The organism is Pseudomonas sp. NFX183 (assembly GCF_047943075.1).
In the GTDB taxonomy this organism is placed as follows: domain Bacteria; phylum Pseudomonadota; class Gammaproteobacteria; order Pseudomonadales; family Pseudomonadaceae; genus Aquipseudomonas.
In genome coordinates this window covers 729,635-784,587 of the sequence record NZ_CP181333.1, presented here as the reverse complement: position 1 = coordinate 784,587, position 54,953 = coordinate 729,635, and the positions used below count along the sequence as shown (strand labels likewise).

Below are 54,953 nucleotides of genomic sequence, written 5' to 3'. Positions count from 1 at the left end.
TGAAATTGGCGAGTTCGGGTTTTATCTCGCCAGCGGGACTTTGCTAGCGGTGTATTCCGTGGCAGGGAAGTTGTTGACGTACAAAGCGGCAGCGGCGCGAGTACTGCAAAAATTCACGCTGGATATTTCGCCGTTGCCGGCGGATAGCGTGACGATTGTGGTGGGGAGTGAAAACCTTAATGTGTTGCTGGTCGATGAGTTGGCGAGTCTCTCGGCTGCCACTGTTGACAATATGGCCAGAGGTGTCGGGCTCTTGTTTCGAGTAATGCAACTTGAAAGTAAGGGGGGTGTTTGACGGTGAGTTTTTTTAGTGTCGGCCATTGAGTTTCACTCAGTCATCAAAACAGATAAGGAGTTTATATTTTGAGTACAGAACAGCAATTGGCTTCGGTCGTTAGCGCGGCGAATAGTCTTACCAGTGTCGTCACTGACAAAGTCGGTGAGATAGATAAGGCGATTGCGGACGCTCGTCGTGCCTACGATGCACAACTTTTAGATCTGAAAAGCCGTTTGCCAAGGCTTGCAGTGACTAAAAACTTTAACTTGTATCCTAGTGCCGACGGGAAGCTGATCGACAACTGGGGGGTTCACAGCGAGGTTACCAGCAATAAGCTTCGTTCAATCACCACTGCCTCTCAAGCCACAGGGCGCCCGCAAGCAGACGTGGACTTTTTGCTTCAAGTCCAGGCAGATGTGCGCGAGCAATTTCCTCGCTTTGATATCAGGGCCAGTGAGTATTGGCGCACTACTGTCAATGTGTGGCAATTGAAGTGGGCAATCGCAGATGTCAGTCCTTGGCTCGCGTTTCCTTATACGGTTGATACTGCGCTTGCTGATAGAACGGGCGCGGTTCCGCTCAATTCCTATATCACGGTGGGTGCTTTTGTCCGGGTAGTGGAGGGTTCCATTACTGGTGCCTGGAGCACTGGGGCAGAAAAAGGTAAATGGCGCTGGTGCTCTACGGTTGTTGCCCCGAGTGACCTGTTTGGCGCCTATTACCACCTTCATCCAGTGCGGACGTCTGCTTCCGGTATTGTTGAAGTCATGTTGGCAGGCGCGTGCACGGGTGTTGTTACCAGTCCAGGCGACTGGGGAACTATGTTGGCTTTGAGCTAAGGAGAAACCATGAAACCAATTTTTGTGCCTGCAGAACTTCACCCACTTATTAAGTGGCAGGTCATTCGTAGTGCTCGTGATCAGGATTTATCTACCAGTGATTATGCGGCGATGCCCGACTATCCAATGTTGGATGAAAATAAAGCTGCGTTTGCGGTTTATCGTCAGGGGCTTCGTGATATCCCTGATCAAGGCGCTGACCCTGATGCGGTGATTTGGCCGGAAAAGCCCGACTTCCTGAAATAACCCACCGCGAAAGCGGTTTTTTTTCGCCCCCCCAAAGTCCCTGCCCGCAGGGGCTCTGGCGTTTTCCACCCGGAGAATCCCACTTATGGCCAACCGCCAAACCTACACCGTCCTCATCCCATTCCCCATCGGAGGTGGCCACTGGTCCACCGCCGGCGAAGAACTGGAACTGCTCGACGTCGAAGCATCCGCCCTGCGCACCGCCGGCCGCCTGGAACTGACCAGCGTCCTTAACTCCACCCCCAAGAAGGCTGACTAACCATGGCTGAGGTTCTGAACTTCGAGCACAACGGCATCACCGTGAATGCCACTGAATCCCCCGAGGCCATGGGTGGCCTTGGCGATAACGTCATCGGCCTGGTCGGCACTGCGCCGAATGCCCACGCGTCGATCCCGAAAAACGCGCCGTTTCGCATCAACAGCTTCACCACCCAGGCGCTGCTGGATCCGACCGGCGCCGAGTCGGGCACGCTGTTCCAGGCCGTCTACCAGATCCTCAAAGTGGTGAAGGTGCCGGTCTACGTGGTGATCGTGGAGGAGGGCGCAACCCCGGCCGACACCCTCAACAATGTGATCGGCGGCAACGAGCCGACCACTGGCCGCAAACTGGGCCTGGCTGCCCTGAGCAGCGTCCCTGAAGACCTGACCATCATCGGCGCCCCGGGCTTCACCGGCACCAAAGCCGTGGCCGGTGAGTTCGCGTCTTTCGGCAAGCGCATCAAGGCCCGTGTGGTACTGGATGGCAAGGATGCTTCGGTTGCTGACCAAGTGACCTACAGCGGCGAGCTGGGCGGGGCCGACCTCGGTTTCGACCGTTGCCTGCTGGTGCACAACATGCCGTCGGTGTACTCCAAGGCGGCGAAAAAGAACGTGTTCCTGTCGCCATCGTCGCTGGCCATCGCTGCACTGGCCAAGGTCAAGCAGTGGGAAAGCCCAGGCAACCAGGTGACGTTCGCTGAGGACGTTTCCCGCGTGGTCGAGTACAACATCCTCGACACCTCCACCGAAGGCGACCTGCTCAACCGTTACGGCGTGAGCTACTACGCGCGCACCATCCTTGGCGGTTTTTCGCTGCTGGGTAACCGCTCCATCACCGGCAAGTTCATCAGCTACGTCGGCCTGGAAGATGCGATCAGCCGCAAGCTGGTCAAGGCCGGCCAGAAAGCCATGGCCAAGAACCTCACCAAGTCCTTCATGGACCAGGAGGTCAAGCGCATCAACGACTGGCTGCAAACCCTGGTCGCCGACGAAACCATCCCAGGCGGCAGCGTGTACCTGCACCCGGAACTCAACAGTGTCGAGAAGTACAAGAACGGCACCTGGTTCATCGTCATCGACTACGGCCGCTATGCGCCGAATGAACACATGATTTATCAACTCAATGCCCGCGATGAAATCATCGAGCAGTTCCTGGAGGACGTTCTCTAATGTTTACCAACCGTGTAAGACAGGCCATTGCGGCCACCCTTCAAGGCCTGCCGTTGTCCGCGACGGTAGACGAGTTCACCCCGCCGAAGATCGAATTCGACATGGAATCCATGTCCGGCGGGCGCTTCATCGCCGAAGAAATGGCCAAGAGCGGCAAGGTGCTCAATGCCAAGTTGGTTCTGCAAGGTGCCGGGCCGGAAATCATGCTGGCCCTGGGCGTGCGTCAGGGCGACGATATTCTGCTGAACGTGCGTGAAGCCGGTCAGGACCAGGATGGCAAGACCTATTTCACCTACCACACCGTCGGCGGCAAACTTAAATCCCTGGAGGAGGCGAAGCTGAAGATGGGCGACAAGGCCACTACCACCCTGGAGTTGTCGTGCCGTACCTACAACCGTCTGGAAAACGGCATTCCGGTGATCGACATCGACGTGCGTACCCAGAAGTTCATGCTCAACGGTGTCGACATTCTCGGCGATGCCCGCCGCGCTGTGCTGATGCCTTAAGGGCTACCGTGACCTGAAGTGAGCACAGTCAATGTGGGAGCCGGGCTTGCCCGCGATGCAGGCGACTGGGTGTGCCTGGTTTACCGAGCTGATGCCATCGCAGGCAAGCCAGCTCCCACATCGACCGCGCTCAGCTTTAGATTTGCGCTGCTTTCAACAACGCTTAAACAAGGAATTGCCCCATGGCCTGGATGCCACCGCTGCACATTCTGCTGTCTCCGATCACCGCCGACACTGGCGCGACGATCCAGCAGATTCAACTCAAGCCGCTGTTCTACGCCGCGCAAAAAGCTGCGCTGGCCCGGGCCGGTGATGACGAGGACGACCAGTTTTTTGAACTGGCGAAACTCGCCACCGGCCTGTCGGAAAAAGAACTCGATCAGCTCAAGCGCCCGGACTACGTGAGCATTGCTCAGTACGTGCACGAGATGTCGACGCGCCCAGCGTCGTTCTTCCTCGGCGAACGCGATGAACCGTCGCAGCATGAACAGGTGCACCTGCTGCTGCCCCTCGACGCCGCCGGCCGCAGCCTGACCGCACTGAGCCTGGAAATGCCTGCCCTGCGCGCTACCAAGGCCATGAAGAAACTCGCCACCAACAAAGAACGCGCCGAATTCATCACCGCTCACTGCACCGGCCTGATGATCCCTGACCTGGCCGGGCTGACCGTTCCCGACTGGACGGAACTGCAGGAGCGCATCGACGATTTTTTAAACAAACCGGCGGACTTCTTTCGGAGCGCGACATCGAAGTGATCCTCGATGTGGTGCCACTGATTTACTCGGTCAATGAGGCGGAGATCCTCGACTGGGACGCCGGAAAAGCATTGCGCCGCTACGACATCGCGATCACTCGCCTTGGCGTCAAACAGGAGTAGAGCGGTATGGCAGGCAATAACCATGCAAGCCCGTCAGCCATCGCCACGGAAGGCGAGCTGACGCTGGGCTCACGTGACACCGCAGTGGCGCAGGCCAGTATCAAACCCATTGCGTCAACACTCGCCGGGCCCTCGGGCGTGATGCCGGTAGAGGCCGCGAGTCTGGGGCTGGCGCTGGCGACTGCCAGCCTTGAGATCAATCTCCTGGCGGCGGGGCAGGATCGGCTGGTGAATACCCTCGAGCTGTTCAACGCCTCACTGCTCAAGATGATGGACGCCCGGCAAGTTGAAGCTGGCGAAGGCGCGGGAGCAGCAAAAGCTGCAGCCCCCGCTGAGGCGCGCAAACCCTCGCAGGCACTGGATGCCGCGATGACTGACCTGGATCAGTTGTTGATGTTTGTCGGCCGCCAGCGCAAACAACTGCGCGAAACCAACTTGGCCATGGCGTCGGAACCGATGGTAGCGGCGAGCGGTGCAAGCGCTGTGGAGCTGGCACAGGTCGAGTATGTGGCCGCCCGGTCCGGCATCGGCAGCGACCGCAAGGATGCCTCGGGCAATATCGACCGCGCGGCTCGTCAGGACGACCTGACCCAGTTCGCCCGCGACGCAGCCATCATGGCGACGGCCTTCAAGGTCGACGTCAAAAATGCCGGCGACATGATGGGCGGCTGGCGCGAGTCGATGAAAATCGACCGCGAGCAAACCCGGGACCTGGCTGACGCGACCAATGTGTTGGGCACCCACGTTTCGCTCAAGGCAGAAGCGGCGGATATCGGCGCGATTGTGCAGCGCGCAGGGGGGACGGCCACCGCTGCGGGCATGAGCCCCGAGCAGGCAGCGGCGCTTTCGGCGGCATTGCTCAGTGCCGGCAACAGCAAGAGTGCAGCCGGTGTCGCGCTGGAGAAAATCAGCAGCACCCTGGCCAAAGGCGACGGCGCTTCTGAAAGCCAGCGCAACGCGTGGGCGGCGCTCAAGCTTGATCCCACGTTGCTCGCTGGCGGGATGCAGCAGGATGCGCCACAGACTCTGCTCACGGTGCTTGAAGCGCTCAAGGCGCAACCGGCTGAGAAACAAGCGGCGTTGGCCACTCAATTGTTCGATGGCAACCAGTCGATTCTGAGCCTGGTGCCCGCCATCGATACGGTAAAGCAGGCGTTTACGCTGGTGGCCGACAAGTCGGTGTACGCGACGTCGGCACTTGGCGAACAAGGCTCGGTCCTGCGTTCGGCAGCGGTTCGCGCAGACTCCACACAGGCACGTCGTCAAGCCTTCGAGGCCAGCACCACGCGTCTGGATACGGCCAAGGATGCCGCACTGGCGCCGATCGTGGACACCTCGCTAACCGCGATGACCGGGCTGGTGACGGGCGTGGGCTGGTTGGCCGAGGCGCTGCCCAAGACCACGGCCGCTGTAACGCTGGCTGGCGCGGCGCTGGGGCCGGTGTTTTCTGGTGTGTTCGATGCGGTGAAGGACAAGGTGTTCGAGAAGGTCGCCGGCAAGATTCTCGGAGGCGGCGATACCACACCAGGCAAGGTGAGCGCGCCAGCCAGCCAGAACACACCCAAAGGCAACGAAACACCGCGCGGTGATCGCTCCGCAGACAAGCCTTCACGAACCGCGAGAGCCAGTAAGGTCGCGCGAAGAGGCTCCCTTGGCGTGGTGCTGGCGGGTGCTGGCGTTGACCTTGTCCAGGGCGCGATGTCGGGGAACCTGGGTAAAGCCGTCGGCACCACGGTAGGGTCAGTCGGCGGCGGCGTTGCCGGTGGCTTTGCTGGCGAATTTGCGGGCATGGCCGTTGGCCGCGCGCTCGGCACGCTCGCCGGGGCGGCGATCGGTTCGGTGGTGCCGGGGGCTGGCACAGTGCTGGGCGGGGTCATGGGCGGTGTCGCTGGCGGTGCCATCGGCAAAGTGGTCGGCGGCGCGCTGGGTACGTTTGCCGGCAGTGATATCGGCGCATGGCTGAGTGAAAAACTGATGGGCTCCGATGACCGTCTGCCATCACCTGGCGAGACCAGCAAAAACCTCAGTAGCGCTCAAGCCGACAACCGCCAAGTCAACTTCGCGCCGCAAATCACCATCAACGCACCCGAGCAGGCCAACCCACAACAACTGGCCGCGATCGTGGTGCAACAGATCGAAGCGCAATTCTCGCCGCTGTCGATGGACAGCCTGCTGGCGACGCGACGTGACTCGGCCCTGACCGATACAGGAGTGGTGTGATGCGACAACAAATGGCGTTGGGCCCGTTTATTTTCGGGCTGTCCCGTGGGTTCGCCTACGACACCCTGGACCGTTTGAGCAGTGGGGGTTGGGGCAGCCTGGATATCGTTTCCGGCAAGCCCAAATCCACCCAAGTTGGCCAGGCGCTCGAAACGCTGTCATTCGGCGGCAAGGCTGCACGCGCGCTGGGCATGGCGCGGATGGACGAATTGCGTGCGCTGCAAGCCCAGCGTGTGCCGTTGCCGCTGGTCGATGGCGTAGGCCTGAATTGGGGGCTGTGGACCATCAAATCGGTGGACGAAAAACAGTCCTGTGTGATCGATGACGGCACGGCCATGGTGGTCAATTGGGTGTTGGTACTGGAGGAGTTCGTCAATGCGTAAGGTTCGAAGTATTGCCGGTGACTCGGTCAACCTGTTGCTCTATCGCGAGCTCGGTCGCTGTGATGATGCCGCCGAAGAGGTGCTGTGGCGCTTGAACCCGCAGTTGGCCGAACAGGGCGCGGTATTGCCGGCAGGCGTCAATGTGATTGTGCCTGAGCTGGATACCCAGCCCGTGGCCAGGCAGCCGGTTACGGCCTGGGATTAAGGAGCAACCATGACACTTGGATTTACACCCGTGGTGGAGATTTACGGTGCCAATGCCGCGCTCCTCAATGAGCGGCTATTGGAGTGGGAGCATACCGACATGGCCGGGTTTACGTCCGACCAGCTCAAGCTGACACTCGACATCGAGGGCCTTGAAGGGCTGCCCAGCCTGGGCGGGCGTATCGGCTTGCGCATCGGGTATCGGGAGTCGGGCCTGGTGGACAAGGGCCGCTTCAAGATCACCCAGCGTACACCGTCACTGTTCCCTCTGCGTCTGGTGCTGGTGGCGACGGCGGCGCCCTTTGATGAGCCCGAATTCAAGAAGCGGCGCACCGCCAGTCACGGGCCGATCAGCCTGGGTGCGCTGTTTCGCCAATTGACCACGCGCTACGGTTTTTCACCGCGCGTGGCGCCTGATCTGGAAGGCGAGCATATCCCGCACATCGACCAGACCAATGAAAGTGACATGGCGTTTCTCACGCGTCTGGCCAATCGCTTCGATGCCGTGGCCAAGCCTGTCGACGAGCTGTATGTGCTGGGCCGCAAAGGGCAGACAAAATCGCTGTCGGGCAAGGTCTTGCCGGTCGTGCCGTTGTCGATCACCCACGACAATCGTCCGGGTGATCGCGCGTTTATCGCCGCCAGCTTTACCCAAACCAGCCGCGCTACTTACCTGGGCGCACAAACGTCCTGGTGGGACGCGGCAGCCGGTAAACAACGGGTGGTGCAGGTGGGCATCGCGCCGTTCAAGGTGGTGACGCAGCGTTACCAGAACGAGGCTGAAGCCAGAACCGCTGCCGAGGGCGAGATGCGCCGAGTGGGGCGCGAAGGGATGCAGGTCAATGTGATCTGCCCCGGAAACCCCTTGTTCGGCGCTGAAGGCCTGTTGCTGCTGGACGAGTCGTGGCCCGACTTTATGCGCGGCCGTTGGTCGATCAAGACGGTGACCTCCAGTGGCAAGCGCAGCGAGAGTTATCGATGCACGATCATGGCCAACGGTTTATCCGCGGCCGAGTGAGGACCCATGGCTATAACGCTTTCTCAACTGGTTCAAATCCTGCCCGGAGCCCGCCCTGTTGCGGGCCTTTTTTTGTCCGCATTGAATACTGCAATGTCCAGGTTCCAGATCGGCCAACCCAAGCGCATCGCTGCGTTCCTGGCTCAAATCGGTCACGAATCCGGCGAGCTGCGCTACGTGCGCGAACTGGGCAGCGACCAATACCTCAGCAAATACGACACCGGCATCTTGGCCGCACGCCTGGGCAACACTCCCGAAGCGGACGGCGATGGCCAGAAGTACCGGGGCAGGGGGCTGATCCAGATTACGGGTCGGCGCAATTACCTGGCGTGCAGCCAGGCGCTGTTTGGCGACGATCGCCTGCTGCGCCAGCCCGAGTTGCTGGAGCAGCCGCAGTGGGCGTGTGAATCTGCGGCGTGGTTCTGGCAAAGCAACGGTTTGAATGAGCTGGCCGACAAGGACCAGTTCACCACCATCACCCGACGCATCAACGGTGGGTTGAGCGGGCTGGAGCACCGGCTGCAATTGTGGGCCCGGGCGAAGGCGGTGTTGTGCGCTTCTTAGGCGGGTTACGGCTGATCGGCGTGTGTTTGCTGGTGGTTGCGGTTTGGCAGGTGCAGGCGTGGCGATATGGTACGCAGCTTGAGCAGCAGGCGGATCTAAACGCTCAGGCGGCCTCGCTTCGACAGCAGGCAGAGCAGAAAAAACGGCTGGCGCTGGAGCAGCAACTCAGTGCCAGCGACCGACAACATGCCCAGGAATTGATTGATGCCCAGCGTAATCAAGCTGCTCTGCGCGACCGCCTGGCCACTGCTGATGTGCGGTTGTCAGTCCTTCTCGACGCCACCGACCGTACCCTCGGCTGCCCAATGCCAGCCGCCACCACCTCCGGCGGCGTGGTTCATGCAGCCCCGCGAGCCCGACTTGACCCGGCGCATGCTCAACGAATTATCGCCATCACCGACGACGGCGATAACGCCCTGATCGCCTTACGTGCCTGCCAAGCGTACGTGCGCGCCGTCGGGCGTTAGCATCTTGATCCAGTCTGTCGCTTGCGCGTGCGATTTGCTCCTGTAGGGTAGGCAAATCCCCCGCCTACTTCTGGAGTCGACCGTGAAGGAAATCACTCAACTGGCCGCTGAACTGGGTCGCCGTTTGCAGGTGCTCAATGCCCACGTCACTACCGCCGAGTCGTGCACCGGCGGCGGTATCGCCGAAGCCATCACGCGGATTCCAGGTAGTTCGGCCTGGTTTGAGGCGGGATATGTCACTTACTCCAATCGACAGAAGACCCGGCAGTTGGGCGTACCGGAGAAACTGTTCGGCAAAGTCGGCGCTGTCAGCCAGGAGGTGGTGGAGGCGATGGTCCGTGGTGCACAGGAAAAAAGCCTGTCGCGCTTTGCCGTGGCGGTCAGTGGTGTGGCAGGGCCGGATGGTGGTTCGCCGGACAAACCGGTCGGCACCGTCTGGTTGGCGTTTGGGGTTGGCGAAGAGGTGACGGCCGAGCTTGCGCACTTCCCCGGCAACCGCGACGAGGTCCGCCGACAAACGGTAAAAGCCGCGCTTGAGGGCTTGTTGCGACGAGCTGCACTAGAAATAGAAAAACAGGGGTAGGCGATCTTCGATCTTTGTGGAACAATACTGTCTACTTATACAGGTGTTGGCCGTCAGGCCTTATTGATTACGTGAGGACTTTAATGGACGACAACAAGAAGAAAGCCTTGGCTGCGGCCCTGGGTCAGATCGAACGTCAATTCGGCAAGGGTGCCGTAATGCGTATGGGCGATCACGATCGTCAGGCGATCCCGGCTATTTCCACTGGCTCTCTGGGTCTGGACATCGCGCTCGGCATTGGCGGCCTGCCAAAAGGCCGTATCGTCGAAATCTACGGTCCTGAATCTTCCGGTAAAACCACTCTGACTCTGTCGGTGATTGCCCAGGCGCAAAAAATGGGCGCCACCTGCGCGTTCGTCGACGCCGAGCACGCCCTGGATCCTGAATACGCCGGCAAACTGGGCGTCAACGTAGACGACCTGCTCGTTTCCCAGCCGGACACCGGTGAGCAAGCCCTGGAAATCACCGACATGCTGGTGCGCTCCAACGCCATCGACGTGATCGTGGTCGATTCCGTGGCAGCCCTGGTACCGAAAGCTGAAATCGAAGGCGAAATGGGCGACATGCACGTGGGCCTGCAAGCCCGCCTGATGTCCCAGGCGCTGCGTAAAATCACCGGTAACATCAAGAACGCCAACTGCCTGGTGATCTTCATCAACCAGATCCGTATGAAGATCGGCGTGATGTTCGGCAGCCCGGAAACCACCACCGGTGGTAACGCGTTGAAGTTCTACGCTTCGGTTCGTCTGGACATCCGTCGTACCGGCGCGGTGAAGGAAGGTGACGAGGTTGTCGGCAGCGAAACCCGCGTTAAAGTCGTGAAGAACAAAGTGGCTCCGCCTTTCCGTCAGGCTGAGTTCCAGATTCTCTACGGCAAGGGTATCTACCTGAACGGCGAGATGATCGACCTGGGCGTGTTGCACGGTTTCGTCGAGAAATCCGGCGCCTGGTATGCCTACAACGGCAGCAAGATCGGTCAGGGCAAGGCCAACTCGGCCAAGTTCCTGGCAGACAACCCGGATATCGCCGCCACGCTCGAGAAGCAGATTCGCGACAAGCTGCTGACCGCAGCGCCAGACGTGAAAGCTGCTGCCAATCGTGAGCCGGTTGAAGAAGTCGAAGAAGCTGACACTGACATCTGAAGCAAACGATGACTGTTGTACTGGATACACTCGTCGCCGTTCGGCGCACTGCGATGGACCTGCTCGCTCGACGCGAGCATGGTCGAGTCGAGCTGACGCGTAAACTGCGTCAGCGCGGTGCAGAGCCCGAGATGATCGAAACTGCCCTCGACCGCTTAACGGAAGAAGGGCTTCTGTCGGAAGCGCGTTACCTGGAAAGCTTTGTCTCCTACCGCGCGCGCTCCGGCTATGGCCCGGCGCGAATTCGTGAAGAGCTGAGCCAGCGCGGTCTGCAACGCGCTGATATCGACCTCGCCCTGCGTGAGTGCGGTATCAGTTGGCAGTCGCAGTTGGAAGATACCTGGCGCCGCAAGTTTGCCGGCCATCTTCCGATTGATGCCAGGGAGCGTGCTAAGCAAGGTCGCTTCCTGAGTTATCGCGGGTTTTCGATGGATATGATCAGCCGCCTGTTAAGCGGCCGAGACATGGAAGACTGAGCTTTCGAGCTGCTGAAATTTAAAATTCAGGCGCTGGCTTGCCTGCGATGTGGACGCTTCGGTTTCCCAGTAGGATCGCGATGATGCCATCGCAGGCAAGCCAGCTCCCACATCGAATCTGCTGCATCTGATCGAACTCGGTAAATTAAAAAGGCCCACTATGAAAATAGTGGGCCTTTTTTTTTGCCTTCAAAAAATCATGCTGGCTCGGGCGTTACTCGCTGCTGCGCTTTCCCCTGAGCCTGTGCCCAGTTTTCCGGCAGGTTGATGTAATCCACCAACTCTCGCAGTCGACCTTGATCGCGGCCATTGAAGTTGAACACCAAGCGCGTCAAATGGCTGAACCTCGGCTCATCGTGTTCCTCGCCGGTATAGGCAAGCTGCTGGAACTCACCACTCAGCCGCAGGCTGGCAAACTCGCTTTGCAAATGAGCCAGCGCCCGTTCACTGAGCGGATGGTTCATGCGCACCACAAACTCACGCTTCAACCAGCGCGTGGAGTGAAAGTTGGCATAGAACTGGTTGATTTCGTCCACGGCTTCTTCAGCACTGTGTACCAGTCGGACCAGCTTGAGGTCGGTGGGCAGGATATAGCGATTGGCTTCGAGCTGGCTGCGGATAAAGTCCAGAGCGCCTTGCCAAAAACTGCCGCCCGGAGCATCCAGCAGTACTACTGGCACTAGTGGGCTTTTGCCGGTCTGGATCAGGGTGAGCACTTCAAGCGCTTCATCCAGGGTGCCGAACCCGCCCGGGCACAACACCAGCGCATCGGCTTCCTTGACGAAAAACAGCTTGCGGGTAAAGAAGAAGTGGAAGGACAGCAGGTTCTCAGTGCCGTCGATGGTCGGGTTGGCGTGCTGCTCAAAGGGCAGGGTAATGTTGAACCCCAGGCTGTGTTCCAGGCCGGCGCCTTCGTGGGCTGCCGCCATGATGCCGCCGCCACCGCCGGTGATCACCATCAGGTCCGATTGCGCCAGCTGGGCGCCGACTTCCCGGGCCAGGGCATACAACGGGCTTTCAACCGGTGTGCGTGCCGAGCCGAACACGGTCACCTTGCGGCGGTTCTTGAACTGTTCGAGCACGCGGAAGGCATTGTCCAGTTCGCGGATCGCCTGCAAGGTGATTTTGGCGTTCCAACGGTTGCGATCGTCCTGGGCCATGCGCAGAACGGTGAGGATCATGTCGCGATAAAGGGGAATGTTCGGGCTGCTGGGCGCGACCAGCTGGAGTTGCGCGTCGACCTGCTGAGTGAGGTCGGTCCCGTGTTCTTCAAAATGACGGAGCAGACGGTCATTCGATTCGTAAGTCATTCAACTTCTCCTTCTTCACAGAACCTGGGCCCTCGGCGAGGTATTCGTCCGCGGCCACGACACTGCATGTGTCGCTGCACGCCAGGGGCATTGCACGGTATGCACCGAGCGGCGAAGCGGGCTCTGTATGTTCCTTGTGATTTGGAAACCTTTGCACTGCAAGTCGCAGGAGGGCAACCCTCTTTTGCCCTGAAAATGTTACAGAACGGCGTGGAAAATGCGCGGGGCAGGCGGTCGGGATGACTTGATCATGAGCCGAAAAACCCTTGGCTGGCAACCGGTTATTGGTCGCACATCAAGCAGTTTAGTCGTCGGCAAGCATAGGCAGCGAGGGAAGTGCGCGCCACAGGACAGCAGCGCGCGATGGTCGAGCAATCGTTACTTTTTCTTCTTCGCTGCGGCAGGTGCCGGGCAATCGGCTTCGACAAACTTGACCGACGCCACCGGGCGGTTGGTCTTGTTCTCGGAGATGTCATAGCGCATCACGGCACCCTTGGCCATCAACTCGCGGTAACCCTTGTTCAGGCACACGCTTTGACCCAGCTGGAAATATACAGCCTTGGGGTTGGCGCGCATCTGTTCGGCACGGTCAGGCTGCACGCTGAGGTGATCGATCAGTTGCATGCCTTCAACGGTGTAGGCCACTTCCAGGGTTTTTTCATCGATTTCCCGGGGCAGGTCCTTGTTGCTTTCGGCCGCGACGCTTTGCAGCTTCCTGTTCATTTGGGCCTCCAGCAGCGAGGCCGCGTGGGCGCCCATGGGCAATACCAGCGCGAGGGCGACGGATGGGGCAACAAGGCGCAGCATGGAACGCAGCATGAAAATCTCCTGATTCGGTTACTGGTGCATAGACCAGCCACTGCGTTGTGCGTTCAGTGGCGCGCAATTATAGGTGAGCGCCTGCCACTACAGCCAGGCGTATCGCTCAGAAGTGCCGGCGGCTCTGGTAAACTGCCGCCACTTAAGCCTGTCTCGAGTTCCCCCAGTGTCGATTTTGCCTTCTACGGGTTGCACCCGATGAGCCATGCCGTTTCCCGCTTGCGTACCCAGCGGCTGGCGCGGGCCGTGCGCCCGTTCCTCAACCGAGGTTCGCGCGCCGAACGTTGCCCCGGCTGCCGGGTGATTCCCGAATATTGCCTGTGTGCCTGGCGGCCGCAGGTAGAAGCGCGTTCGGCGATGTGCCTGCTGATGCACGATGTGGAGCCGATGAAGCCGAGCAACACAGGCTGGCTGATTGCCGATGTGATTGACGACACCACCGCGTTCGCCTGGTCGCGCACCGAGGTCGATCCCGCGTTGCTGACCCTGTTGGCCGACCCGCAGTGGCAACCCTACATCGTGTTTCCCGGCGAATTCGTCGCGCCAGAGCGGGTTGTCAGTGAGGTGAAAGTGGAGGAGGGCAAGCGCCCGTTGTTCATCCTGCTGGATGGCACCTGGAGTGAAGCGCGCAAGATGTTCCGCAAGAGCCCTTACCTTGAGCACTTGCCCGTGTTGAGCCTGGCGCCTGAACAGCTGTCGCGCTACAAGCTGCGCCGCTCCAAGCGGGATGATCATTTTTGCACCGCCGAAGTCGCGGCGCTGTGCCTGGAGCTAGCCAGCGATCAGGCGGCCAGTGAAGTGCTGGATGCTTACCTCGACGTATTCAGCACCCATTACCTGGCGGCCAAGTTCCTGTTGCCGCTGGACCCGGCGGACAGCGTTCATGCGCGCCTCTCGCCCCACATCCCGGCGGTATGACCAGACGACGTTTGCATGATGGCACTGTAAACCTGCAACTCGCTAAAATGCCCGCGGGCGTAGTGCTTGACCCCCCAGGCTACGCTGGGCATGCTGGGCGCCGATTGGGGCGTAACCGTGAATTTTCAGCGTCGTTGCAGGTGTTTTTGACGCTGAGCCTGCCCCGTGGCGATGGCTGCCTGGCCGTTGCCTTGTGTACTGGCGAACCCTGAACCCGTCAGGGCTGCCATAAAAACAGGATCATTTAATCAATGGCCACATACGAAATCCTGATAGCCGATGACCACCCGCTGTTTCGCAGTGCCCTGCATCAGGCGGTAACCCTGGGCCTTGGCCCGGACGTGCGACTGGTTGAAGTGGCCAGCATTGCCGAGCTGGAAGCACGACTCACCGAAAAATCCGACTGGGACCTGGTGCTGCTCGACCTGAACATGCCCGGCGCCTACGGTTTTTCCGGGCTGGTGCTGTTACGCGGGCAATACCCGCAGATCCCGGTGGTGATGGTTTCGGCCCAGGAAGAAGCTGACGTGGTGGTGCGCTCCAAGGAGTTTGGCGCCAGCGGTTTCATTCCCAAGTCCAGTTCAATGGAAGCGATCCAGAAAGCCGTGCGTACCGTGCTTGACGGCGATGTGTCCTGGCCGCCGCAAGCGTTTGAAGAAATCAACGTGTCCGACGAAGCCAAGGCTGCCCGTGATGGCCTCGCCAGCCTGACGCCTCAGCAATTTCGGGTGTTGACCATGGTCTGCGAAGGCTTGCTGAACAAGCAGATTGCTTACGAATTGAGCGTGTCGGAAGCGACCATCAAGGCCCATGTGACGGCGATTTTTCGCAAGCTGGGCGTGCGCACGCGCACTCAGGCAGCGCTGCTCTTGCAACAACTTGAGTCAATTTCGCAGCACTAAGACATTGCCGATTCACGCTTTTTTGACTTTGCGTGATCTAGTTTCCCCACTTCTTTGGTTCAGTTGCCTACATCTATGTCGCCTTTCAAGGGTCAAACCGGTATCAAACGTATCTTCAACGCAGGGGGCTATTCCCTGGATGGCCTGCGTGCGGCTTTCACTGGCGAGGCGGCATTCCGTCAGTTGGTGTTGCTCAACGTGATCCTGATTCCGCTGAGCTTTTTCCTGCACGTCAGCCGGGTCGAGCGAGCCTTGCTCATCGCGGTGTGCCTGCTGGCCCTGATCGTCGAACTGCTCAACTCCGCGGTGGAAGCGGCCATCGACCGGATTTCCCTCGACCTGCACCCGCTGTCGAAAAACGCCAAGGACATGGGCAGCGCCGCACAATTCGTGGCGCTGACCATAATCACCCTGGTGTGGGCCGTGATTCTGATCTAAGGCATCAGGCGATGCTCGGCAGCACGATCTCGTCGCTGCGCTGAACCCCGGCGGTGAAGGCGCGGCACAGTTCCAGAAACTCGCGCATTGCCGAGGTCTGGTACTTCTGTTTATGCCAGATAAAGTAAAACTGCCGGGCCAGGTCCAGGTCCGGGGTTTCCACCGGCACCAGGCTGCCGCGGCGGAACGCATCGCGCAGCGCCAGCCGGGAAATGCAGCCAATCCCCAAGCCCGACTCCACCGCACGTTTGATCGCCTCGGTGTGTTCCAGCTCCAGGCGGATATTCAGCGCGCTGCGATGATGTCGCATGGCCTGGTCAAAGGTCAGGCGCGTGCCGGAGCCTTGCTCGCGCAGGATCCATGCTTCATGGGTTAACTCTTCCATGGTTGCCACGCCGCGTTTGGCCAAGTGATGCTGCGGCGCGCAAAACACCACCAGCTCATCTTCCACCCAGGTCTGCACTTCGATGTCGGGGTGGCTGCAGTCGCCTTCGATTAGACCCAGGTCAATTTCGTAGTGCGCTACCTGATGCACGATATGCGCAGTGTTCTGCACATGCAGCTTCACCTGGCTCTCGGGGTGCTGCTGCATGAAGCTGCCGATCAACAGCGTGGCCAGGTAATTGCCGATGGTCAGGGTGGCGCCGACCGCCAGGGAGCCAAAGCCTGACTTGCCGTTGAGCAGGTCTTCGATCTCCTTGGCCTGGTCCAGCAGTGCCACCGCCTGCGGCAACAACTGATGGCCGAGGGCGTTGAGGCTCAGGCGTTTGCCCGCGCGGTCGAATAATTGGCAGCTGGATTGACGCTCCAGCTCGGTGATCGAGGTGCTGGCGGCAGATTGAGATAAGGCCAGAAGGCCAGCGGCGCGTGAGACGCTTTCCTGCTGGGCGACGGCGACGAAGACTTGCAGTTGACGGAGAGTAAATCGCATATCGATATAACCGATAACCCTTATCTTAATAATCCAGTTAACAGATATTGTCGCCGCCATTAGAATGCTGTGCAATTGCGCACCTCAATCTTGGCGCAGACCCATTTCCAGGAGTCCCCCGTACATGAGCAACATGAACCACGAGCGTGTCCTCAGTGTTCATCACTGGAACGACACTCTGTTCAGCTTCAAGTGCACCCGCGATCCGGGCCTGCGCTTCGAGAACGGTCAGTTCGTGATGATCGGCCTGCAACAGCCAAATGGCCGCCCGCTCATGCGCGCATACTCCATTGCCAGCCCGAACTGGGAAGAGCATCTGGAGTTCTTCAGCATCAAGGTGCCCGATGGCCCGCTGACTTCCCAATTGCAGCACTTGAAGGAAGGCGACGAGATCATCATCAGCAAAAAACCGACAGGCACCCTGGTGCTTGACGATTTGAAGCCGGGCAAACACCTGTACCTGCTCAGCACCGGTACTGGCCTCGCGCCGTTCATGAGCGTGATCCAGGACCCGGAAACCTACGAGCGTTTCGAAAAGGTGATCCTGTGCCACGGCGTGCGTTACGTCAACGAAGTCGCCTACCGCGAATTCATCACCGAGCACCTGCCGCAGAACGAATTCTTCGGCGAGGCCCTGCGTGACAAGTTGATCTACTACCCGACCGTGACCCGCGAGCCATTCGAAAACGAAGGCCGCCTGACTGACCTGATGCGCAGCGGCAAGCTGTTCAGCGACATCGGCCTGCCACCGATCAACCCTGAAGACGACCGCGCCATGCTGTGCGGCAGCCCAAGCATGCTCGATGAAACCAGCGAAGTGCTGAACAGCTTCGGCCTGAAGGTTTCGCCGCGTATGCGTGAGCCGGGTGATTACTTGATCGAGCGTGCGTTCGTCGAGAAGTAAAACGGTCAGGGCAACAAAGAAGATCTAAATGTGGGAGGGGGCTTGCCCCCGATGGCGCCAAGTCAGTCAACAGAGATGTTGAATGTACCACCGCTATCGGGGGCAAGCCCCCTCCCACATTTTTTCCGGTTTATCCAGCCGCAAGCACTTCCAGTACACAGATGAGGCCCGCCTCTGGATAGTGCCAGCGCACATCCACATCCCAGAACTGCGCGCCATATTCGCGCTCCGGCCCCGGCGTTTGATACGCCGGCCTTGGGTCCTGCGCCAAGCACTGATCAATCAACTCCACCAGAGGCTCGCCAAGACGCTGAGCATGGCCTTGTGCCTGTTGCAGCGCGGTCTTCAGCCACTGCACCGGAATCAGCTGCGGCGCGCCACTGGCGATGCGGTTGGTGGCCGTGTCGATAATATCGGCGTAGGGCACATACGGCTTGATATCCAGCACCGGCGTGCCATCGAGCAAATCAATCCCGGAAATCCACAACCGCCCCGGCTCCACCTTGTCCAGCTTGACCACTGACTGACCAATGCCGTTAGGGCGATGGGTGGCGCGGGTGGCGAACACACCCATGGACGTGTTGCCGCCCAGGCGTGGCGGGCGCACTTTGAGGCGCGGCTTGTCTTCCAGGGCCTGGTGGAACAGAAACAGCAACCAGACATGGCTGACCTGCTCCAGGCCCTGCACGGCCTCACCCCCGTCGAACGGCGTCACCAGTTCCAGCACGCCGCGGGCGGCAGGCGCCAGTTGCGGTTGGCGCGGGATGGCGAACTTCTCCTTGAAGCAGGAGCGCACGAAGCCGACGGGGGAGACGTTGTAGCTCATGGTTTACGCACGAACCCGCAGCGTCAGGCCCTTGAGGAAGTTACGCAGCAACTGGTCGCCACACGTGCGGTAGTTGGTGTGGCCGAACTTGCGGAACAGCGCGCTCAGCTCTGGCTTGGACACCGGGAACTCGGCAGCCTTGAGGATCGCGTGCATGTCGTCCTCCTTCAATTCGAAGGCCACGCGCAGCTTCTTCAGGATGATGTTGTTGGTCACCGGAGTTTCGATCGGCTGCGGCGGACGGCTTTCGTCCTTGCCGCGCTTGAAAATCACCAGGCCGTCAAGGAAGTGCGCCATGACGTCGTCCGGGCAGAACACAAAACCTTCTTCCTCATCTTTTTTGAGGTAGGTCAGCAGGTCTTCCTTGGTCACGTCCATGCCGCCGAGCTTGATGATCTCGACCATCTTGTTGTCGCTGATGTCGAGCATGTAGCGCACGCTGCGCAGTACGTCGTTGTGAATCATGGTGGGCAATCCTGGTATTCAACTGAGGACACCGCCCGGTCAGGCGGCGTCGAGAAAGGGGGCAGCGGCTTAGAACTTCTCTTTGCCGGACAGGTAACGCCATTGGCCGACCGGCACTTTGCCGATGGACACGCCGCCAATGCGGATGCGGCGGATGGCGATGACTTTCAAGCCAACGGCTTCGCAGAACAGGGCGATCACACCCGGTTGCGGGTTTTTCATCGCAAAGCGCAGGCGGTTTTCGTTTTGCCAGCTGGCTTTCACGGCGGGCAGCTCTTTGCCCTTGTAAGTCAGGCCGTGGTTCAGGCGATTGAGGCCGTGGGCGACCATGTCGCCTTCAACCTCTACCACGTATTCCTGCTCGATCTTGGCGGCATCGGCGGTCAACTTGCGCAGAATCTTCCAGTCCTGGGTGAACACCAGCAGGCCGCTGGCCTTGGCTTGCAGGTCGGCACTGGCGGTCAGGCGCAGGAAGTGGCCCTTTAGCGGGCGTTTGCTGAAGCGATGCTCTTCGGACAGGGTTTCGGCGCTGATCGAGGCCATCGCCGTTTCCGCGTCCACGCCGACCGGCGCGTGCAGCAGAATGGTCACCGGCTCCGGTGCAGTGGCTTTGGCCTCTGGGTCCAGCTCGACCTTCTGGGTGGTGACCTTGAACTGCGGTTCGTCGATCACTTCGCCGTCCACCGAGACCCAGCCGCCTTCGATAAACAGCTCAGCCTCCCGACGGGAGCAACCGACCAGTTCGATAAGGCGTTTGGAGAGGCGTATGGGGTCAGTCATGACAAGGGCCGTAGCAAAATGGGGCAGCTATTGTACCTGCCTGGCGCGGGTTAATCCCGGCTCCATTTCAGCGCTGGGCTTTATTGGTCAATACACGGTTCAAAATGTGGGAGCGGGCTTGCTCGCGAAGGCGGTGTATCAGCCAAGGTGTGCTGATGGGGCCACCGCTTTCGCAGGCAAGCCGGCTCCCACATTTTATCCGGTGTTGCGTCAGCCTCTGCGCAGTTGCTGCTGGCGCAAACGCATGTGCAGCAACGGATACGGCTGGCCCAGCCCGTCATGCTCTGCGCGGCCGATCACCTCAAAGCCCTGCTTGAAGTAAAAGCCCAGGGCCTGCGGGTTCTGTTCGTTGACGTCCAGCGTGTCGGCGTTCATGTGCTCGATCGCATAACGCAGCAGTTGCCGGCCGAGGCCCTGGCCACGGTGCTGCGGGTCGATAAACAGCATTTCGACCTTGCCTGACGCCACGCCGGCGAACCCGGTGATGCGTTGGCGCGCGTCCTTGGTGCAGATCAGCATCACCGAGTCGAGGTAGCGCGTCAGCACCAGCTCCTTGAGCAACACAATGTAGCTGTCCGGCAAAAAGTCGTGGGTCGCCCGCACCGAGTCTTCCCACAGTTGCGCCAGGTGCGCGAAGTCGCTGAGTTTGGGTGTATGAATTGCCGAAAGCTGACGCATGCCCGCTGCCCCTTGCCTGTTTCTACGCCAATGGGCAAACGATAGACCTAAAAAAGCCCCGCATCTTGTCCAGAGGCGGGGCTTTTAAGGTTTTTTTGATCAGTCGCGCTTGACGGCCCACAGGTCGTATTCGTCGGCGTCGGTCACGGTGCACCAGACCTTGTCGCCCGGCTTCAGGCCGCTGGCATCGTCGATAAACACGTTACCGTCGATTTCCGGCGCATCGAAGAAGCAACGGCCTACGGCGCCTTGCTCGTCGACTTCGTCGATCAGCACTTCGATTTCCCGGCCGATGCGCAGTTGCAGACGTGCCGAGCTGATGGCCTGCTGGTGCGCCATGAAGCGCTCCCAACGGTCTTGCTTGACCTCATCCGGTACGATGGCAGCGTCCAGCAAATTGGCGGGGGCGCCTTCGACCGGCGAGTACTGGAAGCAGCCGACGCGGTCCAGCTGCGCTTCGGTCAGCCAGTCCAGCAGGTACTGGAAGTCTTCTTCGGTTTCGCCGGGGAAGCCGACGATGAAGGTCGAGCGGATGATCAGCTCCGGGCAGATCTCGCGCCAGTTCTTGATGCGCGCCAGGGTCTTGTCTTCAAAGGCCGGGCGTTTCATGGCCTTGAGGATTTTCGGGCTGGCGTGCTGGAACGGGATGTCCAGGTACGGCAGGATCTTGCCGGCGGCCATCAACGGGATCAGTTCGTCCACGTGCGGGTACGGGTAAACGTAGTGCAGGCGCACCCATACGCCCAAGCTGCTCAAGGCTTCGCAGAGTTCGGTCATGCGGGTTTTCACCGGCGCGCCGTTCCAGAAACCGGTGCGGTATTTCACGTCAACGCCGTAGGCGCTGGTGTCTTGGGAAATCACCAACAGCTCTTTGACGCCGGATTTGACCAGGCGCTGAGCCTCGTCCAGCACATCACCGACCGGGCGGCTGACCAGCTTGCCGCGCATCGACGGGATGATGCAGAAGCTGCAGCTGTGGTTGCAGCCTTCGGAAATTTTCAGGTAGGCGTAGTGGCGCGGGGTCAGCTTGATGCCTTGCGGCGGCACCAGGTCGATCAGCGGGTTGTGGTCCTGACGCGGCGGCACCACGTCGTGCACGGCGTTGACCACCTGCTCGTACTGCTGCGGGCCGGTCACGGCCAGCACGCTTGGGTGCACGTTGCGGATAGCGCCTTCTTCCACGCCCATGCAGCCGGTGACGATGACCTTGCCGTTTTCCTTGATGGCTTCGCCGATCACTTCCAGCGACTCAGCCTTGGCCGAGTCGATGAAGCCGCAGGTGTTGACCACCACCACGTCGGCGTCCTGATACGTGGACACGACGTCATAGCCTTCCATGCGCAGTTGCGTAAGGATGCGCTCGGAGTCGACCAGAGCCTTCGGGCAACCCAGGGATACAAAGCCGACCTTGGGGTTGGCTTTTGCGATGGTGGTGGACATGTCTAACCTCGGTATTGAATGGCGCCGCCAGTCGGGCACGACACGGCGGTAGACGGGCGCTTGGTGCGCCTCTGATCAAAAAGTGCGCAATTCTAGCGACGGGCAACGCACTTGACCAGCTTTATGCGGGGAAATGCGACGAGTGCTGCGCTATGCTTCGCGCCGTTGCGCATGGGTAAAACCCTTGGGTCAATAAAACGTCTGTTACGAGAAGTAAAACAGCGCATGCTACGGTCAGCTTAGGCGCGTTGTTTATAAAAGGCCTTGGGTCAAAGGGCAGGAGTGGTTGATGGGTCAGGCAAATAGTCAGGCGGCAGGTGCCGAGCATTCCAATGCAAAGCCGATTGGCATGCTGGTGGCGGCAGTCGGGGTGGTTTACGGCGATATCGGTACCAGCCCGCTCTATACCCTTAAAGAAGTGTTTACCGGTGGTTACGGGGTTCAGGTCAACCATGATGGTGTGCTGGGGATCCTGGCGCTGATCTTCTGGTCGCTGATCTGGGTGGTGTCGATCAAATACATGCTGTTCGTGTTGCGCGCCGACAACCAAGGCGAAGGCGGCATCATGGCGCTGACGGCGTTGGCGCGACGAGCGGCAGGGGAGCGCAAGAAGTTGCGCAGTTTCCTGGTGGTGTGTGGCTTGTGCGGCGCAGCACTGTTCTACGGCGACAGCATGATCACCCCGGCGATTTCGGTGTTGTCGGCTATTGAAGGCCTGGAGTTGGCGTTCGATGGCCTCGACAAATGGGTCGTACCGATCGCACTGGTGGTGCTGGTGGCGCTGTTCCTGATCCAGAAACACGGCACCGACCGCATCGGCAAGCTGTTCGGGCCAGTGATGGTGACGTGGTTCCTGGTGCTCGGCGGCCTCGGTGTGTATGGCATCACCCTGCACCCTGAAGTGCTCAACGCATTGAATCCGATGTGGGGCGTGCGTTTCTTCGAAGCTCACCCTGGTATTGGTGTGGCAATCCTCGGTGCGGTGGTGCTGGCATTGACGGGCGCCGAGGCGTTGTACGCCGACATGGGCCACTTCGGCCGCAAACCCATCGCTCGCGCCTGGTTCATTCTGGTGCTGCCGGCGCTGGTGCTTAACTATTTCGGCCAGGGCGCCATGCTGTTGGGCGATCCGGAAGCCGCGCGTAACCCGTTCTACCTGCTGGCGCCGAGCTGGGCGCTGATCCCGCTGGTGGTGTTGTCCACCCTGGCCACGGTGATTGCCTCCCAGGCGGTGATTTCGGGTGCGTTCTCGTTGACGCGCCAGGCGATCCAGCTGGGTTATATCCCGCGCATGCACATTCAACACACCTCCAGCGCCGAACAGGGCCAGATCTACATCGGCGCGGTGAATTGGTCGCTGATGGTCGGCGTGATTCTGCTGGTGATCGGCTTCGAGTCCTCCAATGCGCTGGCGTCCGCGTACGGCGTAGCGGTGACCGGCACCATGCTGATGACCACCATCCTGGTGTCGGCGGTGATGCTGCTGTTGTGGAAATGGCCGCCGATACTCGCCGTGCCGGTCTTGGTTTGCTGCCTGTTGGTGGACGGCCTGTACTTTGCGGCCAACGTGCCGAAGATCATCCAGGGCGGCGCCTTTCCGGTGTTGGCGGGGATCGTGCTGTTTGTGCTGATGACCACCTGGAAGCGCGGCAAGCAATTGCTGGTGGACCGTCTAGACGAGGGCGGCCTGCCGTTGCCGATCTTCATCAGCAGTATTCGCGTGCAGCCGCCTCATCGCGTGCAGGGCACGGCGGTGTTCCTCACCGCGCGCCCAGACGCCGTGCCCCACGCGCTGTTGCACAACCTGCTGCACAACCAGGTGTTGCATGAGCAGGTGGTGATGCTGACGGTGGTCTACGAGGACATCCCGCGTGTGCCGGCTTCGCGGCGCTTTGAGGTGGACGCCTATGGGGAAGGGTTCTTCCGGGTGATCCTGCACTTCGGGTTTACAGATGAGCCGGACGTGCCGGAGGCACTCAAGCTGTGCCATCTGGACGACCTGGATTTCAGCCCGATGCGCACCACCTACTTCCTCAGCCGCGAAACGGTGATTGCCTCGCGCATCAAGGGCATGGCCCGTTGGCGTGAAAGCCTGTTTGCCTTCATGTTGAAAAATGCCAACGGCAACCTGCGCTTCTTCAAACTCCCGGTCAACCGGGTGATCGAGCTGGGCACCCAGGTCGAAATGTAAGCCGCTGCTGCACGGGAGCCGGCAATCGGCTCCCGTTTTCCATCTGAACCCTATGCAAGCCACCGTTGTCGACTAGGCTCTAAGCACTGTTTGAATAGTGCCCACAGAACCCAGAAGAGGTGCGCCATGAGTCAGCTGCTCGAACCCTACACCCTCCGTCAATTGACCCTGCTCAACCGGATTGCCGTCTCGCCGATGTGCCAGTACTCATCCGACGATGGCCTGGCCAATGACTGGCACCTGGTGCACCTTGGCAGCCGCGCCGTGGGCGGCGCCGGGCTGATTTTCACCGAAGCCACCGCCGTGACCGCCGATGGCCGCATCACTGCCCAGGACCTGGGCCTCTGGAACGACGCACAAATCGAACCGTTGCAACGCATCACGCGTTTCATTGCTGCCCAAGGCGCAGTGGCGGGCATTCAACTGGCGCACGCTGGGCGCAAGGCCAGCACACACCGGCCGTGGATCGGCAAGCACGGCAGCGTCAAGCCGGAAGAGGGCGGTTGGGTGCCGGTTGGGCCTTCGCCGATTGCCTTTGATCCCAACCACACCCAGCCCAAGCCATTGGATGATGCGCAAATCCAGCAAGTGATCGCCGACTTTGTCGCCGCTGCCAAACGCGCGCTTACGGCTGGCTTTGAAGTGGTGGAAATCCATGCGGCCCACGGTTACCTGCTGCATCAATTCCTGTCGCCCATCAGCAATCAGCGCCAGGACCACTACGGTGGCTCGTTTGAAAACCGCATACGCCTGGTGCTGGAAGTGACCCAGGCTGTGCGTGAGGTCTGGCCTCAGGAGCTGCCGCTGTTTGTGCGCGTGTCGGCCACCGACTGGGTCGAAGACGGCTGGAACCCGGATGAAACCGTGGAGCTGGCGCGCCGCCTCAAAGACCTTGGCGTAGACCTGATCGACGTGTCGTCCGGTGGCACCGCCGCCAACGCCGAGATCCCCACCGGCCCCGGCTACCAGACGCGCTTTGCCGAGCGTGTGCGCAAAGAGTCGGGCATCGCCACCGGCACGGTCGGCATGATCACCGAGCCGGCCCAGGCCGAGCACATTTTGCGCACGTGCCAGGCCGATATCATCTTCCTGGCCCGTGAGCTGTTGCGTGACCCTTACTGGCCGTTGCATGCCGACGATGACTTGGGCGGCCGCCAGGCCACCTGGCCGGCGCAGTACCAACGGGCGACCCATCGTGATCAGCCGATTCATGAGTCTGATCTGCGGGACTGACCAGCGCCTGATTCACCGAAACCCACCCTGACCCGGTGGGTTTTTTCTTGCGCGCGTTTCCGACGACTTCCAGCGCTGGCGGTTGCCGCGTGCGAAAGGGCTGTAGGTCTTTGTTACCTAAGCGAATTATTTAAGTTAATACTCTAAAAAAATCCCACACGTGCCGAGATTGTTTCTACGCTTAAGGTATGTCTGATTTCTGGCCCAGGGAGTCAGTCGGTGTGTCCGCGAAGGCATTGCGCCTCAGGGAAGGTGGGTGATGGGCGACAGGAGTCTTAGATCGATATCAGGAGAAACAGTCCATGGCCAAGTCCTATGGTGTAGCGGGTGTGGTGGCGTCTTTTCTAACCCGCAGGATGTTCTTGCGTGGCCGCAGATTGAGTTCGGATGAAGCCGAATTGCTGGCGCAATATCGCGCCCTGACCGAAAACGATCAGGTCGCGATGCGGTATCTGATAGGGGCGATGAAGAGTGTGTCGCGGTTTTAGACAACGCGTTGACCGTGTGGGCGCTGGCTAGCCAGCCCCCACTTTGTGGGTCAGGTGTACTTGCGCTTGTCCGGTGCAGGCGGGAAGTACTGGTACAGCCAGGTTTCACTCAAGGTGCGGTCCTGGGTGCGGATAAACAGCCGCAATTCCACCGGCTCCACGCTGTCGCTGGTCGGGTACCAATCGAACAGAATGCGGTAGCCCTTGATGTTGTCGAGCACCAGCACGCTGAAGTCTTTCACTTCACCGTGAGAGCAAGTCACCACGGGCTCGATGCCGGTGCCGGCCGGCAGACGGTCCAGGCCGCCGCCCTTGAAGTCCACGGCAAAGCGGCGCGCCCACACATCGGGGTAGTGCTCGCCCGGTGCCCAACCTTCGGTAAAGCCGCCCATGCCTGAACGGGTGGCATCGACTTGGGCCAGCGGTGTGCTCACGGGTGGCAATGCGCTCCAGTACAGCTTGTAGCCATAGTTGAGTGAGTCGCCGGCGGCCACGGGCTTTTTCGGGGTCCAGAAGGCCACGATGTTGTCCAGGGTTTCGCCGGTGGTGGGGATTTCCAACAGGTCGATCGAGCCTTCGCCCCATGCGGTCGTCGGTTCAACCCACAGGCTTGGGCGCTTGCTGTACCAGTCGACGGTGTCCTGGTAGCTGGCGAACTCATGGTCGGTCTGCACCAGGCCGAAGCCTTTCGGGTCGGTGTCGGCGAACGCGTTGAATTGCAGTGTGGCCGGGTTGTTCAGCGGGCGGCAGATCCACTCGCCATTGCCGCGCCACATCGCCAGGCGGTCAGAATCGTGGATCTGCGGGTGAATGGTGTCGCACATGCGGCGCTCAACGGTGCCGCAACTGAACATGCTGGTCATCGCCGCGATACCCAATTGTTCGATGGCGGTGCGCGCATTGATGTTCGCGTCGATGGCCATCACCACCTGAGTGGCCTGGCAATCAATGTCGAAGCGGTAGGCACCGGTGGCGCTCGGCGAGTCGAGCAGGGCATAGACCACAAAACGCGTGGCGTCCTTGGCCGGGGTTTCGAACCAGAACTGCGTAAAGTCGGGGAATTCTTCGCGTTTTTTCGCGTAGGTATCAATCGCAAGGCCGCGTGCGGAAAGGCCGTACTGGCCGGTGGAATCCACCGCACGGAAGTAGCTGGCGCCAAGGAACGACAGCACGTCATGGCGATCCAGCTCCGGCGCCTTGAACAGCTTGAAGCCGGAGAAACCCAAGTCGCCGGTCAGTTGCTTGGTGTCCACCGTGGTCTTTTCATAGTTGAACAACGACGGGCGGAAATGCACCTCGCGGGCTTCACGGGTCTTGGGGTCGACGCTGTGCATGCGCACCGGCGTCTTGAACCCCATGCCGACGTGGAAGAATTGCACGTCGAGTTGGCCGTTCAATTCCTTCCACAGCGAATGGTTGCCGTCGTAGCCGATGGCATTGAAATTCTGCGGCGTCATGTTTGCCAGGGTCGGCGGCAGCACCTGCCTGGTGTCTTTATACGCGGTGCCGGCGAGCTGTTTGGCCTGGGCTTTGAGTGTTTCAAAGTCAAACGCCACGGCCTTGCCATCGGCGGCACGGTTACCGGCCCAGGCCTGCGCGGCCAGCAGGCCACTGGCCGATAAACCGGTGTAAGCCGCAATGGCCATGGACGCTTTAAGCAAATTCCTGCGGTGCATAGAGACAACCTGTCGTGAGCAAATCCCGCGCCGTTCCTGGCACGTGCTGGATCAGAAATAACGGTTCGGACATGCCTTCGGCCAAACGCAACGGACTATAAACAGACGCCGGATAGCTTAAGCGGTTCGGTGACGCAGGAAAATTGATTGATGGCGGCGTGATGGCCTTGCATGTGAAACAAGTTATGTATCAGTCAGCTTATCGCTAGCTGGCTCACCGCTATCGGAGGCAAGCCCCCTCCCACATTTATTTGCGTTCTGTGCACGCTACATCAAATCCCATTGATAAATGAGGCCATCCGCTCAGCTATACTCCCCTCCATTTGAATGGCCCTTCGAGGAATTACTGTGAAGAACTGGACCTTGCGCCAACGGATTTTGGCGAGCTTTGCGGTCATTATCGCGATCATGCTGTCAATGGTTGTGGTCTCTTATTCACGGTTGCTGAAGATTGAGGTCAGCGAGACGGCTGTCCGCGATGACGCGGTGCCGGGGGTTTATCTGAGCTCGATGATCCGCAGTGCCTGGGTCGACAGCTACCTGCAAACCCTGGCATTGCTCGGTCTGCGTGACGACAAGGGCCTGACCGATGCCGACAGGGCTGACTTCAAGTCATTTGAAGGGCGTGTCCGGGAGCAGATGGCCAACTACCAGCACACCATCAACGGTCGCGATGACCAGTCCGAGTTCGACAAGTTCGAAGCCCTGCACCAGGCCTATAACAAGAGCCTGGCCATCGTGCTCGACGCCCTGCAGCGCAATGACCTGGTTGCTGCACGCAAGGAATTCAACGCCAACCTGACGCCCGCCTGGACGGCAGGACGCATGAAGCTCAACGACATCATTACCGAGAACAAAGACGTCGCCGACCGTGCAACCACGGCGATTGATGACGCGGTGTCGGCTGCCAAAGTCAGCATGTTCGTGTCGCTGGCCCTGGCCATTCTCGCCGCCGGCCTGTGTGGCCTGCTGCTGATGCGCGCCATCATGGCGCCGATGCAGCGCATCGTGGCGATCCTCGGCACCATGCGTGACGGCGATTTGAGCAAGCGCCTGAACCTGGAGCGCAAGGACGAATTCGGCGCCGTCGAAACCGGCTTCAACGACATGATGACCGAGCTGACGGCCCTGGTGTCCCAGGCCCAGCGCTCGTCGGTGCAGGTCACCACCTCGGTCACCGAAATTGCCGCCACCTCCAAGCAACAACAGGCCACCGCCACCGAAACCGCGGCAACGACCACCGAGATCGGCGCAACGTCGCGGGAGATCGCTGCCACGTCCAAGGACCTGGTGCGTACCATGACCGAAGTGTCCACTGCTGCCGACCAGGCCTCGGTCGCTGCCGGTTCTGGCCAGCAGGGCCTGGCGCGCATGGAAGAAACCATGCACTCGGTGATGGGCGCCGCCGACCTGGTCAATGCCAAATTGGCGATCCTCAATGAGAAGGCCGGCAACATCAACCAAGTGGTGGTGACCATCGTCAAGGTCGCCGACCAGACCAACCTGTTGTCGCTCAACGCTGCCATTGAGGCCGAAAAGGCCGGTGAATACGGCCGCGGTTTCGCCGTGGTTGCCACTGAAGTGCGCCGCTTGGCCGACCAGACCGCCGTGGCCACCTACGACATCGAGCAAATGGTGCGCGAGATTCAGTCGGCGGTGTCGGCCGGCGTAATGGGCATGGACAAATTCTCCGAGGAAGTGCGCCGCGGCATGTTCGAAGTGCAGCAAGTGGGCGAGCAACTGTCGCAGATCATTCATCAAGTGCAGGCGTTGGCGCCACGCGTGTTGATGGTCAACGAAGGCATGCAGGCCCAGGCCACCGGTGCCGAGCAGATCAACCACGCACTGGTGCAACTGGGCGATGCCAGCAGCCAGACCGTCGAATCCCTGCGCCAGGCCAGCTTTGCCATTGATGAATTGAGCCAGGTTGCGGTCGGTCTGCGCAGCGGCGTGTCGCGTTTCAAAGTCTGATGAGCGACCTCGCGGCTAAACGCGGCGCCGTCCCGGCAGCGAAAAAGGCGTTGTTTCTGGTGTTTCACATCGGCGGCGAACGTTATGCCCTCAAAGCCACGGAAGTGGCCGAGGTGCTGCCGCGCCTGCCGCTCAAACCCATCGCACATGCGCCGGTCTGGGTGGCGGGGATTTTTGCCCACCGTGGCGCGCTGGTGCCGGTGATCGACCTGTGTGCGCTGACCTTCGGCACGCCGGCCCAAGCCCGCACCAGTACGCGGTTGGTGCTGGTCAACTACCAGCCGCAACCGTGGGTTGAAGCGCGCTGGCTGGGGCTGATCCTGGAACAGGCCACCGACACCCTGCGCTGCGGCCTTGGAGAGTTCAAGCCGTATGGCCTGGACAATCGCGAGGCACCCTACCTGGGGCTGGTGCGTGAGGACGCCTTGGGCTTGATGCAATGGATTGGTGTCAACGAATTGCTCACCGAGCCCGTGCGCACCTTGCTGTTTTCTGCCGAGCTGAGTCTATGAGCAACGACCCGCGCTTCTTTGCCTTCTTGAAGGAACGCATCGGCCTGGACGTCGCGTCTGTGGGCGAGGCGATCATCGAGCGCGCGGTGCGCCAGCGCAGCCAGATTGTGCAGGCGCAGACGCCAGAGGCTTACTGGAGGCATCTGCAGAGCTCGCACGATGAGCAGCAGGCGCTGATCGAAGCCGTGATCGTGCCCGAGACCTGGTTTTTCCGTTATCCCGAATCCTTTGCCACCCTGGCGCGGCTGGCCAAGGCGCGGCTGGCCGAGATCAAGCAGATGCGCGCGCTGCGCATTCTGAGCTTGCCGTGTTCCACCGGCGAAGAGCCGTATTCGATTGCCATGGCCCTGCTCGATGCGGGCCTGGCGCCGCATCAATTCAAGGTGCTGGGCCTGGATGTCAGCCCGTTGTCGGTGGAGCGCGCCAAGCGTGGCGTGTATGGCAAGAATTCGTTTCGCGGCAGCGACATCGACTTTCGCGAGCGCCATTTCACCGAGGAGGCCGACGGTTTTCGCATCGCCGACCGGGTGCGCGAACAGGTGCGCCTGCAAGTCGGCAACCTGCTCGATCCGGGCCTGCTGGCCAATGAGCCGAGCTACGACTTCGTGTTTTGCCGCAACTTGCTGATCTACTTTGACCAGCCGACCCAAAAGCAAGTCTTTGATGTGCTCAAGGGCCTGACTCATCAGGACGGCGTGCTGTTTATCGGCCCGGCCGAAGGAAGCCTGTTGGGGCGCCATGGCATGCGCTCGATTGGCATACCGCAATCTTTTGCCTTCAGTCGGCACGTCGAGCCGATCAAGCCTGAGCCGGTGTTTGTGCCCGTGCCTGCGCCGGTTCCGCAGCGCAGTGCCGCACCGATTCCGGTCAAGCTACGGCCGTTCAGCACGGTCAGCGCGCAGGTGGTGCCGATCAAGGCGCCGCAGACGGATGCCGGCGACTTGCTCGGCCGTATCGCCACGCTGGCCAATGAAGGCAAGAGCGCCGAAGCCCGCGCCGCCTGTGAGCAGTATTTGAGTAACCATCCGCCGGCCGCCCAGGTGTTTTATTGGCTGGGGCTGCTCAGCGATGTAGCCGGCAGCGCCCTGGAAGCCCAGGGCTATTATCGAAAAGCCTTGTACCTGGAGCCGCAGCACCCGCAGGCCTTGATGCACCTGGCGGCGTTGCTTGAGTCCCAGGGCGACAGTGCGGGGGCGCGCCGTTTGCAGGCGCGGGCCGCGCGTAGCGAGCGAGCTGACAGTGAGTCCAAACGATGAGTAGCACCGACGCGCTCAACACCGCAAGCCTGGACCTGACCCTGGCCGACACCCATGCCATTGACGACTGCTGGAACCGCATTGGCATCCATGGCGACAAGTCCTGCCCGCTGCTGGCGGAGCATATTCACTGCCGCAACTGCTCGGTGTATTCCGCTGCCGCCACCCGTTTGCTCGACCGTTACGCCCTGCAGCAGGGCGATGAGCGCGCTTATGCCGTGGCCGAACTCGACGAAGACATCGTTACCCGTTCCTTGTTGATGTTCCGTCTTGGCGAGGAATGGCTGGGCATCGCCACCCGGTGCCTGGTCGAAGTGGCGCCGCTGCAGCCGATTCATTCGCTGCCGCACCAGCGTTCCCGGGCGCTGCTCGGCGTGGCCAATGTGCGAGGCGCCTTGGTTGCATGCCTGTCGTTGGTGGAGCTGCTGGGGTTGGACGCGACCAGCAACGGTGCCAGTGGCGGGCGCATCATGCCGCGCATGTTGATCATCGCCGCGCAGGACGGCCCGGTCGTGGTGCCGGTCGATGAAGTCGACGGCATCCACGCCATCGACGAGCGCACCTTGAAGGCCGCATCGGCGTCCGGCACCCAGGCCAGTGCGCGCTTCACCCAAGGTGTGTTGCAGTGGAAAGGCCGCAGCCTGCGTTGGCTGGACGAGGCGCAATTGTTGTCCGCCGTGACCCGGAGCCTCTCATGACCCCCGAGCAGATGCGCGATGCCTCGCTGCTGGAGCTGTTTAGCCTGGAAGCCGATGCGCAAACCCAGGTGCTGAGCGCCGGCCTGCTGGCGCTTGAGCGCAACCCGACCCAGGCCGACCAGTTGGAGGCGTGCATGCGCGCCGCGCATTCGCTCAAGGGCGCGGCGCGGATTGTCGGGGTGGACGCTGGGGTCAGCGTGGCCCACGTCATGGAGGATTGCCTGGTCAGCGCCCAGGAAAGCCGCCTGTACTTGCAACCCGAACATATCGACGCGCTGCTGCAAGGCACCGACCTGCTGATGCGCATCGCCACGCCCGGCAACGACGTTGGCCCGGCGGATATCCAGGCTTATGTGGCGTTGATGGAGCGCTTGCTCGATCCGTCGCAGCCGACCGCCAACATCGCGCCACCGCCGCCTGCGCAATCTGCACCGGCGCCGATTATCGAAGAGCCGCCGCCGGAACCCGAGCCTGCGCCGCCCGTGACCAGCGAGCCGCCACGCCAGAACAAACGCATGACCGAAGGCGGCGAGCGTGTGCTGCGGGTCACCGCCGAGCGCTTGAACAGCCTGCTCGACCTGTCGAGTAAATCCCTGGTCGAAACCCAGCGGCTCAAGCCTTACCTGGCGAGCATGCAGCGCCTCAAACGCATTCAAAGCAACAGCGCCCGCGCCCTGGACACATTGGACGGCCAGCTCAAAGCCCTGGATTTGAACCTCGAAGCCCAGGAAGCGCTGGCCGACACCCGGCGCCTGTTAAGCGAAGCCCAGGCCTTGCTGGCGGAAAAAACCGCCGAGCTGGACGAGTTCGGCTGGCAGGCCGGGCAGCGTGCCCAAGTGCTTTACGACACCGCGCTGGCCTGCCGCATGCGCCCGTTTGCCGATGTACTGGCTGGGCAAGTGCGTATGGTCCGCGACCTGGGCCGCAGCCTTGGCAAGCAAGTGCGCCTGGAAATCGAAGGCGAAAAAACCCAGGTTGACCGCGACGTACTGGAAAAGCTCGAAGCCCCGCTCACGCACCTCTTACGCAATGCCGTCGATCACGGTATCGAAATGCCCGAGCAGCGCATGCTGGCCGGTAAGCCGGCCGAGGGCCTGATCCGCCTGCGCGCCTCGCACCAGGCAGGTTTGCTGGTGCTGGAATTGAGCGACGACGGCAACGGCGTCGATCTTGAGCGCCTGCGCGGCACCATCGTCGACCGGCACCTGTCGCCACTGGAAACCGCTCAGCGCCTGAGTGAGGAAGAATTGCTGACGTTCCTGTTCCTGCCGGGGTTCAGCCTGCGCGACAAGGTCACCGAAGTGTCCGGGCGCGGCGTCGGCCTGGATGCGGTGCAGCATATGGTGCGCCAACTGCGCGGCGCGGTGGTGCTGGAGCAGACGGCGGGGCGCGGCAGCCGCTTCCACCTTGAGGTGCCGCTGACCCTGTCGGTGGTGCGCAGCCTGGTGGTGGAAGTCGGCGAGGAAGCCTATGCGTTCCCGCTGGCGCACATCGAACGCATGTGCGACCTGGCCCCCGATGACATCGTGCAACTGGAAGGCCGCCAGCATTTCTGGCACGAGGGCCGCCACGTCGGCCTGGTCGCCGCCAGCCAGTTGCTGCAGCGCCCCCCGGGGCAGAGCAATGAGGAGACGCTTAAAGTCGTGGTGATTCGCGAGCGCGATGCGGTGTATGGCATCGCGGTGGAGCGCTTTATCGGCGAGCGCACGCTGGTGGTGTTGCCGCTGGATGATCGCCTCGGCAAGGTTCAGGATATTTCTGCCGGCGCCTTGCTGGACGACGGTTCGGTGGTGTTGATCGTCGACGTTGAAGACATGCTGCGTTCGGTGGACAAGCTGCTCAATACCGGCCGCCTGGAACGCATCGCCCGGCGTAGCCAGCAGGCCACCGAGGCGCCGCGTAAACGCGTGCTGGTGGTGGACGACTCGCTCACCGTGCGTGAGCTGCAACGCAAATTGTTACTTAATCGCGGTTATGAAGTGGCTGTCGCGGTCGATGGCATGGATGGCTGGAACGCGTTGCGTTCCGAAGACTTCGACCTGCTCATCACTGACATTGATATGCCTCGCATGGACGGTATTGAATTGGTCACACTCTTGCGCCGTGACAGTCGCCTGCAATCGTTGCCGGTGATGGTGGTGTCGTACAAGGATCGCGAAGAAGACCGGCGTCGTGGACTGGATGCCGGCGCCGACTATTATTTAGCTAAAGCCAGTTTCCATGACGATGCCTTGCTGGACGCCGTGATGGAACTGATCGGAGGCGCACGGGCATGAGGATTGCGATCGTCAATGACATGCCCATGGCGGTGGAGGCCTTGCGCCGCGCCTTGAGTTTCGAACCCGCGCACCAGGTGGTGTGGGTGGCCAGCAACGGTCTGGAAGCCGTGCAGCACTGCGCCGAGGTGGTCCCGGACCTGATCCTGATGGACCTGATCATGCCGGTGATGGATGGCGTGGAGGCCACGCGGCGGATCATGGCCGAGACCCCGTGCCCGATCGTGATCGTCACCGTGGACCGCCAGGCCAATGTCAGCCGCGTGTTCGAAGCCATGGGCCATGGCGCCCTGGATGTGGTGGATACGCCGGCGCTGGGCGTTGGCAACGCCAAGGATGCGGCGGCGCCGCTGCTGCGCAAAATCCTCAATATTGGCTGGCTGGTCGGCCAGCGCGGCAGCCGGGTGCGCACCGAAACGGCGCCCCAGCGCGGTACCGGCAAACGTCAAAGCCTGGTGGCGATTGGTTCGTCGGCCGGCGGGCCGGCTGCCCTGGAAATCCTGCTCAAGGGTTTGCCACGGGACTTTTCGGCGGCCATCGTGCTGGTGCAGCATGTGGATCAGGTGTTCGCCGCGGGCATGGCCGAGTGGCTGAGCAGCGCGTCCGGCCTGCCGGTGCGCCTGGCGCGTGAGGGCGAGCCGCCACAAAGCGGTGTGGTCCTGCTGGCCGGCACCAACCACCACATCCGCCTGTTGAAAAACGGCACGCTGGCCTATACCGCAGAGCCCGTTAACGAGATTTACCGGCCTTCCATCGACGTGTTTTTTGAAAGCGTCGCCAGCCATTGGAACGGCGACGCCGTCGGCGTATTGCTGACCGGCATGGGTCGCGACGGCGCCCAGGGGCTCAAATTGCTGCGTGAACAAGGATATTTGACCATCGCCCAGGATCAACAGAGCTCGGCGGTGTATGGCATGCCCAAAGCAGCGGCGGCCATTGATGCCGCTGTTGAAATTCGCCCACTGGACAGAATTGCGCCCCGATTGCTGGAGGTCTTTGCAAAATGATCAAACCCTCCGCGGTGCCGGCATGCAGGAAAGTAATTCAGGTGACTGCACATGAATGATTTACAGATCGACGACATCAAGACCGACGAAAATGCCGCCATGGTGTTGCTGGTCGACGACCAGGCCATGATCGGCGAAGCGGTGCGGCGCGGCCTGGCCCATGAGGAAAGCATCGACTTCCACTTTTGCGCCGACCCGCATCAGGCGATTGCCCAGGCGATTCGCATCAAGCCCACGGTGATCCTGCAGGATCTGGTCATGCCGGGCCTTGATGGCCTGACGCTGGTGCGTGAATACCGCAACCATCCGGCCACCGCGAATATCCCGATCATCGTGCTGTCGACCAAGGAAGACCCGCTGATCAAGAGCGCGGCGTTCGCGGCCGGCGCCAACGACTATTTGGTCAAGCTGCCGGACAACATCGAGCTGGTGGCGCGCATCCGCTATCACTCGCGCTCGTACATGACGCTGTTGCAGCGGGATGCGGCGTATCGGGCGCTGCGGGTCAGCCAGCAGCAGTTGCTGGACACCAATCTGGTGCTGCAACGGTTGATGAACTCCGACGGTCTTACCGGGCTGTCCAATCGCCGGCATTTCGATGAGTACCTTGAGCTGGAATGGCGTCGTGCCATGCGTGACCAGACTCAGTTGTCGTTGTTGATGATCGATGTGGATTTCTTCAAGACCTACAACGACAGCTTTGGCCATGTCGAAGGTGACGAAGCGTTGCGCAAAGTCGCTGCGACGATCCGCGAAGCCAGCAGTCGTCCCTCCGATCTGCCGGCACGTTATGGAGGTGAAGAGTTTGCGCTGGTGCTGCCAAACACCTCGCCGGGCGGCGCACGCCTGGTGGCCGAAAAGCTGCGCATGGCCGTGGCGGCGCTGAAAATCCCGCACATTGCCCCGGCCGAAGGCGCGAGCCTGACCATCAGCATCGGCCTGTCGACCCTGACGCCGGTGCAGGGCACGGATTGCCGGCAGCTGATCATGGCGGCGGATAAAGGCTTGTACACGGCCAAGCACAATGGGCGCAATCAGGTCGGTATCGAGTGACCTGAGGCCGTGCCCCATTCAATGTGGGAGGGGGCTAGCCCCCGATAGCGGTGGGTCAGTCACAACATCATTGACTGACAGGCTGCCAGCGGGGGCAAGCCCCTCCCATATTTGGATCTTCATGGGGCTTGGATTGTGTACAAATCCGGCCTTTTCGCCAAGCGGGCTGCCGTTCCCGCTGGTTTGTCGTTATACTCGTCGGCTTTCAAAAGTTCGCCAACGAGTGCTGCCCGCCATGGAAATCAACCCGATCCTTAACACCATCAAGGACCTGTCCGAGCGCTCCGAAACTATTCGGGGGTATCTTTGACTACGATCAAAAGCATGAGCGTCTGACCGAAGTCAATCGCGAGCTTGAAGATCCGGCTGTCTGGAACAAACCTGAATACGCCCAGGAACTGGGCCGCGAGCGCGCTGCGCTGGCACAGATCGTCGACACGCTCGACGAACTGAACACCGGTCTGGGCGATTGCCGCGACCTGCTGGACATGGCCGTCGAAGAAAACGACGAAGGCGCAGTGGGCGATGTCGTCGCCGAGCTGGCCCGCCTCGAGGAAAACCTCGCCAAGCTTGAATTCCGCCGCATGTTCAGCCACGAAATGGACCCGAACAACGCCTACCTGGACATCCAGGCCGGTTCCGGCGGCACCGAGGCCCAGGACTGGGCCAACATCCTGTTGCGCATGTACCTGCGCTGGGCTGACAAACGCGGTTTCGACGCGACCATCATGGAGCTGTCGGCCGGTGAAGTCGCTGGCATCAAAGGCGCGACCGTGCACATCAAGGGTGAATACGCCTTTGGCTGGCTGCGCACCGAGATCGGCGTGCACCGCCTGGTGCGCAAGAGCCCATTCGACTCCGGCAACCGTCGCCATACCTCGTTCTCGGCGGTGTTCGTCTCGCCAGAGATCGACGACAAGGTCGAAATCGAGATCAACCCGGCCGACCTGCGGATCGACACCTATCGCTCCTCCGGTGCCGGTGGTCAGCACGTAAACACCACCGACTCGGCCGTACGTATTACCCACGTACCGACCAACACCGTGGTCAGCTGCCAGAACGAACGTTCCCAGCACGCGAACAAGGACACCGCCATGAAAATGCTGCGGGCCAAGTTGTACGAGCAGGAAATGCAGAAGCGCAACGCCGCGTCCCAGGCGCTGGAAGACACCAAGTCGGATATCGGCTGGGGTCACCAGATCCGTTCGTATGTGCTTGATGCGTCGCGGATCAAGGATCTGCGCACTAACATCGAGCGCAGTGACTGCGACAAGGTGCTCGACGGCGACATTGACGAATACCTGGAAGCCAGCCTGAAATCGGGCTTGTAACACATGCAATGCGGGATTGGCTGACACCCCTCGATCCCTGTGGGAGCGGGCTTGCCCGCGATCCCCAGCCACAGGCTGGGGCAACGAACCTGATGGAAAATTTAAAGACATGAGCGACCAACAACTCGACCCGCAAGCCCTGCAACAGGAAGAAAACTCCCTGATCGCCCTGCGCAAGGAAAAGCTTGCTGCCGAGCGCGCCAAGGGCAATGCCTTCCCCAACGACTTCCGCCGCGAAAACTACTGCGATGCCTTGCAGAAGCAATACGCGGACAAGACCAAGGAAGAGCTGGCAGAAGCTGCAATCCCGGTCAAGGTTGCCGGTCGCATCATGCTCAACCGTGGCTCGTTCATGGTGATTCAGGACATGACCGGTCGCATCCAGGTCTACGTCAACCGTAAAACCCTGCCGGAAGAAACCCTGGCCTCGGTGAAAACCTGGGACATGGGCGACATCATCGCCGCTGAAGGCACCCTGGCCCGTTCCGGCAAGGGCGACCTGTACGTCGAAATGACCAGCGTGCGCCTGCTGACCAAATCCCTGCGCCCGCTGCCGGACAAGCACCACGGCCTGACCGACACCGAACAGCGCTACCGCCAGCGCTACGTTGACCTGATCGTCAACGAAGACGTGCGCCAGACGTTCCGTGTGCGTTCGCAGGTGATTGCGCACATCCGCAGCTTCCTGATGAAGCGCGACTTCCTGGAAGTGGAAACGCCGATGTTGCAAACCATCCCCGGTGGTGCCGCAGCCAAGCCGTTCGAAACCCACCACAACGCGCTGGACATGGAAATGTTCCTGCGCATTGCACCTGAGCTGTACCTCAAGCGGCTCGTGGTTGGCGGCTTCGAAAAAGTCTTCGAGATCAACCGCAACTTCCGTAACGAAGGCGTCTCGACCCGTCACAACCCAGAATTCACCATGTTGGAGTTCTACCAGGCTTACGCCGACTACGAAGACAACATGGACCTGACTGAAGAGTTGTTCCGCGAGCTGGCGCAGCTGGTTCTGGGCAGCACCGACGTGCCGTACGGCGACAAGGTGTTCCACTTCGGCGAGCCGTTCGTGCGCCTGTCGGTGTTCGATTCGATCCTCAAGTACAACCCTGAGCTGACCGCCGATGACCTGAACGACATCGACAAGGCCCGCGCCATCGCCAAGAAAGCCGGCGCCAAGGTGCTGGGCTTCGAAGGCCTGGGCAAACTGCAGGTGATGATTTTCGAAGAGCTGGTTGAGCACAAGCTGGAGCAGCCGCACTTCATTACCCAGTACCCGTTCGAAGTGTCGCCGTTGGCCCGTCGCAACGATGACAACCCGAACGTCACCGACCGTTTCGAGCTGTTCATCGGCGGGCGCGAAATCGCCAACGCTTATTCCGAGCTTAACGACGCCGAAGACCAGGCCGAGCGCTTCATGGCCCAGGTGGCCGACAAGGACGCTGGCGACGACGAGGCGATGCACTACGACGCCGACTTCGTCCGTGCCCTGGAATACGGCATGCCGCCAACCGCCGGTGAAGGTATCGGCATCGACCGGTTGGTGATGTTGTTGACCAACTCGCCGTCGATCCGCGATGTGATCTTGTTCCCGCACATGCGGCCACAAGCGTAACCGTAGTGAAATCCGAAGCCGCCTTTTATAAGGCGGCTTTTTTATGTGGCGTATTCAGCCGTCAAGAGAACGGCGCCAGGTGATCGTTCCCACACTGTGCGTAGGAACGCAGCCCGTGACGCTCCGCGTCACCCTTTAAAGGAAGATCTGTCGTGAACCGCGTAATGGCTCAAGAAGGTGCCGCCGGCATTGCTGCTGCCGTGGCTGAAAGTGTTCAGTACCAGGGCCGCAAGGCCAGTCGGCGGGGCAGCGAGCAGCGCAGGCAGGATATTCTCGATGCGGCCATGCGCATCGTCGTGCGCGATGGTGTACGTGGCGTTCGCCACCGCGCCGTGGCGGCAGAGGCGGGCGTGCCGTTGTCGGCCACCACCTATTATTTCAAGGACATCGATGACCTGCTCACCGATACCTTCGCCCAATACGTGGAACGCAGCGCCGCCTTCATGGGCAAGCTGTGGGTGCGCAACGAAGGCCTGCTGCGCGAGATGGTCGCCTATGGCGATGGCAGCCCGCAGTCGCGCTCGCAATTGGCCGATGACATTGCGCGGCTCACCGCCGACTACGTGATGCGCCAACTGACCAATCGCCGTGAACACCTGATGGCCGAGCAGGCCTTTCGCCAGGAAGCCTTGCTCAACCCGCGTCTGGCGCAACTGGTGCGCTCCCATCAGCAGATTCTGTTGCAGGGCACCGGGCAGTTTTTCCAGGTCTTGGGTTCCCGCGAGCCGCAACAGGATGCCAAAGTGTTGACGGCGATAATCGGTCGGATGGAATATCAGGGCCTGCTTGGCGGCCCAGAGCCTCTGACCGGTGAAGAGATGCTTGAGATCCTCAAGCGTTATATGCATTTGGTGCTGGCTTCGGTCTAGCACACCCTGTGCGCTATCCGCTTTATGTGGGGGCTGGCTTGCCTGCGATAGCATCGCCTTGGATTACCTGGTGCACCGAGGCGCCTGTATCGCAGGCAAGCCAGCTCCGACACTTGATGGAGTACGCAATGAAAGCCTGGCATGTCGCGTTGATCGCCCTGTCGTTCCTGTTGCTCAGCGGTTGCCTGGTGACTTTCAAGGACCCGCTGCCGGCGCGCGACGCTGCGCCGGCCGCCTTGCTTGGCCATTGGTCGAGCAAGAATGCCTGGGGCGAGCCGCTTAACCTGCAGATCACGCGCGTCGGCGAGCACCGCTATAAAGCCGTGAGCTACCCTAAAGCCAAGCCAGCCCAGCGCGATGAGTACCTGTTTACCGTGGTGCGCCATGGCAACCGCTGGTATTTGTCGGCGCCGTTGCCGGACAAGCTGGGTGGGCATTTCATCCTCGCCGGCTTTGACTTTGAAAGCGAGGGCGACAAAAAGCCTGAATTGGTGGTCTACAACCTCGACCTTGAGCAGATCCACCAAGCCATCGGCCAACACGTGCTGCACGGCAGCACCGTCGACACGGTCGAAGGCGCCGGCGTGCTGGTGGACAGCTCCATGGACCAGGTGTTTGCCTACCTGGATGACCCGGCCAATGCCGATGTGTTCGTTGAAGCCGTGCGCTACCAGCGCGCGGGCAAATAACGTTTAAAGAGGAAGCACCGGGTGGACGATTACCAGCAGACGATACGCACCTTGTCTGATCGCATTGTGCTGGCGCAAACACCGATTCGCGTCCTCGACGCCGTGAAGTGGGACGAGAACATTCGTCAGGGTTTCCTCAAGGCCAAGGGCAAGGCGATGCCGGCCGTGGACCGCGACTACTACCTGAACCGGCCACTGTCGTTCGATTCCAGCGCAGTCAAGCTGGAGTTCCAGAACATCGAGCGCGACATCACCCGCCGCCTCGGCCAGTTCAGCCCGGTGGGGCAGATCATGCGGCGCATGTGCCGTGAATACCGCATGGTGGTGCGCATGCTCGAAGCGCGCGGCACCGAGGATTTCGGTCTGATCTCCCAGGAGCTGTATGGCGCCGCCTCCGATGCGTTCCACGCCGGCGACCCGACCCTGGCCGACTTGGGCCTGATGCTGTCTGACTACCTGAACAACATCGACGGCCGTGGTGACCTCAAGGACGAAGCCAAGACCCTCACCGCCAAGGATGCAGTGGCGTTGCTGCAAACCCGCCTGAACAAGGTGTTTGGCGAAGCCGAAGAAACCATCCGCGTGTTTGAGTCCGACGGGATTGTCGCGGACGCGGCGGCTGGCGCCGACTACATCAAGATCCGCGCCGATGCGATGTTCAACGACCGCGATGTGCGCGCCCTGGAAGTGCATGAAGGCCTGGTGCACGTCGGCACCACGCTTAACGGCCAGAACCAGCCGATCTGCACCTTCCTGTCCAAGGGCCCACCGTCGTCCACGGTGACCCAGGAAGGCCTGGCGATACTGATGGAGATCATCACCTTCGCCTCCTACCCGAGCCGCTTGCGCAAGTTGACCAACCGCACCCGCGCGATCCATATGGTCGAGGAGGGCGCCGATTTCCTGCAGGTGTTCGAATTCTTCCGTGAGCAAGGCTTTGAGATGGCCGAAAGCTACGGCAATGCCAGCCGGGTTTTCCGCGGCTCGACGCCGACCGGTCTGCCGTTTACCAAGGATTTGTCCTACCTCAAGGGCTTTATCATGGTCTACAACTACATCCAGCTGGCCGTGCGCAAAGGCAAGCTGGAACAAGTGCCGCTACTGTTCTGCGGCAAGACCACGCTGGAAGACATGCGCACCCTGCGCCAATTGGTCGATGAAGGCCTGGTGGTGCCGCCCAAGTACCTGCCCGAGCAGTTTCGCGACATGAACGCGCTGGCGGCGTGGATGTGCTTCTCCAACTTCCTCAACCACTTGAGCCTGGACCGGATCGAGGCGGATTACTCGAATATCCTGTAGGCGATAGTCCTGAAAAAACCGGATCAAAAGGTGGGAGCAGGCAAGGCAGCTCCCACCTTTGATCTCTATTGATCTTAAGACTGACTTCCAACCCACTTACGAGGCTTCAACGGATGAGAATCCTCGGCATTCTTTGCCTGCTACTCACATTGAACGGCTGCAGCTCGCTGCTGTTCTACCCTGAACCCGGCTTGCCGTTCACGCCGGAAAAAGCCCATCTGCAGTACCGCGATGTCACCCTGACCACCGCCGACGGGGTGAAACTTCACGCCTGGTGGCTGCCGGCCAAATCCGGCGTGCCAGTCAAAGGCACGGTGCTGCACTTGCATGGCAACGGCGGCAACCTGGCGTGGCACCTGGGGGGCAGTTGGTGGTTGCCGGAACAGGGCTATCAAGTGCTGCTGCTGGACTACCGCGGGTACGGTTTGTCGGAAGGCAAGCCGTCGTTGCCGGCGATCTACCAGGACATTGATGCGGCGTTCAACTGGATCGACAAGGCGCCCGAAACCCAGGGTCAACCGTTGATTGTGTTGGGTCAAAGCCTGGGTGGCGCGCTCGCCGTGCATTACCTGGCGGCGCACCCGCAGCGCCAGCCGCAGCTCAAGGCGCTGGTATTGGACGGGGTGCCCGCCAGTTATCGTGACGTAGGACAATTCGCCCTGAGTACGTCCTGGATAACATGGCCGTTTCAAGTGCCCCTGTCCTGGCTGGTGCCCGACGCTGACAGTGCGATCAACGCCATGCCGCAGCTGACCGGCGTACCCAAGCTGCTGTTTCATAGCCTGGATGATCCGATCGTGCCGCTGGCCAATGGCATTCGCCTGTATCAGGCCGCGCCGCCGCCCAGGGTGTTGCAGTTGACGCGTGGCGGCCATGTGCAGACGTTTGCCGACAAGACCTGGCAAACCGTGATGCTGCGTTATCTGGACGACCCGCAGCACTTCAACGGCCTGCGCCGCCTGGGGGAAATCCCCAACTACCCGAACCCTAACGTTGACACGTCAGAGAGCCCGCAATGAGCGAAGAACGCAACATGATCCCGCTGATCCTCACCGGCGTCGGCACCATCATCGGCACCGTCGGGTGCCTGTGGTACTACGGCTACCTGCACTTCGCCAAGCCGGAAGATGCGTTGCTGCTCAGCGACTTCACCCTACTCAAGACGGTGCCGGGCGAGGATTACAAAATCTCCCTCACGCCAGCGGCGCAAGTGGCGCAGTGCGTCGACGGTGTGTTGGTGATGTTTGATACCGAACAAAAAGGCTTGAGCGGCGTGCTGGTGAACAACAAGAAGCAGGCCGTGCGTTGCATGGGCCAGGAGACGCCGCAACTGCAGGAGTGACCTTCGCTTCATCGCAGCCACATGATCACGGAAATATCTGGAACCGTATCGCGTAAGAAGCCACTGAATGACGTGTCAGTGTTGCTGATAGTTAACTTGCGTATATCGAATCCGGGAGAGTGATCATGGTTGGTGGAATTGGCGCGATCAGTAAGATGTTGGAAATGGCCCAGGGCGCAGCAAAGCTGGGGCAGGGCGGCGAGGACGGCGCTCAAGACGCCCAGAAGCAAGAGAAGCAAGACCCTATGAAGATGCTCATGGACATGTTGTCGAAGGCGGCGGGCGGGTCTCAGGGCGGCAGCGCCGAGGACCAGAAGGGCCCGCAGGAACTGGAGAAACTGATGGCGGGCCGACAAGGCATGGAGGCCATGATGCCCGCCGATGACAGCAGCCGTAAAATCGAAGTCTGAGGCATAAAAAAACCCACCAAAAGGTGGGTTTTTTTTACTGCTTCAATCGATCAATTAGCAACGGAAGAACGTGGCTTGACCGGCTGGTTGTCGTTGGAGATGGTCACTTCAACGCGACGGTTCATGGCACGGCCCGAGGCGCTGCCGTTGTCGGCAACCGGGTATTCCTTGCCGTAACCCTGGGTCACAATGCGCGAGATATCCACGCCTTGTTGAGCCAGTGCGCGCTGCACGGAAGACGCGCGACGCTCGGACAGGCTCTGGTTGTACGAGTCGGAGCCGGTGCTGTCGGTGTAGCCTTCGACGATCACTTTACGGTCCGGGTTGTCACGCAGGAACTGCGCCAGCTTGGTGATGTTGACCAGGCCGCTGGATTTCAGATCGGACTTGTTGGTGGCGAACAGCACATCACCGAAAGTCACCAGGGTGCCGCGATCAGTTTGCTTGGCGTTCAAGCTGTCTTGCAGTTGCTTGATCTGGGCGTCACGGGCTTGCAGCAGGGCGCGAGCACGTTCGTCGCCAGCGTTTTTCAGCTTGGCTTCGGATTCACGCAGCACGATGGTGTCTTTGGCCACTTCAACGCGCTGGTTGGTCAGGTAGGCCAGTTGGTCGACCTTCTTCTCGTCTTCCTTGTCGCGGTAGGCTTTGTCAGCCTTGTCCAGCCAGTCGCTGGCGTCCTTGGTTTCCAGCGCCGCAAGCTTGGTGGCTTGTGGGTTGGTCTGCAGGGCCGAGAAGTTGGTCCGTGCGTTTTCCAGGTTCGCGTTCGGCGGGGTGGAGCAGGCCGCCAGGGCAACGCTCATCGCCAGCAGAGCAGGGATCATCAATTGTTTACGCATAGTCGTGTCGTCCTTTCAATTCGATTTCGGGTGCAATGCAATCAAGGGCGTTGGCTTATTGCTGTTGGATAACAGCTGGGCGCATGCCTTCCTGACGCAGCTCCTGAACAGCCTTCTGGGAGTCCTTCACAGCCTGTTGGGCTTTGGCGGCCTGAGCTTTGCGCTCTGCAACGCGAGCGTCCCACTCGGCTTGTTCGGCCAGCTGACGAGCCTTGTCATAGTTCTTGTCATGCATGGCGATTTCGGCTTCTTTGAGCTTGTCCTGAGCCGACTTCATTTCCACAGCTGCGTACTCGGTGCCGCCGGCGCTGACAGCGCTGTTGACCGCAGATTGGGTCACGGCGTATTGCTCGGTCGGTGGGTTGCCGGCGCAGCCCGCCAGAACGAAGCTGGTGCCGATTGCCAGCGCGGCCAATTTAAGCCCGCGCAGGTGGTTAAACGAGGTTTTGGCAGTGCTGGTCTTCATCGTCTTCAACTCCATTGGGTAACTCCTGAAAAACATCAAAATCCATGGCACTGGTCGGCGGTTCGGGTCTCGGCGGCAAGGCTCGAAACACTTATTCAAACGGCCGTTCCAAGTGATGGCTTACTGGTTGTGACCGGAGGCTTTTTTCAAAAGTTCAGAGAAGATGGCGAATTGCCTAAAAAAATATCTGACTGAATGGTCAGCGTTTAAAAGTTGGAACTTTCGACGCGCGCAGAGGTACTCCGGACCCGTGAAAGGCCCGGAATACTTGGGTCAAAAGAGGTTTTGCAGGTGTGTATCAGTGCTGCTGTTCGTCAGCACTGTCTGACAAATCATGCAGATAGCGCCGGGACAAGGTGAGAAAGCGTGGCGTCGGGCCCACGTCTTCGTACAGGGGATCACCCTCTTCATCGGTGGCAATCACGTGCTGGCCCTTGACGTAAGGAAAGCTCGCTTCCAGCTCTTCAAGGGCGGCGCCGATCAGCTCGCCGAGCAGTTCTTCGGTGTGGCGCTTGGGGTACATCTCGGCAATGGCGGCCAGCCGTGCAGCGGACTCCACATCCAGATGAATCGCGTACTCGGTCTTGGTCAGGCGACCCGTGGCGTTCTCTTCCCAATGCTGGGCCAGTTCTCGAATCTTCATGGCAACCTCAATGAGCTCGCAGTAGCAGGCAGTGATGAGTGTCCGGCCGCCAGCGCGGTTAACGCGGCGACTCACTGTTGAGACTAGCTGCAACTCACAAGGTTTAAAGTGTCTTGTCAGAAACCGACGCGGGCGGCACTCTGGAACCCCTGCGCGTCCCGGATTTCTGGCTGGAGATTGGCTGATGAGTGATATCGATGCACGCTTGCGTGAGGATGTTCACCTGCTGGGTGAGCTGTTGGGCAACACCATTCGAGAGCAGTACGGCGACGAGTTTCTCGACAAGATCGAGCAGATCCGCAAAGGCGCCAAGGCCGACCGCCGTGGAGCCGTAGCCGAGCAAGCCGCCGGCGAGGAACTCAGCGCCAGCTTGAACCAATTGCAGGAAGACGAACTGCTGCCCGTGGCGCGAGCCTTCAACCAGTTCCTCAACCTGGCCAACATTGCCGAGCAATACCAATTGATCCACCGGCGCGATGAGTCGCAACCGGCACCGTTCGAATCCCGTGTGTTGCCCGAGTTGCTGGCCCGCCTGCAAAGCGAAGGTCACAGCAACGAGTCGCTGGCCCGCCAGTTGGCGCGACTGGAGATTGAACTGGTCCTCACTGCCCACCCCACCGAAGTGGCGCGGCGCACCCTCATTCAGAAATACGATGCGATTGCCGCGCAACTGGCGCTGCAGGACCACCGCGACCTCACCACTGCCGAGCGCGAACAGATCCGTGAACGCCTGCAACGGCTGATCGCCGAGGCCTGGCACACCGAAGAAATCCGCCGCGTGCGCCCGACGCCTGTCGACGAGGCAAAATGGGGCTTTGCGGTGATCGAGCATTCGCTGTGGCACGCCATCCCCAACTACTTGCGCAAAGCCGACCATGCCCTGCACGCCGCCACCGGCCTGCACTTGCCGCTGGAGGCAGCGCCGATCCGCTTTGCTTCGTGGATGGGCGGCGACCGTGACGGCAACCCGAATGTCACCGCACCGGTGACCCGTGAAGTGCTGTTGCTGGCGCGCTGGATGGCGGCGGACCTGTACCTGCGCGACATCGATCACCTGGCCTCCGAGCTGTCGATGCAACAGGCCAGCCCGGCGTTGCAGGCCAAGGTGGGCGACAGCGTCGAGCCTTATCGCGCCTTGCTCAAGCAACTGCGCGAACGTCTGCGCGCCACGCGCCAATGGGCGCACACCTCGCTGACCGCCAACACCCCGGCGCCGGCCGAAGTGTTGCAGAACAACCGTGACCTGCTGGACCCGCTGGAGTTGTGTTATCAGTCGCTGCACGCGTGCGGCATGGGCGTGATCGCCGATGGCCCGCTGCTCGACTGCCTGCGGCGTGCGGTGACCTTTGGCCTGTTTCTGGTACGCCTGGACGTGCGCCAGGATTCCAGCCGGCATTCGTCGGCCATGACCGAAATTACCGATTACCTGGGCTTGGGTCGTTATGAAGACTGGGACGAAGAGGCGCGCATCAGTTTCCTGACCCAGGAGCTGACCAATCGCCGGCCGCTGCTGCCGGGCTACTTCAAACCGTCGGCGGACACTGCCGAGGTGTTGAACACCTGCAAGGAAATCGCCGCCGCGCCCGCTGCGTCGCTCGGCTCGTATGTCATCTCGATGGCAGGCGCCGCCTCCGATGTGCTGGCGGTGCAACTGCTGCTTAAAGAGTCGGGCGTGCAACGGCCAATGCGGGTGGTGCCGTTGTTCGAAACCCTGGCCGACCTGGATAACGCCGGGCCGGTCATGGAAACCCTGCTGCAATTGCCGGGCTATCGCGCGCGGTTGCAAGGCCCGCAGGAAGTCATGATTGGCTACTCGGACTCAGCCAAGGATGCCGGCACCACTGCCGCCGCCTGGGCACAGTACCGGGCACAGGAACGCTTGGTGGATATCTGCCGCGAACAACAGGTGGAATTGCTGTTGTTCCACGGTCGCGGCGGTACCGTCGGCCGCGGCGGCGGCCCGGCGCACGCGGCGATCCTGTCGCAGCCGCCGGGCTCGGTGGCGGGGCGTTTCCGTACCACCGAGCAAGGCGAAATGATCCGCTTCAAGTTCGGCTTGCCGGACATCGCTGAGCAGAACCTCAACCTGTACCTGGCCGCCGTCTTGGAAGCCACGCTGTTGCCACCGCCACCACCGGAGCCTGCCTGGCGCCATTTAATGGATGAATTGGCAGCGGACGGTGTCGGCGCCTACCGCGCCGTGGTGCGGGAAAATCCGCAGTTCGTCGAGTACTTTCGCCAGTCCACGCCAGAGCAGGAGCTCGGCCGCTTGCCGCTCGGCAGTCGCCCGGCCAAGCGCCGCGCGGGCGGGATCGAAAGCCTGCGGGCCATTCCATGGATCTTCGGCTGGACCCAAACCCGCCTGATGCTGCCTGCGTGGCTCGGCTGGGAAGCAGCACTCAGCAAGGCCCTGGAGCGTGGTGAAGGCGAGTTGCTGGGGCAGATGCGCGAGCAGTGGCCGTTCTTCCGCACGCGCATCGACATGCTGGAAATGGTGCTGGCCAAGGCCGATGCCGATATTGCCCGCCTGTATGACGAGCGTCTGGTGCAACCGGACCTGCTGCCATTGGGTGCGCACTTACGCGACCTATTGTCGCAGGCGTGCAGCGTGGTGCTTGGCCTGACTGGCCAGTCGCAACTGCTGGCCCATAGCCCGGACACCCTTGAGTTCATCCGTCTGCGCAACACCTACCTCGACCCGTTGCACTTGCTGCAGGCCGAGTTGCTGGCGCGCTCGCGTGAGCAGGAAGCCGCACAGGACAGCCCTCTGGAACAGGCGCTGCTGGTGTCTGTGGCCGGTATTGCCGCCGGTTTGCGCAACACCGGTTAAAGTTTTCTGCGTGTTCTCAACGGCTTGCAGATAAACCATGACGACCGCCCCGAAAAGGGCGGTCGGCGTTTGCGGGGCAAGGTTGCACTCAGGCACACCCGAGCTGTGACGCATGCCGGGCGTGGGTTGCTGCGACTTTCGGCGGCTTGTATGGATAGAGCCCGCTGTGTATCTTGATCAGCCTTTGGCCGTTTGATCGGCCTGGACCCATATTTTTACGAGATTGGCCCCACGCGGCGAATCCGAGCGTCATCTCTATAAAAAATTGAGGAGCACATCGATGCGCGTCATTCTGCTGGGAGCTCCCGGGGCCGGTAAAGGTACTCAGGCAAAGTTCATCACTGAAAAATTCGGCATTCCACAAATCTCCACCGGCGACATGCTGCGCGCGGCCGTCAAGGCCGGCACCGAGCTGGGCCTGATCGCAAAAAGCGTGATGGACAGCGGCGGCCTGGTTTCCGATGACCTGATCATCAACCTGGTCAAGGAACGCATCAGCCAGGAAGACTGCAAGAACGGCTTCCTGTTCGACGGTTTCCCACGCACCATTCCTCAGGCCGAGGCCTTGGTGAAAGCCGGCGTCGAGCTGGATGCCGTGGTTGAAATCGCAGTTGAAGACGAAGAAATCGTCCAGCGCATCGCCGGTCGTCGTGTTCACGAAGCCTCGGGCCGCGTTTACCACATCGTCTACAACCCGCCTAAAGTGGCTGGCAAGGACGATGTCACCGGCGACGACCTGGTGCAGCGTAAAGACGACACTGAAGAAACCGTGCGTCATCGCCTGTCGGTCTACCATTCGCAGACCAAGCCGCTGGTGGATTTCTACCAGAAGTTGTCTGCTGCCAACGGCAAGCCGAAGTACAGCCACATCCCTGGCGTCGGCTCCGTAGAAGCCATCACCGCCAAGGTGCTGCAAGCGTTGAGCTGAATCATCGATCGGCTTCACTGACAACGGCCCGCTTGCGGGCCGTTGTTGTTTATACTGGCGCACTTTTTTTCGACTTGGACACCTGCACCCATGAGCACCCTGCTGGCCCTGGACACCGCGACTGAAGCTTGCTCCGTTGCCTTGCTGCACGATGGCAAGGTAACGAGCCACTACGAGGTGATCCCGCGCCTGCATGCGCAGAAGCTGTTGCCGATGATCAAGCAACTGCTTGAGGACGCGGGCACCACGCTCGCTGCCGTCGACGCCATTGCCTTTGGCCGTGGCCCGGGTGCGTTCACCGGTGTGCGGATTGCCATCGGTGTGGTCCAGGGCCTGGCCTTTGCGTTGGAGCGTCCGGTATTGCCGGTCTCCAACCTGGCAGTGCTGGCCCAGCGTGCCTTGCGTGAACACGGCGCTTCGCAAGTCGCCGCCGCCATCGACGCGCGCATGGACGAAGTCTATTGGGGTTGCTACCGCGAGCACGCTGGCGAAATGCGCCTGGTGGGCGTCGAAGCGGTGCAATCGCCGCAGTCCTCTGTGTTGCCGGCGGATGCCAGCGGTGACTGGTTCGGTGCCGGCACTGGCTGGGGTTATGGCGAGCGCATCGGCGTAAAGCTGGTGGGCCAGGACGCTGCGATGTTGCCTCATGCCCAGGACTTGCTGACGCTGGCACGCTTCGCTTTCGAGCGTGGCGAAGCGATTCCGGCCGATCAGGCGGCGCCGGTTTATCTGCGTGATAAAGTCGCGCAGACCAAGGCTGAACGCGGGATTATTTGACGTCAAAAATGATGGCAATTTGGGGCAAAGTTCGCCAATCGTCAGAATTTGGCCCCGTTTTTAAACCTTTTACAAATTATGTGTTCTAGTTATCACCAGAGCATTTGCGCACCACGGAAAGTGCCGCTAAATTGCCATCATTGATACCGAGTCTGCATGTATGCGTATAGACGGCTTCTCCTCACAGTCCTACCCTCTCAAACGTAAGCCGCGCAAGGCGAACGTGACGGTAGACGATTCCGTCGAGGATTCGCCGGACTTCATCGAGGTCCAATCCGAGTCGCATGCCAGTTCTCATTCCAGCGCCCAAGGTTCAGCCGGCGCGCGTATCAGCGGTCTTCCCGCGCGTCAGCAAGACATGGTCTTCCCCCGCTCCATGAGCAAAAGCGTCGCTACCGCCCTGGCCAGCTACCTGACCACTGCCGGCTTTGTCGAATGGGATATGGAAGTGCTGGGTCTCGACATCCATATTTGATGCGTCTGCCTTACTTTATCGGTTGCCCGTCCTGGAGTGAAAACGCCTGGCGCGAGTACCTGTACCCAGCCGATGCACGCGCCAGCGACTACCTTTCGCTGTATGCCCAAGTCTTCAACGCCGTTGAAGGCAACACCACGTTTTATGCCCGACCCTCGGCCGCCACCGTGCAGCGCTGGGCTGAAATCATGCCCGCCGATTTTCGTTTCACCGCCAAATTCCCCGGCGACATCAGCCACAGTGGCGACCTGCGTGAGCAGTTGCCGGCAGCGGAAAGTTTTGTCGGCTTGATGAGCCCGTTGGGTGAGCGTGTCGCGCCGTTGTGGCTGCAGCTGCCGGCGAGCTTTTCGCCACAACGCCTCGGTGAACTGGCCGGTTTTATTGATGGACTGGAACGCCCGCTGGCAGTGGAAGTGCGCCATCAGGCGTTCTTCGCCAAGGGCGATGACGAGCGCAGCCTCAACCGTCTGCTGCGTGACCGTGGCGTTGAGCGAATCTGCCTCGACCCGCGCGCGCTGTTCAGTTGCACCTCTACCTCAGCCGCCGTGCTGCACGCCCAGTCGAAGAAACCCAAGGTGCCGCCGCGCCCGGCCGCGCTGACGCTGTTTCCCCAAGTGCGTTTCATTGGTCATCCGGAGCTGGAAGCCAACGACCCGTTCCTGGTGCCGTGGGTGGAAAAAGTCGCCGGTTGGATCGAGGAAGGGCGTACGCCGTATGTGTTCCTGCACACCTCGGATAACCGCCTTGCCGCGCAACTGGCGCTGCGTTTTCATCAACAACTGATGGCGCGTTTGCCGGGCCTGCCACCGCTGCCGACCTTGCATCGAGAACCCGCAGCGGAGCAACTGGGGTTACTCTAAGGCTCCTTTTTCCGCCAGGAGTCAGACATGGATGCCCAAACCCTTCGCGCCGAAACCTTCAAAGCCTTGCACGAGCGTGATCGCGCGTTCGTGATGCCCAACCCGTGGGACGCCGGCTCGGCCATCATGCTCGCCAGCCTGGGTTTTGAAGCCCTGGCCACCACCAGCGCAGGTTATGCATTCAGCCTGGGGCGGCCGGATGCGGAAGGTGCGTTGTCGCTGGAGGACACGCTGGGCAATGCGTCAGCCATCGTTCGGGCGACCGCGCTGCCGGTGGCGGCCGATCTGGAAAACGGTTTCAGCGATACCCCCGAAGGCTGCGCCCAGACCATCCTGCGCGCGGCCGCCACGGGCATCGTCGGTGGCTCCATCGAAGACGCCACAGGCATTGCCGTCGACCCGATCTATCCGTTTGATTTGTCTGTTGAGCGCGTCGAAGCGGCGGTTGCGGCGGCCCGCAGTCTGCCATTTGCGTTCACCCTGACGGCCCGCGCAGAAAACCTCCTGCATGGTCGCCTGGATTTGCCTGACACCATTCGCCGCCTGCAGGCCTACGCCGAGGCGGGTGCCGACGTGCTCTATGCGCCGGCGTTGCGCAGTGCCGAAGACGTGTTGGCGGTGGTCAGGGCGGTCGCGCCCAAACCGGTGAATGTGTTGATGTCCGGTGGCTTGAACCTCAGCGTTGCGCAGTTGAGCGAGATGGGCGTGCGCCGCATCAGTGTCGGCTCGGCCATGGCGCTGGCGGCGTATGGCGAGTTCTACCGCGCCGCGCAGGAGGTCTACCATCTGGGCACCTTTACCTTCACCGAGCGCAAGATGCCATTCAGCCAGGCCAACCAATTCTTCAAGGGCTGAGCCGTGCGTTTTCTTAACGTGAGCGGTGCGCTGCTGTTGCTGGCGGGTGTGTTCGCAGTGGGCGTGTGGCGTGGCTGGGTGCCGTTGCCTGCCGAGTGGAACCCCTGGGCGCCGCTGGATGTGCGTGCCAAGCCGAACCTGCTCACGCGCTTCAAGCTCGGCCGCCTGCAGGATGATCCAGCGCTGTGCGATGAGGTGCTGAAAACCTCGGGCTTGCGCGTCAGCCATCAGGCTGACAGCCCGGCTGATGCCGCGTGCCCATTGCGCAATGTCTTGCGCGTACAAGGCGCTGACGTAGCCTTGAGCAGCAGCTTTCTCGCCAGTTGCCCACTGGCCGTCGCCTTTGCCCTGTTCGAACGCCACAGCCTGCAACCTGCGGCGCAGGCGGTGTTTGGTCAGGCGGTGACGCGGGTCGATCACCTGGGCAGCTTCGCCTGTCGCAATATGTATAACCGTGCAGACGGGCGGCTCAGTCAGCACGCCTCGGCCAATGCGCTGGATATCGCCGGCTTCCGCCTGGCGGATGGGCGCAGCATCAGTGTGCTCAAGGATTGGCCGGGGACGGGCGACAGCGCGCGGTTTCTGCACCAGGTGCGCGATGGCGCCTGCGATGATTTCAACGTGGTGTTGAGCCCGGACTACAACGCTGCTCATCGCAACCACTTTCATCTGGACATGGGGCGTTGGGGAGTGTGTCGTTGAGCCTCAGGCGGCCAGGCGCAGGTTGTTGAGGATCAGTGGGCGCGCCCAGTGGTAGTCGAAGTCGAGCGCTTTCTGTTGCGCCACCAGCTCTTCCTTTGGATAAGGCACGGCGGGCGGCGGCAGCAAGTCCAGTTCGAACTCGGCGATGGGCAGGTGCAGCGGCTGCGGTTCCGGCGCCGGCCCAGGCTCAGGCAGCGGCTGGCCGGCATTCAGCACCAGCGGGCGTACCCAGTCACTTTCAAAGTTCTGCTGGCGCTGTTGGGCAACGATTTCTTGCGCCGGGAACGGCGTAGCGGGTGGCGGCAGCAACTCGGTTTCGAATTCGGCGATCGGCAGGAACAGCGGTTCTGGCGGGGCGACCTCGGTGTCTTTCACGTCGCATTCACGCTGGGTGAGGATCTGCGACAGCAGGTCGGCGCCTTCGCTGGGTTCTACCGCCGGGTCTCTGGGGGTCGGTGCTTTGGCAGCGCGCGCGTCCGGCGTGTCGCCGAGCTGCTCGGCCAGCGCCCGGGCGAAGAAGTCCTGCCACACATGACTCACCCCGGCCAGCGCTTGAGTATTGCGCAGGCCGTAGTGGTTGTGGGTCGGCAGTACACCGATGGTTAGGGGAAGAATGTCTGACATTTTTCTCGGTCGACGCTCAGCTCTGGCAAAATACCTGACTGTTGTTTTTATCGGCCGCTGTTTGCCGATCCTTAATATTTTTGAGCGTAGCGATTGATGAGCGAACAACCAGCGGCCAGCCGCATTCGGGTCGAGGCTTTGGCCGAAGGTTTTCAGGCGCGTGCCGAGCAGTGGGCGTCGCAGCTCGGCCTGCCTGTGCAACTGGAGGAGGCGGACTTTTCCCTGCAAGTGGGCGAGCACGGCCTGCAACTGCAGCAGCTCGGGCCCGATGCACCGGGGCCGGTGCGTGTGGATTTTGTCGAAGGTGGCGCGGCGCACCGGCGTCTATACGGCGGTGGCAGCGGGCAGATGATCGCCAAGGCGGTGGGCATTGCCCAAGGCGTGCGCCCCCGCGTGCTGGACGCCACGGCGGGGCTGGGCAAGGACGCGTTCGTGCTGGCTAGCCTTGGCTGCGAGATGAGCCTGATCGAGCGCCAACCACTGATCGGCGCCTTGCTCGAAGACGGCCTGGCGCGTGGCGCGGACGACTTCGAAGTGGCGCCGATTGTGGCGCGCATGAAGTTGCTCAAGGGCAACTCCATCGACGTGATGCGCAATTGGGAAGGTGAGCCGCCGCAGGTGATCTACCTCGACCCGATGTTCCCTCATCGTGAGAAAACTGCGTTAGTGAAGAAGGAAATGCGCCTGTTCCGGCCGTTGGTGGGCGATGACCCGGACGCACCGGCGTTGCTCGCCGCGGCCTTGGCCTTGGCCAGTCACCGCGTGGTGGTCAAGCGTCCACGCAAGGCGCCGTGCATTGAAGGGCCAAAGCCGAGCCATGCGCTGGATGGCAAGTCGAGCCGGTATGACATTTATCCGAAGAAAGCGCTCAAGCCTTGAGGGCCTCATCGCAGGCAAGCCAGCTCCCACAGTTGACCGTGTTCTCATGCTGGAATGCATTCTCCTGTGGGAGCTGGCTTGCCTGCGATAGCGCCGGTCCAGACACCACCCAGCGTCAGGGCTTGTAAGCCCGCATAAACAACCCCACCACCTCCTGCACATGCGCCTCGGCGGCTTCTTCGCTCAGTTGCCCGCCGCAGCCATACAGCAAGCAGAAATTCGCCGTGCCCTTGAGCAGGCAAAAGAAGTGCTCGGCTGCCGTAAACGGTTTGTCGATGCTCAGCGCGCCGCTCTGGTGGATGCGGCTGAGCAGGCGCTCCATACCCTGCAGCATGCGCATCGGCCCGGCTTCAAAGAAGATCTGTGAGAGTTTCACGTCCTGATTGCCGGTGGTCATCATCAGGCGATGCAGGTTCACCGACTCCTCGCTGTTGATCAGCCGATGAAAGCCCCGTGCGATGTTCAGAAGCACGGTTTCCACCGGCATGCCGGCGGGCAGTTCGAAATACATCACCGGCAACTGT

61 protein-coding genes (2 of these 61 running past the window's edge) are annotated in these 54,953 nt (G+C 60.9%); 47 read left to right on the top strand and 14 right to left on the bottom strand.

Going from position 1 to position 54,953, the window contains the following annotated elements; translation table 11 throughout:
- From ACM530_RS03835 to recX, 17 genes are all read left to right on the top strand, one after another.
- Positions 1–295, top strand: the 3' portion of a protein-coding gene (locus ACM530_RS03835; protein WP_369300851.1) for a hypothetical protein. 245 nt of this gene lie to the left of the window's left edge; only the last 295 of its 540 coding nucleotides appear in the window; its start codon lies beyond the left edge, outside the window; it ends in the stop codon at positions 293–295.
- Positions 296–363: 68 nt separating this feature from the next.
- Positions 364–1,116, top strand: a complete 753-nt coding sequence (locus ACM530_RS03830; RefSeq protein WP_369300850.1) for a hypothetical protein — start codon at positions 364–366, stop codon at positions 1,114–1,116.
- Positions 1,117–1,125: 9 nt separating this feature from the next.
- On the top strand, positions 1,126–1,362 hold the full coding sequence (locus tag ACM530_RS03825) for a tail fiber assembly protein (protein WP_369300849.1): 237 nt from the start codon (positions 1,126–1,128) through the stop codon (positions 1,360–1,362).
- A gap of 85 nt (positions 1,363–1,447) precedes the next feature.
- Positions 1,448–1,621: a hypothetical protein gene (locus ACM530_RS03820; RefSeq protein ID WP_177410080.1), complete on the top strand. Its 174-nt coding sequence runs from the start codon at positions 1,448–1,450 to the stop codon at positions 1,619–1,621.
- 2 nt (positions 1,622–1,623) lie between these two features.
- On the top strand, positions 1,624–2,790 hold the full coding sequence (locus ACM530_RS03815; RefSeq protein WP_106577244.1) for a phage tail protein: 1,167 nt from the start codon (positions 1,624–1,626) through the stop codon (positions 2,788–2,790).
- On the top strand, positions 2,790–3,296 hold the full coding sequence (locus ACM530_RS03810; RefSeq protein ID WP_416364289.1) for a phage major tail tube protein: 507 nt from the start codon (positions 2,790–2,792) through the stop codon (positions 3,294–3,296). Before ACM530_RS03815 ends, ACM530_RS03810 begins: the two co-directional genes overlap by 1 nt.
- Before the next feature lie 182 nt (positions 3,297–3,478).
- Positions 3,479–4,051, top strand: coding sequence for a phage tail assembly protein (locus ACM530_RS03805; protein ID WP_145161622.1), 573 nt, complete (start codon positions 3,479–3,481; stop codon positions 4,049–4,051).
- Positions 4,048–4,173 carry a hypothetical protein gene (locus ACM530_RS03800; RefSeq protein WP_017844653.1) on the top strand — a complete coding sequence of 42 codons (126 nt, stop codon included), beginning with the start codon at positions 4,048–4,050 and terminating at the stop codon, positions 4,171–4,173. The genes ACM530_RS03805 and ACM530_RS03800 overlap by 4 nt, the downstream gene beginning before the upstream one ends.
- Positions 4,174–4,179: 6 nt before the next feature.
- Complete coding sequence (locus ACM530_RS03795; RefSeq protein WP_416364288.1) at positions 4,180–6,393, top strand: phage tail tape measure protein; 2,214 nt, start codon at positions 4,180–4,182, stop codon at positions 6,391–6,393.
- The gene (locus ACM530_RS03790; RefSeq protein WP_145161628.1) at positions 6,393–6,776 is read left to right on the top strand and encodes a phage tail protein; all 384 of its coding nucleotides are present in this window, start codon (positions 6,393–6,395) and stop codon (positions 6,774–6,776) included. The genes ACM530_RS03795 and ACM530_RS03790 overlap by 1 nt, the downstream gene beginning before the upstream one ends.
- On the top strand, positions 6,769–6,981 hold the full coding sequence (locus ACM530_RS03785; protein WP_106577239.1) for a tail protein X: 213 nt from the start codon (positions 6,769–6,771) through the stop codon (positions 6,979–6,981). Before ACM530_RS03790 ends, ACM530_RS03785 begins: the two co-directional genes overlap by 8 nt.
- 9 nt (positions 6,982–6,990) lie before the next feature.
- Complete coding sequence (locus tag ACM530_RS03780; RefSeq protein ID WP_416364287.1) at positions 6,991–7,998, top strand: phage late control D family protein; 1,008 nt, start codon at positions 6,991–6,993, stop codon at positions 7,996–7,998.
- 6 nt (positions 7,999–8,004) lie between these two features.
- Positions 8,005–8,562, top strand: coding sequence for a glycoside hydrolase family 19 protein (locus ACM530_RS03775; RefSeq protein ID WP_416364286.1), 558 nt, complete (start codon positions 8,005–8,007; stop codon positions 8,560–8,562).
- Positions 8,550–9,029 carry a lysis system i-spanin subunit Rz gene (locus tag ACM530_RS03770; protein ID WP_416364285.1) on the top strand — a complete coding sequence of 160 codons (480 nt, stop codon included), beginning with the start codon at positions 8,550–8,552 and terminating at the stop codon, positions 9,027–9,029. Before ACM530_RS03775 ends, ACM530_RS03770 begins: the two co-directional genes overlap by 13 nt.
- Positions 9,030–9,111: 82 nt before the next feature.
- The gene (locus tag ACM530_RS03765) at positions 9,112–9,612 is read left to right on the top strand and encodes a CinA family protein (protein WP_106577235.1); all 501 of its coding nucleotides are present in this window, start codon (positions 9,112–9,114) and stop codon (positions 9,610–9,612) included.
- 83 nt (positions 9,613–9,695) lie between these two features.
- Positions 9,696–10,754, top strand: a complete 1,059-nt coding sequence (recA, locus tag ACM530_RS03760; protein WP_003189042.1) for a recombinase RecA — start codon at positions 9,696–9,698, stop codon at positions 10,752–10,754.
- An 8-nt stretch (positions 10,755–10,762) separates the two neighbouring features.
- Positions 10,763–11,230, top strand: coding sequence for a recombination regulator RecX (gene recX, locus ACM530_RS03755; protein WP_017137076.1), 468 nt, complete (start codon positions 10,763–10,765; stop codon positions 11,228–11,230).
- A 197-nt stretch (positions 11,231–11,427) separates the two neighbouring features.
- Here recX and ACM530_RS03750 read toward each other — a convergent pair whose 3' ends face one another.
- Both ACM530_RS03750 and ACM530_RS03745 read right to left on the bottom strand, forming a co-directional pair.
- The gene (locus tag ACM530_RS03750) at positions 11,428–12,540 is read right to left on the bottom strand and encodes a TIGR00730 family Rossman fold protein (protein ID WP_416364284.1); all 1,113 of its coding nucleotides are present in this window, start codon (positions 12,538–12,540) and stop codon (positions 11,428–11,430) included.
- A 378-nt stretch (positions 12,541–12,918) separates the two neighbouring features.
- The gene (locus ACM530_RS03745; RefSeq protein ID WP_106577233.1) at positions 12,919–13,359 is read right to left on the bottom strand and encodes a PA3611 family quorum-sensing-regulated virulence factor; all 441 of its coding nucleotides are present in this window, start codon (positions 13,357–13,359) and stop codon (positions 12,919–12,921) included.
- Between the two features lie 198 nt (positions 13,360–13,557).
- Between ACM530_RS03745 and ACM530_RS03740 the strand changes: the two genes are divergently transcribed.
- The 3 genes from ACM530_RS03740 (at position 13,558) to ACM530_RS03730 (ending at position 15,617) form a co-directional block, all read left to right on the top strand.
- The gene (locus ACM530_RS03740; protein WP_145161639.1) at positions 13,558–14,277 is read left to right on the top strand and encodes a tRNA-uridine aminocarboxypropyltransferase; all 720 of its coding nucleotides are present in this window, start codon (positions 13,558–13,560) and stop codon (positions 14,275–14,277) included.
- Positions 14,278–14,528: 251 nt separating this feature from the next.
- Positions 14,529–15,179, top strand: a complete 651-nt coding sequence (gene erdR, locus ACM530_RS03735; RefSeq protein ID WP_106577231.1) for a response regulator transcription factor ErdR — start codon at positions 14,529–14,531, stop codon at positions 15,177–15,179.
- A gap of 75 nt (positions 15,180–15,254) precedes the next feature.
- Complete coding sequence (locus tag ACM530_RS03730; RefSeq protein ID WP_416364283.1) at positions 15,255–15,617, top strand: diacylglycerol kinase; 363 nt, start codon at positions 15,255–15,257, stop codon at positions 15,615–15,617.
- Positions 15,618–15,621: 4 nt separating this feature from the next.
- On the opposite strand, the gene ACM530_RS03725 is transcribed toward ACM530_RS03730, so the two are convergent.
- Complete coding sequence (locus tag ACM530_RS03725) at positions 15,622–16,548, bottom strand: LysR family transcriptional regulator (protein ID WP_169368331.1); 927 nt, start codon at positions 16,546–16,548, stop codon at positions 15,622–15,624.
- A gap of 124 nt (positions 16,549–16,672) precedes the next feature.
- Between ACM530_RS03725 and fpr the strand changes: the two genes are divergently transcribed.
- Positions 16,673–17,452, top strand: coding sequence for a ferredoxin-NADP reductase (fpr, locus tag ACM530_RS03720; RefSeq protein ID WP_003189055.1), 780 nt, complete (start codon positions 16,673–16,675; stop codon positions 17,450–17,452).
- A gap of 130 nt (positions 17,453–17,582) precedes the next feature.
- Here the strand turns inward: fpr and tsaA are convergent, their stop codons facing one another.
- From tsaA to rimO, 5 genes are all read right to left on the bottom strand, one after another.
- Complete coding sequence (tsaA, locus tag ACM530_RS03715; RefSeq protein WP_262210469.1) at positions 17,583–18,278, bottom strand: tRNA (N6-threonylcarbamoyladenosine(37)-N6)-methyltransferase TrmO; 696 nt, start codon at positions 18,276–18,278, stop codon at positions 17,583–17,585.
- 3 nt (positions 18,279–18,281) lie between these two features.
- Positions 18,282–18,743: a DUF1456 family protein gene (locus ACM530_RS03710; protein ID WP_003189058.1), complete on the bottom strand. Its 462-nt coding sequence runs from the start codon at positions 18,741–18,743 to the stop codon at positions 18,282–18,284.
- A gap of 69 nt (positions 18,744–18,812) precedes the next feature.
- Complete coding sequence (locus ACM530_RS03705; RefSeq protein WP_053254683.1) at positions 18,813–19,523, bottom strand: rRNA pseudouridine synthase; 711 nt, start codon at positions 19,521–19,523, stop codon at positions 18,813–18,815.
- Positions 19,524–19,733: 210 nt separating this feature from the next.
- Positions 19,734–20,201: a GNAT family N-acetyltransferase gene (locus tag ACM530_RS03700; RefSeq protein ID WP_106577228.1), complete on the bottom strand. Its 468-nt coding sequence runs from the start codon at positions 20,199–20,201 to the stop codon at positions 19,734–19,736.
- A 99-nt stretch (positions 20,202–20,300) separates the two neighbouring features.
- Positions 20,301–21,641 carry a 30S ribosomal protein S12 methylthiotransferase RimO gene (gene rimO / locus ACM530_RS03695; RefSeq protein WP_106577227.1) on the bottom strand — a complete coding sequence of 447 codons (1,341 nt, stop codon included), beginning with the start codon at positions 21,639–21,641 and terminating at the stop codon, positions 20,301–20,303.
- Between the two features lie 289 nt (positions 21,642–21,930).
- Here rimO and ACM530_RS03690 point away from each other — a divergent pair, with 289 nt between their 5' ends.
- From ACM530_RS03690 to ACM530_RS03680, 3 genes are all read left to right on the top strand, one after another.
- Positions 21,931–23,832 (top strand): potassium transporter Kup, encoded by a 1,902-nt coding sequence (locus ACM530_RS03690; protein ID WP_145161742.1) that lies wholly within the window; start codon positions 21,931–21,933, stop codon positions 23,830–23,832.
- 126 nt (positions 23,833–23,958) lie between these two features.
- Positions 23,959–25,065 (top strand): NADH:flavin oxidoreductase/NADH oxidase, encoded by a 1,107-nt coding sequence (locus tag ACM530_RS03685; RefSeq protein ID WP_106577225.1) that lies wholly within the window; start codon positions 23,959–23,961, stop codon positions 25,063–25,065.
- Between the two features lie 302 nt (positions 25,066–25,367).
- On the top strand, positions 25,368–25,553 hold the full coding sequence (locus tag ACM530_RS03680) for a hypothetical protein (protein ID WP_106577224.1): 186 nt from the start codon (positions 25,368–25,370) through the stop codon (positions 25,551–25,553).
- A gap of 50 nt (positions 25,554–25,603) precedes the next feature.
- Here the strand turns inward: ACM530_RS03680 and ACM530_RS03675 are convergent, their stop codons facing one another.
- A complete protein-coding gene (locus ACM530_RS03675) occupies positions 25,604–27,229 on the bottom strand; it encodes a glucan biosynthesis protein D (RefSeq protein ID WP_369300839.1) in 1,626 nt (541 codons plus the stop codon).
- Between the two features lie 348 nt (positions 27,230–27,577).
- Here ACM530_RS03675 and ACM530_RS03670 point away from each other — a divergent pair, with 348 nt between their 5' ends.
- The 15 genes from ACM530_RS03670 to ACM530_RS03600 all read left to right on the top strand — a co-directional run bounded on the left by ACM530_RS03670 (position 27,578) and on the right by ACM530_RS03600 (position 43,554).
- Positions 27,578–29,200, top strand: coding sequence for a methyl-accepting chemotaxis protein (locus ACM530_RS03670; protein WP_242194347.1), 1,623 nt, complete (start codon positions 27,578–27,580; stop codon positions 29,198–29,200).
- Positions 29,200–29,712, top strand: coding sequence for a chemotaxis protein CheW (locus ACM530_RS03665; RefSeq protein WP_145161752.1), 513 nt, complete (start codon positions 29,200–29,202; stop codon positions 29,710–29,712). The genes ACM530_RS03670 and ACM530_RS03665 overlap by 1 nt, the downstream gene beginning before the upstream one ends.
- Positions 29,709–30,968 carry a CheR family methyltransferase gene (locus ACM530_RS03660; protein ID WP_416364282.1) on the top strand — a complete coding sequence of 420 codons (1,260 nt, stop codon included), beginning with the start codon at positions 29,709–29,711 and terminating at the stop codon, positions 30,966–30,968. Before ACM530_RS03665 ends, ACM530_RS03660 begins: the two co-directional genes overlap by 4 nt.
- Positions 30,965–31,666, top strand: a complete 702-nt coding sequence (locus ACM530_RS03655; RefSeq protein WP_262210461.1) for a chemotaxis protein CheW — start codon at positions 30,965–30,967, stop codon at positions 31,664–31,666. Before ACM530_RS03660 ends, ACM530_RS03655 begins: the two co-directional genes overlap by 4 nt.
- Positions 31,663–33,942 (top strand): hybrid sensor histidine kinase/response regulator, encoded by a 2,280-nt coding sequence (locus ACM530_RS03650; protein ID WP_416364281.1) that lies wholly within the window; start codon positions 31,663–31,665, stop codon positions 33,940–33,942. The genes ACM530_RS03655 and ACM530_RS03650 overlap by 4 nt, the downstream gene beginning before the upstream one ends.
- Positions 33,939–34,949 carry a chemotaxis response regulator protein-glutamate methylesterase gene (locus ACM530_RS03645; protein ID WP_145161771.1) on the top strand — a complete coding sequence of 337 codons (1,011 nt, stop codon included), beginning with the start codon at positions 33,939–33,941 and terminating at the stop codon, positions 34,947–34,949. The genes ACM530_RS03650 and ACM530_RS03645 overlap by 4 nt, the downstream gene beginning before the upstream one ends.
- Before the next feature lie 51 nt (positions 34,950–35,000).
- Positions 35,001–36,002 carry a diguanylate cyclase gene (locus ACM530_RS03640; protein WP_416364280.1) on the top strand — a complete coding sequence of 334 codons (1,002 nt, stop codon included), beginning with the start codon at positions 35,001–35,003 and terminating at the stop codon, positions 36,000–36,002.
- Between the two features lie 235 nt (positions 36,003–36,237).
- A protein-coding gene (prfB, locus tag ACM530_RS03635; protein ID WP_096236834.1) for a peptide chain release factor 2 occupies positions 36,238–37,333 on the top strand; the annotation gives its coding sequence in 2 pieces (ribosomal slippage) (positions 36,238–36,309 and positions 36,311–37,333; 1,095 coding nt in all).
- 109 nt (positions 37,334–37,442) lie between these two features.
- Positions 37,443–38,945: a lysine--tRNA ligase gene (gene lysS / locus ACM530_RS03630; RefSeq protein ID WP_145161776.1), complete on the top strand. Its 1,503-nt coding sequence runs from the start codon at positions 37,443–37,445 to the stop codon at positions 38,943–38,945.
- A gap of 152 nt (positions 38,946–39,097) precedes the next feature.
- Positions 39,098–39,814: a TetR/AcrR family transcriptional regulator gene (locus tag ACM530_RS03625; RefSeq protein ID WP_145161779.1), complete on the top strand. Its 717-nt coding sequence runs from the start codon at positions 39,098–39,100 to the stop codon at positions 39,812–39,814.
- A gap of 128 nt (positions 39,815–39,942) precedes the next feature.
- Positions 39,943–40,503 carry a hypothetical protein gene (locus tag ACM530_RS03620; RefSeq protein ID WP_145161782.1) on the top strand — a complete coding sequence of 187 codons (561 nt, stop codon included), beginning with the start codon at positions 39,943–39,945 and terminating at the stop codon, positions 40,501–40,503.
- A gap of 21 nt (positions 40,504–40,524) precedes the next feature.
- A complete protein-coding gene (locus ACM530_RS03615; RefSeq protein ID WP_106577204.1) occupies positions 40,525–41,802 on the top strand; it encodes a flavohemoglobin expression-modulating QEGLA motif protein in 1,278 nt (425 codons plus the stop codon).
- 113 nt (positions 41,803–41,915) lie between these two features.
- A complete protein-coding gene (locus ACM530_RS03610; RefSeq protein ID WP_145161785.1) occupies positions 41,916–42,821 on the top strand; it encodes an alpha/beta hydrolase in 906 nt (301 codons plus the stop codon).
- Positions 42,818–43,144 carry a hypothetical protein gene (locus tag ACM530_RS03605; protein WP_106577202.1) on the top strand — a complete coding sequence of 109 codons (327 nt, stop codon included), beginning with the start codon at positions 42,818–42,820 and terminating at the stop codon, positions 43,142–43,144. Before ACM530_RS03610 ends, ACM530_RS03605 begins: the two co-directional genes overlap by 4 nt.
- 125 nt (positions 43,145–43,269) lie before the next feature.
- Entirely contained in the window at positions 43,270–43,554 is a 285-nt protein-coding gene (locus ACM530_RS03600) for a hypothetical protein (RefSeq protein WP_242194332.1), read from the top strand.
- Between the two features lie 50 nt (positions 43,555–43,604).
- Here the strand turns inward: ACM530_RS03600 and ACM530_RS03595 are convergent, their stop codons facing one another.
- The 3 genes from ACM530_RS03595 to ACM530_RS03585 all read right to left on the bottom strand — a co-directional run bounded on the left by ACM530_RS03595 (position 43,605) and on the right by ACM530_RS03585 (position 45,499).
- Positions 43,605–44,390: an OmpA family protein gene (locus ACM530_RS03595; protein ID WP_416364279.1), complete on the bottom strand. Its 786-nt coding sequence runs from the start codon at positions 44,388–44,390 to the stop codon at positions 43,605–43,607.
- 55 nt (positions 44,391–44,445) lie between these two features.
- Positions 44,446–44,871, bottom strand: a complete 426-nt coding sequence (locus ACM530_RS03590; RefSeq protein WP_145161788.1) for a DUF4398 domain-containing protein — start codon at positions 44,869–44,871, stop codon at positions 44,446–44,448.
- Between the two features lie 283 nt (positions 44,872–45,154).
- Positions 45,155–45,499, bottom strand: coding sequence for a pilin assembly protein (locus tag ACM530_RS03585; RefSeq protein ID WP_145161793.1), 345 nt, complete (start codon positions 45,497–45,499; stop codon positions 45,155–45,157).
- A 184-nt stretch (positions 45,500–45,683) separates the two neighbouring features.
- Here ACM530_RS03585 and ppc point away from each other — a divergent pair, with 184 nt between their 5' ends.
- The 7 genes from ppc (at position 45,684) to ACM530_RS03550 (ending at position 52,926) form a co-directional block, all read left to right on the top strand.
- Positions 45,684–48,329, top strand: coding sequence for a phosphoenolpyruvate carboxylase (gene ppc, locus ACM530_RS03580; RefSeq protein ID WP_416364278.1), 2,646 nt, complete (start codon positions 45,684–45,686; stop codon positions 48,327–48,329).
- A gap of 280 nt (positions 48,330–48,609) precedes the next feature.
- Positions 48,610–49,257: an adenylate kinase gene (gene adk, locus ACM530_RS03575; protein WP_145161799.1), complete on the top strand. Its 648-nt coding sequence runs from the start codon at positions 48,610–48,612 to the stop codon at positions 49,255–49,257.
- A 90-nt stretch (positions 49,258–49,347) separates the two neighbouring features.
- Positions 49,348–50,034, top strand: coding sequence for a tRNA (adenosine(37)-N6)-threonylcarbamoyltransferase complex dimerization subunit type 1 TsaB (tsaB, locus tag ACM530_RS03570; RefSeq protein ID WP_145161802.1), 687 nt, complete (start codon positions 49,348–49,350; stop codon positions 50,032–50,034).
- Between the two features lie 160 nt (positions 50,035–50,194).
- Positions 50,195–50,509: a hypothetical protein gene (locus tag ACM530_RS03565; protein WP_106577194.1), complete on the top strand. Its 315-nt coding sequence runs from the start codon at positions 50,195–50,197 to the stop codon at positions 50,507–50,509.
- On the top strand, positions 50,509–51,369 hold the full coding sequence (locus ACM530_RS03560; RefSeq protein ID WP_369300826.1) for a DUF72 domain-containing protein: 861 nt from the start codon (positions 50,509–50,511) through the stop codon (positions 51,367–51,369). The genes ACM530_RS03565 and ACM530_RS03560 overlap by 1 nt, the downstream gene beginning before the upstream one ends.
- Before the next feature lie 27 nt (positions 51,370–51,396).
- On the top strand, positions 51,397–52,224 hold the full coding sequence (locus tag ACM530_RS03555; RefSeq protein ID WP_416364277.1) for an isocitrate lyase/PEP mutase family protein: 828 nt from the start codon (positions 51,397–51,399) through the stop codon (positions 52,222–52,224).
- 3 nt (positions 52,225–52,227) lie between these two features.
- Positions 52,228–52,926, top strand: coding sequence for an extensin family protein (locus tag ACM530_RS03550; protein ID WP_416364276.1), 699 nt, complete (start codon positions 52,228–52,230; stop codon positions 52,924–52,926).
- A gap of 3 nt (positions 52,927–52,929) precedes the next feature.
- On the opposite strand, the gene ACM530_RS03545 is transcribed toward ACM530_RS03550, so the two are convergent.
- Complete coding sequence (locus tag ACM530_RS03545; RefSeq protein ID WP_416364275.1) at positions 52,930–53,550, bottom strand: energy transducer TonB; 621 nt, start codon at positions 53,548–53,550, stop codon at positions 52,930–52,932.
- Positions 53,551–53,646: 96 nt separating this feature from the next.
- On the opposite strand from ACM530_RS03545, the gene ACM530_RS03540 reads away from it, so the two are divergent.
- A complete protein-coding gene (locus ACM530_RS03540; RefSeq protein WP_145161817.1) occupies positions 53,647–54,429 on the top strand; it encodes a class I SAM-dependent methyltransferase in 783 nt (260 codons plus the stop codon).
- A 115-nt stretch (positions 54,430–54,544) separates the two neighbouring features.
- On the opposite strand, the gene ACM530_RS03535 is transcribed toward ACM530_RS03540, so the two are convergent.
- Positions 54,545–54,953, bottom strand: partial view of a TetR/AcrR family transcriptional regulator gene (locus tag ACM530_RS03535; RefSeq protein ID WP_242194319.1) — the 3' portion only. It continues 227 nt past the right edge of the window; the window shows 409 of its 636 coding nt (coding positions 228–636); the start codon falls outside the window, past its right edge; its stop codon occupies positions 54,545–54,547.

Excerpts from the sequence above, each read along its gene's own strand:
- ACM530_RS03825 (WP_369300849.1), top strand. The coding sequence starts at position 1,126 with ATGAAACCAATTTTTGTGCCTGCAGAACTTCACCCACTTATTAAGTGG.
- ACM530_RS03820 (WP_177410080.1), top strand. The coding sequence starts at position 1,448 with ATGGCCAACCGCCAAACCTACACCGTCCTCATCCCATTCCCCATCGGA.
- ACM530_RS03815 (WP_106577244.1), top strand. The coding sequence starts at position 1,624 with ATGGCTGAGGTTCTGAACTTCGAGCACAACGGCATCACCGTGAATGCC.
- ACM530_RS03810 (WP_416364289.1), top strand. The coding sequence starts at position 2,790 with ATGTTTACCAACCGTGTAAGACAGGCCATTGCGGCCACCCTTCAAGGC.
- ACM530_RS03805 (WP_145161622.1), top strand. The coding sequence starts at position 3,479 with ATGGCCTGGATGCCACCGCTGCACATTCTGCTGTCTCCGATCACCGCC.
- ACM530_RS03795 (WP_416364288.1), top strand. The coding sequence starts at position 4,180 with ATGGCAGGCAATAACCATGCAAGCCCGTCAGCCATCGCCACGGAAGGC.
- ACM530_RS03790 (WP_145161628.1), top strand. The coding sequence starts at position 6,393 with ATGCGACAACAAATGGCGTTGGGCCCGTTTATTTTCGGGCTGTCCCGT.
- ACM530_RS03785 (WP_106577239.1), top strand. The coding sequence starts at position 6,769 with ATGCGTAAGGTTCGAAGTATTGCCGGTGACTCGGTCAACCTGTTGCTC.
- ACM530_RS03780 (WP_416364287.1), top strand. The coding sequence starts at position 6,991 with ATGACACTTGGATTTACACCCGTGGTGGAGATTTACGGTGCCAATGCC.
- ACM530_RS03775 (WP_416364286.1), top strand. The coding sequence starts at position 8,005 with ATGGCTATAACGCTTTCTCAACTGGTTCAAATCCTGCCCGGAGCCCGC.
- recA (WP_003189042.1), top strand. The coding sequence starts at position 9,696 with ATGGACGACAACAAGAAGAAAGCCTTGGCTGCGGCCCTGGGTCAGATC.
- recX (WP_017137076.1), top strand. The coding sequence starts at position 10,763 with ATGACTGTTGTACTGGATACACTCGTCGCCGTTCGGCGCACTGCGATG.
- ACM530_RS03750 (WP_416364284.1), bottom strand. The coding sequence starts at position 12,540 with ATGACTTACGAATCGAATGACCGTCTGCTCCGTCATTTTGAAGAACAC.
- ACM530_RS03745 (WP_106577233.1), bottom strand. The coding sequence starts at position 13,359 with ATGCTGCGTTCCATGCTGCGCCTTGTTGCCCCATCCGTCGCCCTCGCG.
- ACM530_RS03740 (WP_145161639.1), top strand. The coding sequence starts at position 13,558 with ATGAGCCATGCCGTTTCCCGCTTGCGTACCCAGCGGCTGGCGCGGGCC.
- erdR (WP_106577231.1), top strand. The coding sequence starts at position 14,529 with ATGGCCACATACGAAATCCTGATAGCCGATGACCACCCGCTGTTTCGC.
- ACM530_RS03730 (WP_416364283.1), top strand. The coding sequence starts at position 15,255 with ATGTCGCCTTTCAAGGGTCAAACCGGTATCAAACGTATCTTCAACGCA.
- ACM530_RS03725 (WP_169368331.1), bottom strand. The coding sequence starts at position 16,548 with ATGCGATTTACTCTCCGTCAACTGCAAGTCTTCGTCGCCGTCGCCCAG.
- fpr (WP_003189055.1), top strand. The coding sequence starts at position 16,673 with ATGAGCAACATGAACCACGAGCGTGTCCTCAGTGTTCATCACTGGAAC.
- tsaA (WP_262210469.1), bottom strand. The coding sequence starts at position 18,278 with ATGAGCTACAACGTCTCCCCCGTCGGCTTCGTGCGCTCCTGCTTCAAG.
- ACM530_RS03710 (WP_003189058.1), bottom strand. The coding sequence starts at position 18,743 with ATGATTCACAACGACGTACTGCGCAGCGTGCGCTACATGCTCGACATC.
- ACM530_RS03705 (WP_053254683.1), bottom strand. The coding sequence starts at position 19,523 with ATGACTGACCCCATACGCCTCTCCAAACGCCTTATCGAACTGGTCGGT.
- ACM530_RS03700 (WP_106577228.1), bottom strand. The coding sequence starts at position 20,201 with ATGCGTCAGCTTTCGGCAATTCATACACCCAAACTCAGCGACTTCGCG.
- rimO (WP_106577227.1), bottom strand. The coding sequence starts at position 21,641 with ATGTCCACCACCATCGCAAAAGCCAACCCCAAGGTCGGCTTTGTATCC.
- ACM530_RS03690 (WP_145161742.1), top strand. The coding sequence starts at position 21,931 with ATGGGTCAGGCAAATAGTCAGGCGGCAGGTGCCGAGCATTCCAATGCA.
- ACM530_RS03685 (WP_106577225.1), top strand. The coding sequence starts at position 23,959 with ATGAGTCAGCTGCTCGAACCCTACACCCTCCGTCAATTGACCCTGCTC.
- ACM530_RS03680 (WP_106577224.1), top strand. The coding sequence starts at position 25,368 with ATGGCCAAGTCCTATGGTGTAGCGGGTGTGGTGGCGTCTTTTCTAACC.
- ACM530_RS03675 (WP_369300839.1), bottom strand. The coding sequence starts at position 27,229 with ATGCACCGCAGGAATTTGCTTAAAGCGTCCATGGCCATTGCGGCTTAC.
- ACM530_RS03665 (WP_145161752.1), top strand. The coding sequence starts at position 29,200 with ATGAGCGACCTCGCGGCTAAACGCGGCGCCGTCCCGGCAGCGAAAAAG.
- ACM530_RS03660 (WP_416364282.1), top strand. The coding sequence starts at position 29,709 with ATGAGCAACGACCCGCGCTTCTTTGCCTTCTTGAAGGAACGCATCGGC.
- ACM530_RS03655 (WP_262210461.1), top strand. The coding sequence starts at position 30,965 with ATGAGTAGCACCGACGCGCTCAACACCGCAAGCCTGGACCTGACCCTG.
- ACM530_RS03650 (WP_416364281.1), top strand. The coding sequence starts at position 31,663 with ATGACCCCCGAGCAGATGCGCGATGCCTCGCTGCTGGAGCTGTTTAGC.
- ACM530_RS03645 (WP_145161771.1), top strand. The coding sequence starts at position 33,939 with ATGAGGATTGCGATCGTCAATGACATGCCCATGGCGGTGGAGGCCTTG.
- ACM530_RS03640 (WP_416364280.1), top strand. The coding sequence starts at position 35,001 with ATGAATGATTTACAGATCGACGACATCAAGACCGACGAAAATGCCGCC.
- lysS (WP_145161776.1), top strand. The coding sequence starts at position 37,443 with ATGAGCGACCAACAACTCGACCCGCAAGCCCTGCAACAGGAAGAAAAC.
- ACM530_RS03620 (WP_145161782.1), top strand. The coding sequence starts at position 39,943 with ATGAAAGCCTGGCATGTCGCGTTGATCGCCCTGTCGTTCCTGTTGCTC.
- ACM530_RS03610 (WP_145161785.1), top strand. The coding sequence starts at position 41,916 with ATGAGAATCCTCGGCATTCTTTGCCTGCTACTCACATTGAACGGCTGC.
- ACM530_RS03605 (WP_106577202.1), top strand. The coding sequence starts at position 42,818 with ATGAGCGAAGAACGCAACATGATCCCGCTGATCCTCACCGGCGTCGGC.
- ACM530_RS03600 (WP_242194332.1), top strand. The coding sequence starts at position 43,270 with ATGGTTGGTGGAATTGGCGCGATCAGTAAGATGTTGGAAATGGCCCAG.
- ACM530_RS03595 (WP_416364279.1), bottom strand. The coding sequence starts at position 44,390 with ATGCGTAAACAATTGATGATCCCTGCTCTGCTGGCGATGAGCGTTGCC.
- ACM530_RS03590 (WP_145161788.1), bottom strand. The coding sequence starts at position 44,871 with ATGGAGTTGAAGACGATGAAGACCAGCACTGCCAAAACCTCGTTTAAC.
- ACM530_RS03585 (WP_145161793.1), bottom strand. The coding sequence starts at position 45,499 with ATGAAGATTCGAGAACTGGCCCAGCATTGGGAAGAGAACGCCACGGGT.
- ppc (WP_416364278.1), top strand. The coding sequence starts at position 45,684 with ATGAGTGATATCGATGCACGCTTGCGTGAGGATGTTCACCTGCTGGGT.
- adk (WP_145161799.1), top strand. The coding sequence starts at position 48,610 with ATGCGCGTCATTCTGCTGGGAGCTCCCGGGGCCGGTAAAGGTACTCAG.
- tsaB (WP_145161802.1), top strand. The coding sequence starts at position 49,348 with ATGAGCACCCTGCTGGCCCTGGACACCGCGACTGAAGCTTGCTCCGTT.
- ACM530_RS03565 (WP_106577194.1), top strand. The coding sequence starts at position 50,195 with ATGCGTATAGACGGCTTCTCCTCACAGTCCTACCCTCTCAAACGTAAG.
- ACM530_RS03560 (WP_369300826.1), top strand. The coding sequence starts at position 50,509 with ATGCGTCTGCCTTACTTTATCGGTTGCCCGTCCTGGAGTGAAAACGCC.
- ACM530_RS03555 (WP_416364277.1), top strand. The coding sequence starts at position 51,397 with ATGGATGCCCAAACCCTTCGCGCCGAAACCTTCAAAGCCTTGCACGAG.
- ACM530_RS03545 (WP_416364275.1), bottom strand. The coding sequence starts at position 53,550 with ATGTCAGACATTCTTCCCCTAACCATCGGTGTACTGCCGACCCACAAC.
- ACM530_RS03540 (WP_145161817.1), top strand. The coding sequence starts at position 53,647 with ATGAGCGAACAACCAGCGGCCAGCCGCATTCGGGTCGAGGCTTTGGCC.